The organism is Lentzea sp. NPDC037011 (assembly GCF_055607425.1).
This window is the reverse complement of record NZ_JBVJRT010000006.1, coordinates 114233-169491: the sequence shown is the minus strand read 5'-3', so window position 1 is coordinate 169491 and position 55259 is coordinate 114233. Positions and strand designations below refer to the sequence as shown.

The window sequence follows — 55259 nt, the reverse complement described above, 5'->3', positions numbered from 1 at the left end:
AGTCCGCGGTGTCCCGGCAGATCGCGACCCTGGAGCGGGCGGCCGGTGCCGTGCTGCTGGAACGGCGGCACGACGGCGTGCGGCTCACCGCGGCCGGCCGGGTCGTGCTGCGCCGGGCCGCTGCCGCCCTGGACCAGGTCGACGCGGGTGCGCGCGAGCTGGAGGGCCTGCCGGCCTCCGGCGAGAGCACGGTGCGGCTCGGCTGGTTCGCGACGGCCGGGGCGTGGCTGCTCCCGCGGGCGCTGACGGCGCTGGCGCGCACCCACCCGTCGATCACGGTGGTGACGCGGGAGGGCAGCACGCCCGCGCTGGTGCGCGCGGTGCGGGCGGGCACCCTCGACGTCGCGCTGATCGCCTCGGCGCCGCCGTTCCGGGCCCCGGACGACGAGATCCCCGCGCTGGCCGTCGACACCCTCGTCGAACGCAGCCTGCGGGTCGCCGTCCCGACCACGCACCCGTTGGCGCGCAACGACTTCATCGACGTGGCCGACCTGCACGGACAGCGCTGGATCTCCGGGCCCGGTGACCCGTCGGTGATGGGCGTGTGGCCGGGGCTGCCCGAACGGCCCGTCGTCGCGCACACCGCCCGCGACTGGCTGGCGAAGCTGCAGCTGGTCGCGGCGGGCCTCGGCATCACGACGGTGCCCGCGTCGCTGGTCCAGGTCGCGCCCGCCGGGGTGCGGGTCCTGCCCGTGCGCGGTGGGCCCGCCGAACAGCGCCGGGTGCTGCTCGCCCGGCTGCCGGGACCGGTGCCGGACCCCGTCGCGCGCCTGGCGGCCGCGGTGCGCACCGCCTTCGTGGAGACCGAGTAGCGCATCGACCGATCGGTTGATGCCGGTGCCGCCCGTCGTTCGATGATCCCCGGCGCGCGCTGCCCCATCGTGGTGGCATGGCGATCATCGAAGTGCGCGACATCGGGAAGAGGTACGGGCCGAAGGTCGCGGTGGACTCGGTGTCGTTCTCGGTGGCCGAGGGGGAGATCTTCGGCGTGCTCGGGCCGAACGGCGCGGGCAAGACGACGACGGTCGAGTGCGTGGCCGGGCTGCGGACACCGGACCGGGGGAGCGTGACCGTGCTGGGGCGGCCACCGGCGCACTCGCGTGCGGCGATCGGGGTGCAGCTGCAGGCCTCCGAGCTGCCCGAGCGGATCAGGGTCGGGGAGGCGCTGCGGCTGTTCTCGTCGTTCTACCCGAAGCCGGTCGACTGGTCGGAGCGGCTGGGGCTGACCGAGCACCTGACCGCGGAGTACGGGCGGCTCTCCGGCGGGCTGAAGCAGCGGCTGTCGATCGCGCTGGCGCTCGTCGGCGGGCCGCGGGTGGCGATCCTCGACGAGCTGACCACCGGGCTCGACCCGCAGGCACGGCGGGACACGTGGTCGGTGATCGAGGACGTGCGCGCCGCCGGCGTGACGGTCCTGCTCGTCACGCACTTCATGGAGGAAGCCGAGCGGTTGTGCGACCGCGTGGCCGTGATCCGCGACGGACGCGTTGCCGCACTGGACACCCCGGCCGGTCTCGTGTCGAGCGTGGACGGTTCGACGCGGGTGCGGTTCGTGCCCTCGGCGCCGGTGGACGTGCCGGCGCTGCTGGCGTTGCCGGACGTGGCCGGGGTGGACCTGGCGGGGGAGCAGGTGGTGGTCACCGGCGGCGAGAACGTGCTGGCGGCCGTGACGTCGTGGCTGGCGCGCAACCAGCTCGTGGCGCGGCGGCTGCGGGTGGACCAGGTGTCGCTGGACGACGCGTACGTGGAGCTGACCGGGGGTCGTGATGATGCGGATCGTTGAGGTCGAGGCGCGGTTGTTCCTGCGGGACCGGCTGAACTCGTTGTTCGCGGTGGTGTTCCCGTCGCTGCTGCTGCTCGTGCTGGGGGCGGTTCCGGCGTTGCGGACGCCCGCGCCCGAGTTCGACGGGATGCGGTTCATCGACGCGTACATGTCGTCGTTGGTCGTGTTCACCTTGGCGTTCATCGGGTTGCAGCGCGTGCCCACGGTCGTGGCGACCTATCGGGAGAAAGGCGTGCTGCGGCGGCTGTCCACGACGCCGATGCACCCGGCGCGGTTGCTGGTGGGACAGCTGGTCGTGAACTCCTGCGCCGCGATCCTGTCGGTGCTGCTGACCACACTGGTGGGACATCTGGTGTTCGGCGTGGACCTGCCGCACCACCCGGTGGGCCTGGCGGCGGCGGTGGTGCTGGGTGGCGCGGGCACGTTCGCGCTGGGACTGGTGATCGCCGCACTGGCCCCGAACGCGCGTGCGGCCGGTGGCTGGGCGACGGCGGTGTTCATGCTGCTGATGTTCTTCGGCGGCGTGTACCTGCCGCGGTTCATGCTGCCCCCGGTCGTGCAGGCGATCGGTTCCTTCACACCGCCCGGTGTGGAGGCGTTGCACCAGGCGTGGCTCGGCACCGCGCCGGGGTGGGGGCATTTGGTGATCATGGGGCTCGTGGGTCTCGTGGCGGGTAGCGTCGCGGCCACGACGTTCCGCTGGGAGTAGCTCGTGGACCAGGCCGCGCTGGACAGGTGGGAGCACAGGCTCGCTTCCGTCGCACACGTGATCCCGTACTTCGTGCTGACCGTGACAACCGCGCTGTACGCGATCTTCACCGAGCAGCCGGTGGCGGAGCGCTGGTTCACGTACGGCGTCGTGGCGTTCGGGTACGCGTGGATGCTGTGGTGGTTCACGCTGCACCCGCAGTGGCGCGGCCGGACCGAGCTGATGGCCGTGTTCGTGGCGGGCATGGTCGTCTTCTACGCGGTCCTCGGCATGCGCGAGCACTGGTTCGGCGCCGTGTCGTACGCGGTGTACGTCTTCGCGAGCGAGCTGCTGCGCCCGCGCTGGATGTTCCTCGCGACGGCGGGCACGGCCGTGCTGGCGACCCTGTCGTTGTTCGGCGGCTACCCGCCACCGGAGGCGCGGCCGGCGTTCTGGTTGCTGCTGCTCGTGTTCGTGGTGGTGGCGTCCGTGTTCACGTTCGTCGGCCACGTGACGACCGAGCAGGCCCGGCTGCGCAAGGTGCTCCTCGACGAGAACTCCGGGCTGCAGGCCCAGCTGCTGGTGCAGGCGCACGAGGCCGGCGTGCAGGACGAACGCCAGCGCATGGCCGGCGAGATCCACGACACCCTGGCCCAGGACCTGGCCGGGATCGTCACGCAGCTGTCCGCGGCCACCCCCGCGGACTGGGAACACCGCGTCACGACGGCGGTGTCGCTGGCGCGCTCCGGCCTCGACGAGGCCCGCCGCTCCGTCCACGCCCTGCGCCCGCCCGCGCTGGAGGAGGCCGCCCTGCCGGAGGCGCTGGGCGAGGTCGCGTCCGGCTGGTCGGTCCTGCACGGCGTCCCGGTGGCGGTGACCTGCACCGGTTCCGCCCGCGCCATGCACCCCGAGGTGGAGGTCGCCCTGCTGCGCACCGCCCAGGAAGCCCTCGCCAACGTCGCGAAGCACGCCTCGGCCTCGCGCGTCGGCCTGACCCTGTCGTACATGGAGGACGTGGTGACCCTGGACGTGCGCGACGACGGCATCGGCTTCGACCTCGCGGAGCCCTCCGCGGGGTTCGGCCTGACGGCGATGCGGCACCGGGTGTCGCGGCTGTCGGGCGACCTCGACGTGGAGTCGGAACCGGGTGCCGGTACCGCGATCTCGGCGCGGGTGCCCGCGTGATCCGCCTCGTCATCGTCGACGACCACCCCGTCGTCCGCGACGGGTTGCGCGGCATGCTGGCCTCGCCGTCGTTCGAGGTGGTCGGCGAGGCCGCGTCGGGGGACGAGGCCGTCGCCGTGGTGCGCGCGCTCTCGCCCGACGTGGTGCTGATGGACCTGCGGATGCCCGGTTCCGACGGGCTGTCCGCCATCGAACGCCTCCGCGGCCACCCCTGCCGCATCCTGGTGCTCACCACCTACGACACCGACCGCGACGTGCTGCCCGCCATCAAGGCGGGCGCCACCGGCTACCTGCTCAAGGACACCCCGCGCGACGAGCTGCACCGGGCGGTCGTGGCGGCGTCGGCGGGGGAGGCGGTGCTGTCGCCGGCGGTGGCGACGCGGTTGCTGGGGCAGGTGCGGGAGCCGGCGTTGTCGGCGCGGGAGCTCGACGTGCTGGGCCTGGTCGCGCGCGGGTCGACGAACCGGGCGGTGGCGGCGGCGCTGTTCATCTCCGAGGCGACGGTGAAGACGCACCTGCTGCACGTCTACGCGAAGCTGCGGGTGTCGGACCGCGCGGCCGCTGTCGCCGTGGCGTACGAACGAGGGCTGCTGAGCAGCCGCGGGCGCTGACGCGGCGGCGAGCCGTCGCGGGTGCGGCCGGAAGGAGGTCGAGCGGTGGTGCCGGGTCTGGGTGGTGGTCAGACCCGGTCGAGCAGCGGCGTCGCCGTCCCCCCGCGGCGGGACCACCGTCGGTGGTCCCGCCGCCTGCGGCAACTCCCCCTTGCCACTCCCTCACCCCTCGACGTGTAAGAAGGCCCGCCAGTCGCCGAGATACGAGATGTCCTCGATGTCACCCGATCGGAGCAACGGATCGACGACCGCGTCGCGCAGCACGGTGGCCAGGGCGGCGCTGCCGTCCTCCAGCTCGATGACGCCGATCTCCAGCTCCGGCGGTTCCGCGGGGACGAGGTGGTCGCGCAGGACCTTCAGCGGCAGGTCGTAGAGCTCACCGACCACCGCCGCCGTGCCCGACTCGTGCATGGCGGGGAACGTCCCCCGCACCGAGAAGTACCGGTACCTCGGGGCACTGCGGGCTCGGCACACCATCGGCGTGCCCTGCAGCTGGGAGTGCAGCGGGCCGCCCCGCATGCCGCCGCCGTTGAGGAAGATCAGCGCCATCTCGCTCCTTGTGGATGGGGGTGGTCAGGTCGGACAGGGGCGCGCCGGTGCCGCCGTGGCGCAGGGCCACCAGCTCGGCCGCGATGGACACCGCGGTCTCGGCCGGGGTGCGGCCGCCCAGGTCGAGACCGACCGGGGACCGCAGGCGGGCCAGCGCCGCGGCGGGGACACCGGCCTCGCGCAGGCGGTCGAGGCGTTCCAGGTGCGTGCGACGGGAACCCAGCGCGCCGACGAACGCGAGCGGGCGGGACAGGGCCTCGGTCAGCACCGGGACGTCGAACTTCGGGTCGTGGGTCAGCACGACCACGGCGGTGGTCGCGTCGGTGCGGGTCGAGGCGAGGTAGCGGTGCGGCCAGTCGACGACGACCTCGTGCGCCGCGGGGAAGCGCTCGGGGGTCGCGAAGACGGGGCGGGCGTCGCACACGGTGACGTGGAAACCGAGGAACCGGCCGATCTCGGCCACGGCGGCGGCGTGGTCGATGGCGCCGAACACCAGCAGCCGGGGCGGCGGCAGCCAGGTCTCGGTGAACACGCGGTCCTCGAACGAGAACCGCACCGACACCGGCAGGGCGTCCACCGAGGCCTGGAGCGCTGCCCGCAACGACGGGTTGTCGCGCTGCACCAGGACGTCCAGCGAGCCGCCGCACGTCAGACCGGCCGCGAACGCCGTGTCGTCGGAGTACCCGAACGTGGCGAACGCGGGAACGGACGTCCTCAGCACCTCGCACGCCAGCTCGTAGACCTCGGCCTCCACGCAGCCGCCGGACACGCTGCCGGCGACCTCGCCGGACGGGCCGACGGCCAGCGCGGCGCCGACCGGACGGGGCGCGCTGCCCCGCACGGCCACCACCGAGGCGACCGCGAACCGGTCCCACGACAGCAAAGTCGAAGCGAGCTCACGCATCGAACCTCCCCACACGGTCGCCCGGCCGCCCGAGCGTCACTTGCCGGTGATCGCGTCCACGCCGAAGTACACGGCGAACATCAGCGCGAGACCGGTCATCAGCCAGCCCGGCCAGCGGCCCTTGCAGATGCGCAGCACCACGTAGGACACGAGGCCGGCGCCGATGCCGTTGGTGATCGAGTAGGTGAACGGGATGACCGCGACGGTCAGGAACACCGGGATGGTGAAGTCCGCCTCCTGCCAGGGGATGCGGCGGATCTGGGTCATCATCAGCCCGCCGATCACCACCAGCGCCGGTGCCGCGGCCTGGGCGGGCACCACGGTCGCCAGCGGCGTGAACAGCAGTGCCACCAGGAACAGCCCGCCGGTGACCACCGAGGCCAGGCCGGTCCTGGCGCCTTCGCCGACGCCCGCCGCCGACTCCAGGAACACCGTGTTCGGTGCCGATCCCGTGACACCACCGGCGATCGCGCCGGCGCCGTCGACCACGAGGATCCTGCCCATCCCCTCCACGCGGCCGTCACGGGTGAGGCCCGCCTCGTCCGCCACCGACGTGATGGTGCCCATGGCGTCGAAGAAACCGGACAGCACCAGCGTGAACAGGAAGATCGTCGCCGCGATCACGCCCGCCGACACGAACCCGCCGAACAGGTCGATCCGGCCGAACAGCCCGAAGTCCGGGTGCCCGACGACCGACGAGGGCAGCCTCGGTGTCACGAGTCCCCAGTTCGGCACGGTGAACGCGGAGTTCACGACGACCGCCACGACCGTCGCCACCACGATGCTGATCAGCACCGCGCCGGGCACCCCGCGGGCCATCAGCACGATCATCAGCAGCAGCCCGAGGCAGAAGATCGCGATCGGCCAGCCGCTGAGGTGGCCGTCGACGCCCATCCGCACGGGCACGGTCGAGCCGGCGGCGTCCGGCGTGCGGGTCACGAACCCCGCGGACACCAGTCCCACCAGCGCGATGTAGAGCCCGATGCCCACGGTGATCGCGATCTTCAACGGTTCCGGGATCGCGTTGATGATCCGCTCGCGGACACCGGAGGCGGCCATGACCACGATGCACACGCCCTCCAGCACCACCAGCCCGAAGGCCTGCGCCCACGTCATCGCCGGTGCCATCTGGAACGCCACCACGCCGTTCACGCCGAGGCCGGCCGCGATCGCCAGCGGTGCGTTGCCGACCAGTCCCATGAGGACGGTCATCACACCGGCGGCGAGCGCGGTGGCCGTGGTGATCTCGGCGGTGGTGAGCTTGGCGCCGGTGATGTCGGCGGAGGCACCGAGGATCAGCGGGTTGAGCAGGACGATGTACGACATCGCGACGAACGTCGTGATGCCACCGCGGACCTCGCGACTGACCGTGCTGCCGCGTTCGGTGATGCGGAAGAACTGGTCGAAGGCGGACGACTGCCGCGTCCGTAACTGGGTCATGACGGCCTTTCCCATGCCGGTGGGCGCGTTCCAGCGCCGGAACGCAATTGAGCGATGCAAGCTCCGGTCAGCGAATAGCAGGCTTGTGGCCCTGGTGGTCGAGCTCAGTAGTCGATTCGGGTCGCGAGTGACGTCCAGGCGGTGAACGGGGCGGTGTCCTCGCCCGTGGAGATCTGGTGCACCGGCAGGTCCCACTCGTCGCGGGACCTGCTGAACAGCTCGTAGAACTCGCGGTCGTCGAACCCGGCCGCGGCGGCGTCGTCCCGGTCTGCGGCGTACACGACGTGGTCCACGCGGGCCCACAGAGCAGCGGACAGGCACAGCGGGCACGGTTCGCACGAGGAGATCAGCGTGCAGCCGGTGAGCTTGAAGTCGCCGAGCACCCGGCAGGCCGCGCGGATCGCGACGACCTCGGCGTGGGCGGTGGGGTCGAGCGTGGGCGTGACCTGGTTGACGCCGGTGGCGACGACCTGGCCGGCGCGGACGATCATCGCGCCGAACGGGCCACCGCCGGCGGCCACGTTGCGGGTGGCCAGGTCGATGGTGGCGAGCAGATGTGCGTTCACAGCAACGAACTCCAGGAACTCAGGTACCGGTGAGGTGTTCCGGGCGGACCGGGACGCGGGTGAGCGCCAGGCCGGTCGCCGCGCGGATCGCCGCCACGATCGCCGGGGTCGACGAGATGGTGGGCGGTTCGCCGACTCCCCGGATGCCGTACGGGGCGTGGGGGTCGGCCAGTTCGAGCACGTCGATGCTCATCGGGGGCATGTCGAGCACGGTCGGGATGAGGTAGTCGGTGAACGACGGGTTGCGCACCTTGCCGCCGGAGGTCTGGATCTCCTCCATCACGGCGAGGCCGAGGCCCTGCGCGGACCCGCCCTGGATCTGCCCGACGACGGCCTGCGGGTTGAGCGCCTTGCCGACGTCCTGGGCGCAGTCCAGTGCCACCACGCGCACGAGTCCGAGCTCGACGTCCACGTCCACGACGGCGCGGTGGGCGGCGAACCCGTACTGCACGTGCGCGTTGCCCTGGCCGGTCTCGGGGTCGAGCGGTTCGGTGGCGCGGTGCCGCCACTCGACCGTCTCGTCGATGACCTCGTCGCCGATGTCCGCGCGGTCGCCGAGCCTGTCGCGCACGGCCAGGCACGCGGCACGGACCGCGCCCCCGGTCACGTACGTCTGGCGGGACGCGGACGTGGAACCGCCGTTGCCGATCGTGGTGTCCATCGGCAGCACGGTCACGGTCTCGATGCCGAGCTCGGTCCGCACGATCTGCTGCATGATCGTCACCAGGCCCTGGCCGACCTCGCACGCCGCGGTGTGCACGGCGGCGACCAGCGAACCGTTCACCATCGAGACGCGCACCCGCGCGGTCGAGTAGTCGTCGTAGCCCTCGGAGAAGCAGATGTTCTTGATGCCGACGGCGTAACCGACGCCGCGCACGACGCCCTCGCCGTGCGTGGTGTTCGAGACACCGCCGGGCAGCTCGCGGATGTCGGCCGACCTCCCGGCCGGCAACGGCTTGCCCTGCACCAGCTTCAGCAGCTGCGCGACCGGTGCCGCCGAGTCGACGACCTGCCCGGTCGGCATCACCGAACCCTCGGTCATCGCGTTGCGCACGCGGATGTCGACCGGCGACATCCCCAGCGCCTCGGCCAGTTTGTCCATCTGGGACTCGTAGGCGAAACCCGCCTGCACGGCACCGAACCCGCGCATCGCACCGCAGGGCGGGTTGTTCGTGTAGACGCCGTACGCGTCGACCGTCACGTTGTCGACCTCGTACGGCCCGACGCCCAGCGTCGCCGCGTTGGCCACGACAGCGGGGGTCGAGGAGGCGTACGCGCCGCCGTCGAGGTACATCTTCGTGCGGACGTAGACCAGCTTGCCGGTGCGGTCGGCGCCGTGCTCGTAGTACAGCACGGCCGGGTGCCGGTGCACGTGCCCGTAGAACGACTCCTCGCGGTTGTAGACCATCTTGACCGGCTTGCCGGTGTGCAACGCGAGCAGGCACGCGTGCACCTGCATCGACAGGTCCTCGCGGCCACCGAACGCGCCACCGACGCCGGACAGCGTCAGCCGCACCTGTTCCTCGGGCAGTCCCAGCGCGGACGCGATCTGCGCGCGGTCGACGTGCAGCCACTGCGTTGCGATGTACAGGTCGACCGAGCCGTCGGTCGCCGGCACCGCGAGCCCGGACTCCGGCCCGAGGAACGCCTGGTCCTGCATGCCGACCTCGTACCGGCCGGTGACCACGACGTCCGCGGTGACGTCCTGCGCGCCGCGCCGGATCGGCACGTGCCGCACGAGGTTCCCGCCGGGGTGCAGCGGGGTGTCGTCGACCGCGGTCTCCATGTCCACCACGGGTTCCAGCACGTCGTAGGTGACGACGATCTTCTTCATCGCCCGCAGCGCGGTCTCCGGGTGGTCCGCGCCGACCAGCGCGACCGGTTCACCCTGGTAGCGCACGACGTCCACGGCCAGCACCGGCTGGTCCTTGTGCTCCAGCCCGTACAGGTTGCGGCCCGGCACGTCCGAGTGCGTGAGCACCGCGTACACGCCCGGCACCTTCAAGGCCTCGGTGAGGTCCACCGACGTGATGCGGGCGTACGGGTGCGGTGAGCGCAGGGTCGCGCCCCAGATCATGTCCTCGTGCCACAGGTCCGACGCGTACGCGAACTCGCCGCGCACCTTGAGGTTGCCGTCCGGGCGTTGCGGTGACGTGCCGATGCCACCCGAGACCGCGGAGGTGAGCTCAGTGGGGGTGAGGGTCATCGCGCTGCCTCCTGGAGCTTGGTGCCGGCCGCGGAGAGGTCCCGCGCCAGCTCGTCGGTCGACGCCGTGAGCAGGACCCCGTCCCGCACCACGACCTCTCCGCCCACGACCAGCAGTTTCACCGGCGGCGGCGGGCCCAGCACCAGTGCCGCCACCGGGTCCGCGATGCCCGCGTGGTCCAGTCCGGACAGGTCCCACACCGCGAGGTCCGCCACCTTGCCCGGTTCGATCGAACCCAGCTCGCCGGCCCTGCCGAGCACCTGCGCGCCGCCCATCGTGCCCATCCACAACGCCTTGCGGGCGTCGAGCGCACCCGGCCCGCCGCGCTGCCGTGCCTGGTAGAGCGCCGACCGCAGCTCGACGACCAGGCCACCGTCCTCGTTGGACGCCGCGCCGTCGACCCCGAGACCGACCGGCGCACCCGCGTCGAGCAGGTCCCGCACCGGCGCGATCCCGGTGCCCAGCCGGCCGTTGGACGTCGGGCAGTGCGCCGACCCCGTCGAGGTCGCGCCCAGCCGCTTCACCGCGTCGGCGTTGAGGTGCACGGTGTGCGCGAGCCACACGTCCGGTCCCAGCCAGCCGAGCTGCTCGGCGTACTCGGTCGGCGTGCAGCCGTTCTCCGCCAGGCACTGCTCTTCCTCGTCCAGCGTCTCGGCGAGGTGCGTGTGCAGCCGGACGCCGTGCCGCCGAGCCAGCGCGGCCGCCCCGGTCATCAGCTCCTTCGACACCGAGAACGGCGAGCACGGCCCCACGGCCACGCGGACCAGCGCGTCGTCCGCGGTCGAGTGGTAGGCGCCGATCGCGCGTTCCGTGGCGGCCAACGCGGCCTCGGTCTCCTCGACCAGGTTGTCCGGCGGCAGGCCACCGGAGGACTCGCCCCGGTCCATCGACCCGCGGACCGCCTCCAGCCGGATGCCGATCCGCCGCCCCGCCGACACCAGCGCGTCGAACACGTCCCCGCCACCGGAGGGGAAGACGTAGTGGTGGTCGGCGGCGAGCGTGCAGCCGGTCAGCGCCAGCTTCGCGAGCCCGGCCGACGCCGCCGCGTGCGTCACGGTGTCGTCCAGCCCGCGCCACACCGGGTAGAGCGCGGTCAGCCACTCGAACAGCGTCGCGTCGGTCGCGAGGCCCCGCGTCGCCCACTGGTACAGGTGGTGGTGGGTGTTGATCAGGCCGGGCGTGACCAGGCACGACGACGCGTCCACGTACGTGTGCGGCTCAGCTGGCCGCGGTGCGGGACCGGAGCCGACGGCCTTGATCCGCCCGTTCTCGACGACGACGTGCCCGGACGCGTGCTCGGTCCCGGCCTCGTCCACAGTGGACACCGCGCAGCGGTCCAGGACGATCATCGGCGGGCCGCCGCGAGCCGCACGGCGTCCAGGATCTTCTCGTACCCCGTGCAGCGGCACAGGTTCCCGGCCAGCGCCTCCCGGATCTCCGGGTCGGACGGGTTCGGCACCCGGTCGAGCAGGTCGTGCGCCTGGACCACGAGACCGGGCGTGCAGAACCCGCACTGCACCGCGCCCGCCTCGACGAACGCCTCCTGCACCGGGTCGAGCCGGTCACCGTCGGCGAGGCCCTCGACCGTGCGCACCTCCCGGTCCTGCGCCTGTCCGGCCGCGACCAGGCACGCGCACACCGGCGCGCCGTCCAGGTACACCGTGCACGAACCGCACTCACCCTGCTCGCAGGCGTTCTTCGAGCCGGGCAGCCCGAGGCGCTCGCGCAGCAGGAACAGCAGCGACTCGCCCTCCCACACGTCGTCGGCCTGGCGCTGCTCGCCGTTGACCGTCAGGTTCACGCGCATGCCTGTTCCCCGTCCAAGAGTTCCTGCCACACCCAGCCCAGCGTCCTGCGTGCCAGCACGGCCAGCGCGTGCCTGCGGTACTCCGCCGACCCGCGCACGTCGTCGATCGGCGCGGCCGCCGTCGCCACCAGCTCCCCGAACCGCCGCTTCACCGAGTCCAGCAGTGGCGCCGGAGAGGAGAAGTCCAGCTCGGCGGCCAGGAACTCCTCCGCCTCGTGCGCCCGCCGCGGTGTCGGCGCCGCCGACCCGACCGCGGCGCCGGCCCGGTTCTCCGCCGGGAACAGCGAGATCGCGAACGAGCACACCGCGATCACCATGGCGTTGCGCGTGCCGACCTTGGAGAACTGCTGCGGCCCCTGCGCGGGTGCCAGGTGCACGGCCACGATCAGCTCGTCCGGCTCCAGCGCGTTCCGCTTGACCCCCAGGTAGAACTCGGCGGCCGGGATCATCCGCGTGCCGCGCGCGGAGGCCACCTCGACCACCGCGTCCGACGCCAGCAGCACCGGGTGCGTGTCCCCGGCGGGCGAGGCGGCGCCCAGGTTGCCGCCGACCGTGCCGCGGTTGCGGATCTGCGGCGAACCGACGGTCCGCGACGCCATCGCGAGCCCGGGGTGCGTGGTCCCGAGCTCGTCGATGATCCGCGCGTACGGCACCCCGGAGCCGATCCGCGCCTCGGTGACCGTGCGCAGCTCCTCGACGCGCGTCAGGTCGAGCAGCGCGGCCGGTCTGCGGTGGTCGAAGTTCAGTTCCACCATCACGTCCGTGCCACCGGCGATCGGCACGGCGTCGGGGCGCGCGGCCTTCAGTTCCAGCGCTTCGGCGAGCGTGGCCGGTCGGAGGAAGTCCATCGTCAGCTACCTCGGTAGGTGGAGTAGGCGAACGGCGAGAGGAGCAGCGGCACGTGGTAGTGCTGCGCCGGGTCGGAGTAGTCGAACGTGAGCACGACCTCGGGGAAGAACGGCGCGGCCTGCGCCGTGTCGAACACCAGCCGGTACACCCCGGCCTCCAGGCCGTCACCCCACCCGGTGACCCGGCCGTCCGCGTTCGTCTCGGCGGCGGCCACCTCGGTCCCGTCTCGGCGCTGCAGCGACACGGCGATGCCGGCGAACGGCCTTCCGCGGGCCGCGTCCAGCACGTGCGTGGAGATCGTCACTCGCCCTCCCCTCCGGTTGTGAGCCAGTACACAGACTCAGTGGTACAGGCAGCTACGGCGTGGCACATGAATCCGAGGACTCCTGGAGGTAACGAATTTGTGCTTTCCTACAAACCCGGATGGACGAGAGTGACACCCCATGTTGCTGCTGCGGACGTTGCTCGGCATGACGGAACTGCGGCTGAGCCTGCGGACCGGTGCGGACCAGCTCGACCGCGCGGTCACCCGCGTGTACGGAACGGAGCTGCCCGACCCCAGCCGGTACCTCTCCGGCGGTGAGCTGGTGCTGTCCGGGCTGCTGTGGCACCACGGCCCGCGCGACTCCGAGACGTTCGTCCGCTCACTGGCCGCCGCGGACGTCGCCGGCCTCGCCGCCAGCGAGACCGAGGACAGGCAGCTGCCCGCCGACCTCGTGACCGCCTGCGAACGCCACCGCGTGCCGTTGCTGGAGGTCCCCGTCGACCTGTCGTTCGCGACGATCACCGAACGCGTGTCGACGGAGCTCGTCGGCCTGAGCCGCCACCGGCGCCTGCTGAACGTCGTCGCGGAGGGCGCCGGACTGCCCGCGCTGCTGACCGCGGGCAGCCACGAGCTCCGCGCCCGCTGCTGGGTGCTGTCCACGACCGGCCGGGTCGTCGCGGGCGGCGAGCTGCCGGACCGGGTGGCGCTGGTGAAGGAGTTCCTGCAGGCCGACCGGCTGCCGAAGGCGGTCAGGGGCACCACGCTCGTGCCCGTCTCCGAACGCGGCGGCACCCGGCTCACCAGCTGGATCCTCGTCGTCGCCGGCGAACCGCAGCCGGAGGCCGCCGCCGAGCTCGCCTCGCTCGTCGCACTCGAACGCCTGCGCCAGGCCCAGGGCCGCCGGATCGAGAACCGCACCGCGGCACCGCTGCTGACCGCCGTGCTCACCGGCGCACCCGACCTCGACTCCCGCCTCGCCGCCGCCGGTCTGGAGAACACCCCGCTGCGCGTCCTGTGCGCGGTCACCGGGGACCAGCGCGCCGACCTCGCCGCCGCCGTGCTGGAGGAGGCGCTGCCGCAGGCGCTCGTCACCCCGGTCGGCGACACCGTCTACGCCGTCGCGAAAGCCGATGACTCGGTGCCCGCCGAGGTGCGCGAGGCGCTGAGGGTCGTGGAACCCGGCCTCGGCTCGTCCCGCGTGCTCGTCGGCATCAGCTCCCCGGTCACCGCACGAGGCCTGCGCGGCGCGGCCGAGGAGGCGACCCACGCCCGCCGGCTCGGCGAACGGCGCGGCGGCCGCACGTGCGTGGTGGCGGGCGAGGAGATCGCCCTGCACCAGCTGCTGCTCGCCGGGGTGCCCGAGGAGCTGCGGTCCTCGTTGCGGCGCAGGCTCCTCGGCCCGGTGCTCGACTACGACGCCGAGCACGGGTCCGACCTGGCCGGGACGCTGCGGGTGTTCCTCGGCTGCGGCGGTTCGTGGACGACGGCGGCGCAGAAGCTGCACGTGCACGTCAACACGCTGCGGTACCGGGTGGGCCGGGTGGAGGAGCTGCTCGGCGTCGACCTGACCGAGTTCGAGTCCCGCGTAGACCTGTTCCTGGCACTGCAAACGCACTAGAACCCGTGTCGCGTTGTCAGTCTGACGGCTGATCCCGGTCGAGCCTTCAGGCTGATGCCGCCGGACACCCGCGTTTCCTACCGTTCCCGGACATGAGGATCGTCGTGGTCGCCGTGCTGGTGCTGATGAGCGGCTGCTCGGCCACCACCGACGCCCGGCTGGTCGTGGAGGGGACGGGAACCGCCGACCAGCTCACGTACATGTTCCCCGGCGAGGACGAGCGCACCCTCAAGAACCCGGACGTGCCGTGGCAGCGCAGGGGAGCGCGCAAGGGCCGGTTCGTGGTGCGGCTGGAGGGCGTGCGGGGCGAGCTGACCTGCAAGATCATCATCAACGGCCGCCAGGTCAAGACCGCGACCTCCGCCTCCGGCGCCGCGCTCGCGTGCGATCACTCGATGGCCGTCTGATGTAAGCGGTGCGAAAGACCGTAGCTTCACCTACTCGGGGAGGTTACCGGTGATGAGTGACGTTGTGGCTGGTAGGAACGCTGCCGGCGAGGTTCGTTCCCGCGGTTCGCACGGCATTCCGGCGCAGTTGCGGCCACCGGCGCCGCCGAAGCACTTCGTCGGGCGCGCGGGAGAACTCGAACAGTTGCGGCCCAACGGGGTGACGGTCATCAGCGGCCCTGCCGGCGTGGGCAAGACCGCGCTGGCCCTGAAGTGGCTGCGCGACCGCGGCAGCGGCGACCAGCTGCACGTCGACCTGACCGTGCGCGAACCGGTCGAGGTCCGGCTCGGCCGCCTGCTGCGCGCACTGCGGCTCACCCACGTCGACCGCGCCGACCGCGCGGCGGCGTTCCGGTCGATCGTGCTGCGGCAGAGGATCACCCTGCTGCTGGACAACGCGAGCAGCGCCGAGCAGGTGCGGCCGTTCCTGCCCGCCCGCGGCACGGTCCTCGTGACGAGCCGCGCACCGCTGGACCTCGACGCGCCCGTGGTCGAGCTCGACCCGCTGACCGACGAGGACGGCAGCCTCCCGCCCCTGCTCGACCTGTCCTACGTGGAGCTCCCGGAACGGCAGGCCCGCCTGTACCGGCTGTGCGCGTGGCACCCCGGCGCCCACTTCGACGTGCCCGAGGCGGCGGCGATCGCCGGCGAGTCCGAGTGCGACGTCGAGGACGCGCTGGACGACCTCGTCGAGAAGGCATTGCTGACCGAAGTGGGCGACGACGCGTTCCGCTTCCATGACCTCGTGCGTGCCCATGCGCGCGCAAAACGCCATGCGAGTTAAATGTCTTTCGACGCGATCTAACGGCATTGCTCATCAGTGAAGGAACAGGTCGGCCATTTAACGGTTGTCCACAGCGGGTGGCCCATTCGGGAATCCGATTCGGTCTTATCCTTCGCGGCATGCCGAAGGATTTCCGGGCCACGACCCTCGAACGCGCCATCGGCCGGCGCCTGGCAGGGTGGCGGGACGAGCGGCAGCTCAGCCTGACCGAGGCCGGGCAGCGGGTGGGCTTCAGCAGCGCCAAGCTGTCGATGATGGAGAACGCCGTGCAGCCCTCCGCGGTGCTCGACATCATGGCGCTCGGATACGTGTACCAACTGCCGTCCGAGGAATGGCAGGCCGTGGTGCGACAGGCGCAGTATGCGGAACAGGTGCGCGCGCTCGACAATGCGCCGTTGTTCGACCCGGCCGCCGACTTCGCGAATCTTGTGTTCGAGGCAACGGTGTTGCGGACGTTCACGACGGACCTCGTCCCACCCCTGTTCCAGCTCGCCGACTACGCGAGGGCCGTGCTGCACCACGACCCGCCGCGCGCCGAGCACCAGGCGGCGGCGCGGGAGGCGTGGACGAGCCGCGTCGGTGGCCGCGACCCGTTGCGGGTGCAGGCGGTCCTCGCCGAACCGGTGCTGCGGCCCGTGGTCGGCGGCCCGCGGGTGATGAAGGCGCAGCTGCTGCACCTGATGGAGCTGAGCGAGCTGGACGGGGTGTCGCTGCGGATCGTGCCGCACAGCGCGGGCGCACACCCGGCGATGGGCACGCCGTTCACGTTGCTCAGCTTCGCGCACCGCCAGCACAACGACGTGGCGTACTTCGAGACGTTCGTCCAGGGGACGTACGTCGAGGACCCCGTGCAGACCGAGGGGTGTGCGCGGAGGTTCGGGGCGGTGAGCGACCTCGCGCTGGGGGAGGGCGAGTCGCTGGAGCTGATCGCGGAGGCGGCGGCGGAGCTGTGAAGCACGCCCCACCAGCGTTGATGTCGGGTTGCTGAGAAAAGTCCGGATCAGCTGCTGACCTGCGACAGGATCGGGACGCACCCCACCCCGACTCCAGGAGGCGGCATGTACCGCAGATTCGGTGTCCTGTTCGCGGCGGTTCTGGGCGTCACGCTCACCGCTGCCGCGCCGGCCACCGCAGACGCGTCCGGGCAGCACGGGCGGTTCCCGGCGGAGTTCTCCCTGCCCGCCGGGTGGCAGCCCGAGGGCATCGCGATCGCCGGGACCACCGCCTACTTCGGTTCGCGGGCCGACGGCTCCATCTACGCGGCCGACCTGCGGACCGGCAAGGGCGCGGTGCTGGCCAAGGGACCCGGCACGCCCTCGCTCGGCATGAAGGTCGACGAGCGCAAACGGCTGTGGGTCGCGGGCGGTGCCGGTGGCGACGCACGGGTCTACGACACGCGCACGGGTGCGCTGCTGGCGAAGTTCCAGTTCGCCACCGCGGACACGTTCGTCAACGACGTCATACTCACGGACAAGTCGGCGTGGTTCACCGACTCGCGCAAGGCGGTGCTGTACCAGGTGCCGCTGAGCCTCACGCCGCACTCGACGCTCGACCTCACCGGTGACCTCGTCGTCACCCCCGGCGCGACGAACCTGAACGGCATCGTGACCGGACTCGACGGCGGCCTGATCGTCGTCCAGAGCAACACCGGAATGCTGTTCCGCGTCGACCCGCGCACCGGTAAGACCACCGGCATCGATTTGAACGGTCAAACACTCACCAATGGTGACGGTCTGTTGCGTGAGGGACGTCAGTTGTACGTGGTGCAAAACCGCTTGAACAAAGTCGCGCGCTACACGCTCAGCCGTGATGGCGCGACGCTGGCCGCGGAACGAACTGACGCGCGGTTCGACGTGCCGACCACGGTGGCCGCGTTCGGAAAGCGCCTGTACCTGCCGAACGCCCGGTTCACGACCCTGCCCACGCCGGAGACCACCTACGACGTGGTCTCCGTGACCCGCCCGTAGAACTAGGCCGTCCGGGGGTTCTCGCAGGGCAAGAACCCCCGGACTGGGTGTTGCGGCAGTCACCTGACTGGGTAGCCTGCTGACCGCGTACAGCAGGTGATCGCTGCCATTCGGTGACGAAGATCTTTTCTTGTTACCATTTTGCAGCCGAAGGAGTGACGTGGATAACCCGCAGCGCTAGCCGTGGGACACATGGAGACGAAGAGCGCTGTGAACGAGAAGAGCGGCTACGCACCGACCGACTACCGGACCATTAGGTCGCGGTTGGCCGGAGTGGTCGTCGTTCCCAGCGTCGTCCTGCTGGTCATGTGGGCGGTCTTCTCCTCGTACACCGTTTTCGACGGTTTCCACATGCGCTCCGCCGCAGCCGAGGTGAAGGACGTGACGATCCCGTCCGTGCAGGCGTTCGTCGGCCTCCAGCAGGAACGCCGGCTGAGCCTCGTGCTGCTCAGCAAGGCCGGCGGCACCGACGCGAGCGCGCTGCGGCAGCAGCAGGCCGAGACCGACGAGTCCGTCACCAGGATGAAAGCGGCGTTCGCGGACCTGACCGACGGCGCGCCGCAGGACGTCATCGACCGGGTCACCGCGCTCACCACCGCGCTGGACGAGCTCGGGCAGCACCGCTCGCGGGTCGAGTCGGGCACCGGCAACCCGCAGGAGGTCTACGACTACTACAACGGTCTCGTCGACGCGGGCGTCGCGCTGTTCTCCCGGCAGGCGCGGCAGGTGCCCGACGCCGAGGCCGGCCAGTCCACCGTGCAGGCCGTCACGATCTTCCAGTCCGCCGACTGGATGTCCCGCGCCGCCACCGTCGGCTCCCGCGGCCTGCTCAACCGGTCGTTCACCCCCGCGGAGCGCGTGGAGTTCGCCCGCCTGGTCGGCGCCTACCACTCCGGTGTCGACGCCACGATCCCGTTCGCGCTGGAGCAGCCCCGCCTGCAGTACGACGCGCTGCGCACCAGCTCCGAGTACCGCGCGCTGACCGACCTCGAGGGCCGCATCATCAACGGCGACACCGCCGTCAGCGACCAGCAGTGGCGGGCCGCTGCCGGTCCGGTGCACGAGCGGCTCGTCGCCATCGCCGTCCGGCAGGCGGAGGACGCCACGAACCTGGGGCTGGAGAAGGCCGGCAACCGGTTGACCGCCGTGCTCGTCGGCAGCCTGGTCGCGTTGCTCGCGGTCGTCGTCGGCATCGTGCTCGCGCTGCGCATCTCCCACCGGCTGGTGAGCCGGGCGCTGGTCACGCGGCTCGCCTCGCTGCGGGAGGACACGCTGCGGCTCGCGCAGGAACGGCTGCCGCACATCGTGGCCCGCCTGCGCGGGGGCGAGCAGGTCGACGTCCACCGCGACATGCCGCCGCTGGACTACGGCAACGACGAGATCGGCCAGGTCGCTGACGCGTTCAACACCGCCCAGTACACGGCGGTCGCGGCCGCGGTGAAGGAGACGCAGGCCCGCGAGGGCGTGAACCGGGTGTTCCTCGACATCGCGCACCGCAACCAGGGGCTCGTGCACCGCCAGCTCAAGATCCTCGACAAGCTGGAGCGCGAGGAGGAGAACCCGGACCAGCTCGACTCGCTGTTCCAGCTCGACCACCTCGCCACCCGCGCCCGCCGCAACGCCGAGAACCTGATCATCCTCGCCGGTGAGCAGCCCGGCAGGCAGTGGCGCAAGCCGGTGCGGCTGAGCGACGTCCTGCGCGCCGCCGTCGCCGAGACCGAGCAGTACGTCCGGGTCAAGGTCAACCCGGTGCCCGACCGCGCGCTCGTGGGCGTGGCCGTCGCCGACACCATCCACCTGCTCGCCGAGCTCGTCGACAACGCCACGGCGTTCTCCTCGCCGCGCTCCGAGGTCGTCGTCCACTCGAACGCCGCGCCGCACGGCATCGTGATCGAGATCGAGGACCACGGGCTCGGCATGACGCGGGAAGAACGCCTGCAGGCCAACGCGAAGCTCTCCAACCCGCCGGACTTCGAGACCATGGCGTTCCGCGGCGAGTCGCGGCTGGGCCTCTTCGTCGTCGCCCGGCTCGCGGCCCGCCGCGGCATCAAGGTGGAGCTGCGCGACTCGCCCTACGGCGGCACGGTCGCGCTGTGCGTGCTGCCGCCGCAGCTGGTGGCGCCGCACAACACCGCGGGCGACATCAGCGAGACCACGCAGATGCCGGTGCGGTCGTTCCACGACCAGCACCACGGCCACGCCGAGGAACACCCGAGCTTCCCGGTCAGGCTGCCGCAGAGGACGGTGAGCGCGGCGGCGCCGGACGAGGTGGCGGAGGCGCTCGTGAACCCGCGGCCCGTCCCGTCCGTTCCCGAAGCGGGTGGTCCGGTGGCGCCGGAACAGACGGCGCCGCAACCGGGTACCCCGGAACCGGCCCCGGACGGGAAGCCTGCGCTTCCCCGCAGGAAGAAGCGGCAGAACCTGGCGCCGCAGCTCGTGCAACCGGGCGAGGTGCCGCATGCTGAGCCGGTGACCGGCGAAAGGTCGGCCGAGCGGACCCGTGACGGGCTCGCCGCGTTCCAGCGCGGCACCCGTGACGCCCGGCTGACCGACGACTGGAGATCAGAAGGAGCCCCCTCGTCATGAAGGACAAGACCAGCCAGCACGGTGAGCTCAACTGGCTGCTGGAGGACCTGATCCAGCGGGTGGTCGGCGCGCGGCACGCGGTGGTGCTGTCCGCCGACGGACTCCTGCTCGGCCGTTCGGCCGGGCTCTCCCGCGACGACTCGGAGCACCTGTCGGCGATGGCGTCGGCGTTCCAGTCGCTCGCCCGCGGCACCGGGCGCCACTTCGGCGGTGGCGCGGTGCGGCAGACCATCGTCGAGATGGAGCACGCCTACCTGTTCGTCACGGCGGCGGGGCACGGTGCGTGCCTCGCGCTGCTCGGCGAGGAGGACGCGGACATGGGCATGATCGCCTACGAGATGAACATGCTGGTGAAACGGGTGGGCACGTACCTCTCGTCGGCCCCCCGCGCAGAAACGGCGCCCGTGCCCTCGGCACGAGAGTCCCGCTGATGTCCTCCCGCGAGGACTGGTGGTACGACGAGGCCGCGGGGCCGCTGGTGCGGCCCTACGCCATGGTGCGCGGCCGCACCCGGCCGAACGCGCCGGACCTGCACCTCGTGACGCAGGTCCGCACGTCCTCGTTTGCGTCCGACCAGACGTCGCTGACGGTCGAGCATCGCGAGATCATGTCGTTGTGCGTGCGCCCGCTGTCGGTCGCCGAGGTGGCCGCCTACCTCGACGTCCCGCTCGTCGTGGTCAAGGTGCTGCTCTCGGACCTCATCGAGCGCGGCGACGTGATCGTGCAGAACTCCGCACCGCGAGTTCCCGACCGGGATCTCCTGCAGGCCGTACTGGATGGTGTTCGTGGGATCTGACGACCAGCTGACCGTGCCGACCTCGGTCAAGATCGTCATCGCGGGCGGTTTCGGCACCGGCAAGACCACCATGGTCTCGTCGGTCTCCGAGATCCCGCCGCTGAAGACCGAGGAGCTGCTCACCGAGGCCGGTGTGCACGTCGACGACCTGGCCGGCATCGAGGGCAAGAACACCACGACGGTGGCGCTCGACTTCGGCCGCATCACGATCAACGCGAGCGTGGTGCTCTACCTGTTCGGGACGCCCGGCCAGAACAGGTTCTGGTTCATGTGGGACGAGCTGGCCCACGGGGCGATCGGCGCCGTCGTGCTGGTCGACACCCGTCGGCTCGACTCGTCGTTCCCGTCCATCGACTTCTTCGAGCACCGCGGCATCCCGTTCATCGTGGCGGTCAACTGCTTCGACGGCGGGCAGCTCTACACCGTGGACGAGGTGCGCCACGCCCTCGACCTCGACGACGCGATCCCGGTGCTGCTGTGCGACGCCCGCGACCGCGAGTCGTCGAAGGCGGTGCTGGTCGGCCTGATCCAGCACTCGATGAACCGCCTGGCACCGGCCTGAGGGTCAGCTCGTCAGCGCGGAAGACGCCAAGCCCGGCCCGGCCTCCGCAACACCGGCACCCCGCCCCCTGCCTGCGAACGCACGCGGGGACCTTTCGTACTCTCAGAGGGTACGAAAGGTCCCCGCGTGCGTTCTACCGGGCGTAGTTGTGGAACCCGCGGCCGGACTTCTTGCCCAGCAGACCCGCGTCCACCATGCGCAGCAGCAGCGGCGGCGGCGAGTACAGCGGCTCCTTGAACTCCTCGTACATCGACTCGGCGATGGCCTTCGTGGTGTCGAGGCCGATCAGGTCGGTCAGCCGCAGCGGCCCCATCGGGTGGGCGCAGCCGAGCACCATGCCGTTGTCGATGTCGTCGGCCGAGGCGAACCCGGACTCCAGCATGCGGATCGAGGAGAGCAGGTAGGGGATCAGCAGCGCGTTGACCACGAAGCCGGCGCGGTCCTGCGAGCGGATGACCTCCTTGTGCAGGGTGCCGCGCACGAACGCCTCGGCGCGCTCCTGCGTGGCGGCGCCGGTCAGCAGCGACGGCACGATCTCGACGAGCTTCAGCACCGGCACCGGGTTGAAGAAGTGCACGCCGATGACGTGCTCCGGCCGGTTGGTGGCCATGCCGAGCTTCATGATCGGGATCGATGACGTGTTGGAGGCGAAGATCGCGTCCTCGTCCGTCACGACCTTGTCGAGCGCGGCGAAGACCTCGGTCTTGACCTGCTCGTTCTCCGCGACCGCCTCGACCACGAACTGCCGGTCGGCGAAGTCGCCGATGTCCGTGGTGAACCGGATCCGCCCCAGCGCGGCAGCCCGGTCGTCCTCGGTCAGCTTGCCCGACTTCACGCCCCTGGCCAGCGACGAGGCGATCCGCCCCTGCGCTGCCTCGGCCGCACCCGCGTTGACCTCGACGACGATGACGTCGAGCCCCGCACGAGCGCTCACCTCGGCGATCCCGGAGCCCATGAGGCCGGAACCGACGACTCCCACACGTTGAATGTCACTCACGGGCCCGATCCTGCCACGACCGGCTCGAAACGAGGTGGTGCTGGTCCGGACGGGGGTGTGGTCCTCCGCAGTTCCGCAGCTGCGGACGAGCACCACAAAACGAACGGTCTTCCTCATGGTGACCGGAAAAAGGAGTTGAAAAGATCGAGCTCACCGAAAAGGAATTGGGGGAGTTCGATGTTCTCAGTTGTCGCGCCCACCGCCCACGAACCGGTCGGCGGACTCGCCGGGTGGGCCGTGGGCCTGATGGAGTCGCTCGGCGGCGTGGGCGCTGCCGTGGTGGTCGGCTTGGACAACCTCTTCCCGCCCATCCCGAGCGAGATCGTCCTGCCACTGGCGGGTTTCTCCGCGGCCAGGGGCGTGTTCAGCCTGGGGGAGGCGCTCTTCTGGACCACGGTCGGCTCCGTCGTGGGCGCGGTCGTCGTGTACCTCGCCGGAATGCTGCTCGGCCGCGAACGCACCCGCACCCTCGTCGCGAAGATCCCGCTCGTGCAGGTCTCCGATTTCGACCGGACCGAGAAGTGGTTCGCCGAACACGGCGCGAAAGCGGTTTTCTTCGGGCGCATGGTGCCGTTGTTCCGCAGTTTCATCTCGCTGCCCGCGGGAGTGGAGCGGATGGGCTTCGCGAAGTTCCTGCTGCTGACCACGCTGGGCAGCCTGATCTGGAACACGGTGTTCGTGGGCGCGGGGTACCTGCTCGGCGCGAACTGGTACCTGGTCGACGAGTACGCCGGGGTGTTCCAGAAGGCCGTGCTCGCGGCGGTCGTGCTGGCCGCCGGGTGGTTCGTGGTCATCCGCCTGCGGGAACGGCGGTCGGCGCGTGCCCGGTGACGGCTACGCTGCCGGGGTGCTGTTCGACCGCGGTGGGCTGCTGCGCCGTGCCGCGCGCCGGACGGCCGGGCTGGCGGTCGGGGGAGCGTCCGCGTTCGCCGAGCTCGCCTTCGTGGTCTGCGCCGCGGCCCTGCTGGGGGTGAGGTCCGCGCGACCAGCGGTGTTCACGACGGCCAGGGTGCTCGCCGAGTTCGAGGGCCGGCGGATCGAGCGCTTCCACGGGCAGGGCAGCGCGGGGGACTTCACCGGCCGGCGGGCGTTGCGGTACCTGGGTGTGCGCTGGCTCGTCGGCGGGCTCGGCGCGGGCGTGCTGCTGCTGATCGTCCTCGGTGCCGGCACGGCCGCGGTCATGGTGTGGCAGATGGTCTTCGGCACGGGCAGCCCGAGCCGGATGAGCTGGTACGACCCGATCACGTTCGTGCTGTTCGGCACGCTGCTGGTGTTCATGACGGTGCAGGCGCTGCTCGGTGTGGAGCGCCTCGACCTCGGGCTGGCGCGCCACTTCCTCGGCCCGACCGCGCAGGAGGTGTTGCGGCGCAGGGTCTCCGAGCTGACCGTGAGCCGCGCGGAGGTGGTCGAGGCGATCACCGAGGAGCGCCGGCGCATCGAACGCGACCTGCACGACGGCGTGCAGCAGCGGGTGGTCGCGCTGGGCGTGCTGCTGGGCCGCGCGAGCCGCCGTGCCGACCAGGCGCCGGAACTGCTGGAGCAGGCCCGCGCGGAGGCCGGACGGGTGCTGCTGGAGCTGCGCGAGGTGAGCTGGCGGGTGTACCCGGCCGGGTTGGACAGCGGCGGGCTGCACGCGGCACTGGAGTCACTGGCCGAACGCGCCGGCGTTCCGGTGCGCCTGCGCTACGCGCTCACCGAACGCCCTCCCGGCACCGTCGAGGTGCCCGCGTACTTCGTCGCCTCCGAGGCCGTCACCAACGTCGGCAAGCACGCCGGCGCCACCCGGATCGACCTGTCGGTGAGCAGGCGGGGCAGCATGGTCGTCGTGCGGATCGAGGACGACGGCGCGGGTGGCGCCGACCCGGCGGGCAGCGGGCTGTCCGGACTGGCGCGGCGGGTGGCCGCGGTGGACGGCGTGTTCACAGTGGACAGTCCGCCCGGTGGCCCGACCGTGATCACCGCGGAGCTGCCGTGCGCGTCGTGATCGCCGAGGACTCGACGCTGCTGCGCGAGGGCCTGGTCCGGTTGCTGGCCGAGGAGGGGCACGAGGTGGTGGCCGCCGTCGGTGACGCCACCGCGTTGCTGGAGCGGACCGAGGAACACCGGCCCGACCTGGTGCTCACCGACGTGCGGATGCCGCCCGGCCACACCGACGAGGGGCTGCGGGCGGCGCTGGAGATCCGCCGGCGCTGGCCGGAGGTCGCCGTCCTGGTGCTGTCGCAGTACGTCGAGAAGCGCTACGCGACCGAGCTGATCACCACCGGGGGTGGCCGCGTCGGGTACCTGCTCAAGGACCGGGTGATGGACGTCGGCGAGTTCCTCGGCGCGCTGGAACGGGTGGCCGCCGGCGGCGAGGCGTTCGACCCGGACGTGGTCCGCGCGCTGATCACCCGCAGCGCGCACGCCGACCCGCTGGCCGGGTTGACCGCGCGAGAACGCGACGTGCTGGAGAAGATGGCGCAGGGGCACAGCAACCCCGGCATCGGCCAAGCGCTCAGCATCTCGCGCAGCGCCGTGGAGAAGCACATCAACGCGATCTTCGAGAAGCTCGGCCTCACCGACAGCGCCGCCTACAGCAGGCGGGTGCTCGCGATCGTGCGCTACCTGCAGGGCTGACCGCCGCACGAAACCGCGCGGCGGCCGGCCCAAGTCCTAATCCAGCTCCGCCTCCGCCTTGGCGATGGCGGCGAACTCCTCCTCCGGCGCGTTCGCCACGAGGTGGTGCCGGCTGTAGAACCAGAAGTACGCCACCGCGATCAGCACGATGCCCGCGGTGACGCCCGCCGCGACCTCGTCCACGAAGAACGTCGCGATGACCGCCGCGACCGCCAGCACCAGCGCCACACCGGTGGTCGCGGTGCCACCGGGGGTCCGGTAGGGCCGCGGCAGGTCCGGTGCCGTCTTCCGCAGGACGATGTGCGACACCATCATCAGCACGTACGACAGCGCCGCGCCGAACACCGCGATGTTGATGATCCGCGCGCCGCCGTTCACCGGGTCGACCGTCTTCATCGTGGTGGCCAGGACGAAACCGATGGTGCCCGGCACGATCAACGCGAGGTACGGCGTCTTGCGCCTGCCGGTCTTCGACAGCCAGCGCGGCAGGTACCCGGCGCGCGACAACGCGAACAGCTGCCGCGAGTAGGCGTAGATGATCGAGAAGAACGACGCCACCAGACCGGCGAGGCCGACGTAGTTCACGAGCTGTGCCAGGAAGGTGTCCCCGCCGTAGGCCGCGCGCACCGCCTCCGGCAACGGGTTGCCCGACTCCTTCAGCGCGTTCGCGCCCGCACCGCCCGGTGCGACGAGCAGGATCGCCGCCGCGAACACCAGCAGCGCGATCATCGCGGCGATGATGCCGCGCGGCATGTCGCGCTTGGGGTCGCGGGCCTCCTCCGCGGCGAGCGGAACCCCTTCCACCGCCAGGAAGAACCAGATCGCGAACACGATCGCGCCCCACGCCCCCGTGACGCCCATCGGCAGGAACGAGCCGTCGCCGATGTCGAACAGCTTCGCGGAGTCGAACTTCGGGATCATGCCCGCCACGAACGCCACCAGCGCGACCACGGCGACACCGGTGATGACGAACATCAGCCGCAGCGCCTCGCCCACGCCGTACAGGTGGATGCCCACGAAGACCACGTAGCACGCCAGGTACACCGGCCACGTCGCGTCGAGCAGGCCGAGCGCCTTGACGTAGTCGCCGATGAACACCGAGATCGCCGCAGGCGCCATGGCGTACTCGATGAGGATCGCGATACCCGTTGCGTAGCCGCCCAACGGGCCGAGCGCGCGCCGTGCGAAGCCGTAGCCCGCACCGGCGACGGGGAGTGCGGAGGCGAGCTCGGCCAGGCCGAACACCATGCACGTGTACATCGTGGCCATCAGGACGGTGGCGACGAGCAACCCGCCCCAGCCGCCCTGCGCGAGGCCGAAGTTCCACCCGGCGAAGTCACCGGAGATCACGTACGAGACACCCAGCCCGGCGAGCAGGACCCAGCCCGCCGCCCCTCGCTTCAGCTGCCGGTGCTCCAGGTAGTCGCTGCTCACCTTCTCGTACTCGACATGCTTGGCCATATGGACTCCCATTAGTCCTTTAAGCAGTGGTTGAGGGTGGCGCTCATCACCCGGCGGTGTCAAGATGATGCCGCCAATGGCTCGCATGCATACCTTTGGAGGAACGCGGAATGCTGACCGTCGAGGAGTTGCGCGCGGCCGTGGACACCGGGGAGATCGACACCGTCCTCGTCGCGATCGTGGACATGCAGGGGCGCCTGCAGGGCAAGCGGTGCGCGGCGCGGTACTTCCTCGACGAGGTCCTCGGGCACTCCGCGGAGGGCTGCAACTACCTCATGGCGGTCGACGTCGAGATGAACCCGGCCAGCGGCTTCGCGATGTCGAGCTGGGAGCACGGGTACGGCGACTTCGTGATGAAGCCGGACGTGGACACCCTGCGCCGGGTGCCGTGGCAGGAGGGCACCGCGCTGATCATGTGCGACGTGGTGTGGGAGAACGGCGACCCGGTCGTCGCCTCGCCGCGGCAGGTCCTGCGCAGGCAGCTCGACCGGCTCTCGGAACTCGGCCTGGAGGCCCACGTCGGCACCGAGCTGGAGTTCATCGTCTTCGACGACACCTACGAGCAGGCTTGGAACTCCGGCTACCGCAACCTCACGCCCTCCAACCAGTACAACGTCGACTACTCGTTGCTGGGCACCGCGCGCGTGGAACCGTTGCTGCGCGCCATCCGCAACGGCATGACGGGCGCGGGCATGGTCGTCGAGTCCGCCAAGGGCGAGTGCAACCCCGGCCAGCACGAGATCGCCTTCCGCTACACCACGGCGCTGCGCACGTGCGACCAGCACGCCATCTACAAGAACGGCGCCAAGGAGATCGCCGCGCAGCAGGGCAAGTCGCTCACGTTCATGGCGAAGTACAACGAGCGCGAGGGCAACTCGTGCCACATCCACCTGTCGTTGCGCTCCCGGGACGGCGACCCGGTCTTCGCGCAGGGTCACGGCATGTCGGAGCTGATGCGGCACTTCCTCGCGGGCCAGCTGGCCGCGCTGCGCGAGCTCACCTACTTCCTCGCCCCGAACGTCAACTCCTACAAGCGGTACGTCGAGGGCTCGTTCGCGCCGACCGCGGTGGCGTGGGGCCGGGACAACCGCACGTGCGCGTTGCGGGTCGTCGGCCACGGCCAGTCGCTGCGGTTCGAGAACCGCGTGCCCGGCGGTGACGTGAACCCCTACCTCGCGGTGGCGGCGTTGATCGCGGCGGGCCTGCGCGGTGTGGAGCGGAAGCTCCCGCTGGAGGACGAGTTCGTCGGCAACGCCTACGTCTCCGACCGGCCGACCGTGCCGACGACCCTGCGCGAGGCGGCGGACCTGCTGGCGGCCAGCGAGCTCGCCCGCGACGCGTTCGGCGCCGAGGTGGTCGACCACTACCTCAACGCCGCGAAGGTGGAGCTGAAGGCGTTCGACGCGGCGGTCACCGACTGGGAGAAGGTGCGCGGTTTTGAGCGCCTCTGAGCCCCTCGTCGGCATCAGCACCTACCTGGAGCGCACCCGGTTCGGCCACTGGGACGTGGAGGCCGCCGTGCTCCACCGCGGCTACCTCGACTGCGTGGTCGCGGCCGGTGCCAACCCGGTGATGCTGCCGCCGGTTGGCACGTGGACCGCCCAGAGCGTCGCGTTCCTCGACGCGCTGGTGATCGCCGGCGGCGCCGACGTCGACCCCGCCACCTACGGTGCCGAACCGGACCCGCGCACCGGGCCACCGCGCCGCGACCGCGACGAGGCCGAGTTCGCGCTGGTCGAGGCGGCGCTGAAGCTCGACCTGCCGGTGCTGGGCGTGTGCCGCGGCATGCAGGTGCTCAACGTGGCGCTCGGCGGCACGCTGCACCAGCACGTCGAGGGCCACAACCCGGCGCCCGGCGTGTTCGAGCACACCGACGTCGCGGTCGAACCGGGCACCGCGCTGCACCGGGTCCTCGGCGACCGGACCACCGTGCAATGCCACCACCACCAGGCGCTGGACCGGGTCGCCGACGGCCTGCGGGTCACGGCGCTGGCCCCGGACGGGACGGTCGAGGCCGTGGAGCTGGAGGGCGCGCGGTTCGTCGTCGGCGTGCAGTCGCACCCGGAGCAGGACATCGAGGACCTGAGGCTGTTCGAAGCACTCGTGGACGTGGCAAGGAGCGCAACGCTGTGACCTTTGACGTCATCAACCCGGCCACCGAGGAGGTTGTGCGGTCCGTGCCGCACACCACCCTCGGCGACACGGACGCGGCGATCGGCCGGGCGCACAAGGCGTTCCAGGGCTGGCGCGCCGTCGCCCCCGGTGACCGCGCGCGGTTGCTGCGCCGGTTCGCCGAGGTCGTCGACGCGCACGTCGAGGAGCTGGCGCGGCTGGAGGTCGAGAACTCCGGGCACACCATCGGCAACGCCCGCTGGGAGGCCGGCAACGTCCGCGACGTGCTGCAGTACTACTCCGCGGCACCGGAGCGGTTGTTCGGCAAGCAGATCCCGGTCGCCGGCGGGCTGGACGTGACGTTCCACGAACCGCTCGGCGTCGTCGGCGTGATCGTGCCGTGGAACTTCCCGATGCCCATCGCCGGCTGGGGCTTCGCACCCGCGCTCGCCGCGGGGAACACGGTGGTGCTCAAGCCCGCGGAGGTCACGCCGCTCACCGCGATCCGGCTCGGCGAGCTCGCGCTGGAGGCGGGCCTGCCCGAGGGCGTCTTCCAGGTGCTGCCGGGCAAGGGCAGCGTCGTCGGCACCCGGTTCGTCACGCACCCGTTGGTGCGCAAGGTCGTGTTCACCGGCTCCACGCAGGTGGGCAAGCAGATCATGGCCGGCTGCGCGGACCAGGTGAAGCGGGTGACGCTGGAGCTCGGCGGCAAGTCGGCCAACATCGTCTTCGCGGACTCCGACCTGGAGAAGGCGGCCGCGACCGCGCCGTACGGGGTGTTCGACAACGCCGGGCAGGACTGCTGCGCCCGGTCCCGGATTCTGGTGCAGGCGAGCGCCTACGACCGGTTCATGGAACTGCTGGAGCCCGCGGTCAAGGGCGTGAAGGTCGGCGCACCGGGCGACGAGGCGACCGAGATGGGGCCGCTGATCTCCGCTGCGCACCTCGGCAAGGTGGCGTCCTACGTGCCAGACGACACGCACGTCGCGTTCCGCGGCGAAGCCCCGGCCGGTCCCGGTTTCTGGTTCCCGCCGACGGTCCTCACGCCGGGCTACGGCCACCGCACGGTCACCGAGGAGATCTTCGGGCCGGTCGTCGTCGTCCTGCCGTTCACCGACGAGGAGGATGCGGTTCGGATCGCGAACGACTCCGAGTACGGCCTGTCCGGTTCGATCTGGACGAACGACGTCGGCCGCGCGATCCGGGTGTCGCGGGCCGTGGAGGCCGGCACCCTGTCGGTGAACTCGCACTCGTCCGTCCGCTACTGGACGCCGTTCGGCGGGGTGAAGCAGTCCGGGCTCGGCCGTGAGCTCGGACCCGACGCGCTCGACGCCTTCACCGAGGTCAAGAACGTCTTCATCGCCACCTGACTTCCGGCACGTCTGACAGGAGAACAACACATGGTGCAGCGACTCGAGGGCCGCGTGGCCGTCGTGACGGGTGGCGGCAGCGGCATCGGTCTCGCGACCGCGCGCAGGTTCGCGAGCGAGGGCGCGGAGGTCGTCGTCGCCGACCTCGACCCGGCGACCGGCAAGGCAGCGGCCGACGAGGTGGGCGGGCTGTTCGTCCAGGTCGACGTGACCGACGAGGAGCAGGTCAAGGCGCTCTTCCAGACCACAGTGGACACGTACGGCAAGCTGGACATCGCGTTCAACAACGCCGGGATCTCGCCGCCCGACGACGACTCGATCCTCACGACGGGACTTGAGGCGTGGGAACGCGTGCAGAAGGTGAACCTCACGTCGGTCTACCTGTGCTGCAAGTACGCCATCCCGCACATGCAGGCCAACGGCAAGGGCTCCATCATCAACACGGCGTCGTTCGTGGCGACGATGGGCGCGGCGACGTCGCAGATCTCCTACACGGCGTCGAAGGGCGGCGTGCTCGCGATGTCGCGTGAGCTGGGCGTGCAGTTCGCACGCGAGGGCATCCGCGTGAACGCGCTCTCTCCCGGCCCGGTCAACACGCCCCTGCTGCGGGAGCTGTTCGCGAAGGACCCGGAACGGGCCGCGCGCCGGCTCGTCCACGTGCCGCTCGGCCGGTTCGCCGAACCCGAGGAGATCGCCGCGGCGGTCGCGTTCCTGGCCTCCGACGACTCCTCGTTCATGACCGCGTCGAACTTCCTCGTGGACGGCGGCATCTCCGGCGCCTACGTGACCCCCCTCTAAGGGACGTCACAGCAGATGGAGCACGCGCAGGAGGCGTTGTTCCGCCCGGTGCGGGCGGGCAACGCCTTCGAGGAGACCGTCGAACGGCTCATGCAGGCCATCCGGCTCGGCGTCGTCGCGCCGGGCGAGCGGCTGCCGTCCGAACGGGAGCTCGCCACCCGGCTCGGCGTGAGCCGGGTGACCGTGCGCGAGGCCATCAGGTCGCTGCAGGAGAACAACTACGTCGAGTCGCGCCGCGGCCGCTACGGCGGCACGTTCGTGACCGAGGAGGTCCCGGAGTCCGCGCCCGGCAAGGAGCTCGGCGACCTGCACGACGCGCTGACGCTGCGCAAGGTCCTGGAGACCGGTGCGGCGGAGGCGGCGGCCGGCCGGTCGCTGGGCCCCGCCGAACGCCGCGGTCTGCGGAGCAGGCTGGCGGAGGCGTCCACGGCGGCGCTGGCCGAGTACCGGCGCAAGGACTCGCGGCTGCACCTGGCCATCGCGGAGGCCACCGGGTCGGCCTCGCTCACCGCGGCGGTCGCGGACTCGCGGATGCGGGTCAACGAGCTGCTCGACACCATCCCGCTGCTCGAACCGAACCTCGCCCACTCCAACGCCCAGCACGAGCGCATCATCGCTTCCATTTTGGACGGTGACCCGGCCGCGGCGCGCAGGGAGATGGCCGAGCACCTCGACGGGACGGCGTCACTGCTGCGGGGCTTCCTGGTCTGACCGCCCAGACCGCCTCTTGGGGCGCTCACAGCGCGCCGGTCCGGCCACTCCGCTAACATGAAAACGTTTGCAGGTTCGGTTGTCGTGTTGTCATGCTCATTCCGCGTGGAACAACACTTGGCGTCCGGCTTGCCGACAGTTACCGTCCGAACACCTCGGGGGACTTGCAGCGCGAGGAGCTGTTGATGCCAGGGTTGCGCAAGGTGTTCCGCGACGCCGTGGGCCGGGTGCACTCACTCCGCGTCTTGTCCGACGCGGGCATGGTCAACCTCACGAACGTCAAGATGTCCGTGCAGGCGTTGCGCGAGGTGGCGGTCTGGGGCCCGAACGTCACGGCGCTGCGCCGTGCGGTGCGGCTGAACCCGGACGGCATCGCGCTGGTCGACGACCGCGGGTCCGTCACGTACCGGCAGCTCGACCGGCGGTCCACCGCGATCGCGCAGGGCCTGCGGTCGCTCGGCGTGCAGCACACCCACGTCGTCGCGCTGATGTGCCGCAACCACCGCGGCATGGTCGAGTCCCTGCTGGCGTGCGCGAAGCTCGGCGTCCGGGTGCTGCTCGTCAACACCGGCTTCGGCGCGCCGGTCGTGCTGGACCTCCTGCAGCGCGAACGCGCGTCCGTCGTCATCCACGACGAGGAGTTCACCCCGCTGTTCCACCAGCTGCCGCCGTCGGTCCCGCGCTGGCTCGCCTGGTCGCGCGACGGCCTCGACCGGCGCACGCCGACGCTCGACCAGCTGGTCGCCAAGGCACCGCGCGGTGAGCTCGACCCGCCGCGCGAGCCCGGTGTGGTGATCCAGCTGACCTCCGGCACCACCGGCGTTCCCAAGGGCACCGCGCGGGAGATCAAGTCGGTGCTCACGGCGTCGGACTTCCTCGACCGCATCCCGATGAGGGCGAACGAGTCGACGTTCATCGCCGCCCCCATCTTCCACTCCGTCGGCTACTCGCACCTGACGCTCGCGATGTCGCTCGGCTCGCGCGCGGTGCTGCACCGCCGGTTCGACCCGCGCAAGACGCTGTGGTCGGTGCAGGGCCAGCGCTGCACCACGCTGGTGCTGGTCCCGACGATGCTGCAGCGGATCATGGAGCTGGACCGCTCGGTGATCGACTCGTTCGACCTGGGCCACCTGAGGGTGGTGTTCTCCTCGGGCTCGCCCATCGCGCCCGAGCTCGTCCAGCGCACCATGGCCGTGCTCGGCCCGGTGCTCTACAACCTCTACGGCTCAACGGAAGTCGCCGTCGCCACCGTCGCCACCCCCGAGGACCTGGCCGCCGCGCCGTCCAGCGTCGGCATGCCGCCGCACAACTGCCTCGTGCGGATCTACGACGAGTCCGGGCAGCGGATCACCCGCTCGTTCGTGACCGGCCGCATCTACGTGCGCGGCTCGCTGACCGTCGACCTGTACACCGACGGCACGCAGAAGGAGTCCATCGACGGGCTCGTCGCGACCGGCGACCTCGGGCACTTCGACCCCAACGGCCGGCTCCACTTCGACGGCCGCGAGGACGACATGATCGTCTCCGGCGGCGAGAACGTGTACCCGGTCGAGGTGGAGAACCTGCTCATGACGCACTACCGGGTGCGCGACGCCGCGGTGCTCGGCGTGCCGGACCCCGAGTACGGGCAACGGTTGCGCGCGTTCGTGGTGCCGGTGGCCGGCACGCGGATCGACGTGCGGGAGCTGCGCGAGTTCGTGCGCACCCGGCTCGCGCGGCACAAGGTCCCGCGCGAGGTCGTGGTCGTGCCGAAGCTGCCGCGCAACGCGACCGGCAAGGTGGTGCGGCGCCAGCTGCTGGCGATCCGGCTGGGACCGCAGGCCCAGTAGCCGGCGGCGTGCGTTCCCGGCCCCGGGTGAGCGCGCGACCCGCGGTCGGGGACTCGGTGCGCGAGTCGCGCGCTCGGCCGGTGTCACCGCTCGAAGCGGTCGCCCCGCTGGTCGAGCGGGCCGCGCTGGTCGAAGCGGTCCGGCCCGCGTTCGCCGCGGTCGTGCACGCGGTGGTGACCCGGTCCGCCGCGGTCGTCGAAGCGGTTGGCGGTCACCGCGCCGACGATGCCGCCGCCCAGCACCAGGCCCAGCAGGCCCACGGCGACCAGCTGGGTGGCCCGGTGGCGCGCGAACCCCCTCAACCGGGACCGCGTGACCGGCGGCGCCGGGGGAGGCGGGGCAGCGGCCGGTGTGGCCGCGGCCGGGTCCGGCTGAGGCGGTGCCCGGTGGGGCGTCGTCGGCTGGTCCGCGGCGGGCCGGTCCTCCGGTGGTTCGTTGCGCGGCGGCTCCGGTGGGGGAGGCGCCTGTCCCTGCTCGCTCATGGCACCAACGATGCGCCGCTCGACTGAGCACAGCCTGACAGCTGCCTGTTCGTTTCCTGAAGCCGCGAGTTCATGATCGGCCGGGAGGCCGCGAAGACGTGGCGCTGGTCGGCGTAGGTGGCGCCGAACAGCTCGGCGTCCAGCACACCCGACCACAGGAAGTGCAGCGTGGTGCGGGTGCCGTCCCGGGCGTCGCGGCGGGCGTAGTGGTCGCGCAGGTCGGCGTAGAGCAGGCGCAGCTCGTCCCGGTTGGACGCCGTGCGGCGGACGGGGCATTCGACCACGGGATCGTGCATGTCAGCGCTCCTCACATCGGCGGACGGGCCCACAGCGTGCCCGCCCCGGCCGCTGGAACGCATCCGGAAAACCACTCAGACGAGCGTGCGTATGACAAACCGGTTGCGTCGACCGGCTTCAATCGAAGGCATGGAACTCGTACCCCTCCGCAGGGCGTTCGCCCAGGCCATGGCCGACGGCGGGCCGCACGCCGACGAGGTCAACCGGTTCACCGGCACGCACGGCACGTTCACCCTGGAGGACTACGAGGCCTACATCGAGCGCACGCTGGCCGACCCCAACCGCTACACCCGCGCCATCACCGTGGACGGCAGGTACCTGGGCGAGGTCGTGCTCAGCCCGATCGACGACGTCAACCGCAAGTCCGGGCTGCGGATCGCGCTGCAGGACGGGTTCGGCAAGGGCTACGGCACGGCGGCGGTCAAGCACGTCCTGCACCACGCGTTCACCGAGCGCAACCTCCACCGGGTGGACCTGGAGGTGTACGAGTTCAACGAGCGGGCGCTGCACGTCTACCGCAAGTGCGGCTTCCGCGAGGAGGGCCGGCTGCGCGACGTGCTGCTCTGGGACGGCGTCTTCCACGACGCGATCGTCATGTCGGTTTTGAGCACCGATAACATCTGACCTGCTGAACACAAAGTTCCAGCCCGAGAGTCACACCGAGGAGTCATCGTGTCCGAGTCGCGCCCAGCAGTCGCCCAGAACCCGCCGCGCGTGGTGGTTCCGGCTGGGACGACGGCGGGCACGGCCGTGCGCGAGGCAGGTCTGCCCGGCAAGGGCGCCGACGCGATCGTCGTCGTGAAGGACGCGGAGGGCCACCTGCGCGACCTGTCGTGGACCCCGCAGGTCGACGTCGAGGTCGAAGCGGTCGCCGCGGACACCGAGGACGGCCGCAGCGTCCTCCGCCACTCCGCCGCGCACGTGCTGGCGCAGGCGGTGCAGCAGCAGTTCCCCGAGGCCAAGCTCGGCATCGGCCCGCCGGTGAAGGACGGCTTCTACTACGACTTCCAGGTCGAGAAGCCCTTCACCCCCGAGGACCTGCAGGCGCTCGAGAAGCGCATGAAGCAGATCATCAAGTCCTCGCAGCGGTTCTCCCGGCGCGTCGTCGAGTCGGTCGACGCCGCGAAGGCCGAGCTGGCGTCCGAGCCGTTCAAGCTGGAGCTGGTCGACCTCAAGAGCGACGTCGACACCAGCGAGGTCATGGAGGTCGGCGGCGGCGAGCTGACGATCTACGACAACCTCGACCCGCGCTCCGGCGAGCAGGTCTGGGGCGACCTGTGCCGCGGCCCGCACGTGCCGACCACCAAGCACATCCCGGCGTTCAAGCTCACCCGCGTGGCCGCCGCGTACTGGCGCGGCAACGAGAACAACCCGCAGCTGCAGCGCATCTACGGCACCGCGTGGGAGTCGCAGGAGGCGCAGGACGCCCACCTGGAGCGCCTGGCCGAGGCCGAGCGCCGCGACCACCGCAAGCTCGGCGTGGAGCTGGACCTGTTCTCGTTCCCCGACGAGATCGGCTCCGGCCTGGCGGTGTTCCACCCCAAGGGCGGCATCATCCGCAAGGCCATGGAGGACTACTCCCGCCAGCGGCACACCGAAGAGGGCTACGAGTTCGTCTACTCGCCCCACATCACCAAGGGCAACCTGTTCGAGGTCTCCGGCCACCTCGACTGGTACAAGGACGGCATGTACCCGGCGATGCACCTCGACGCCGAGCTGAACGAGGACGGCACCGTCCGCAAGCCGGGCCAGGACTACTACCTCAAGCCGATGAACTGCCCGTTCCACGACCTGATCTTCAAGTCGCGCGGGCGGTCGTACCGCGAGCTGCCGCTGCGCATGTTCGAGTTCGGCGGCGTGTACCGGTACGAGAAGTCCGGCGTGGTGCACGGCCTCACCCGCGTGCGCGGCATGACGCAGGACGACGCGCACATCTTCTGCACCCGCGACCAGGTCCGCGACGAGCTGGCCTCGCTGCTGGAGTTCGTGCTCGGCCTGCTGCGCGACTACGGCCTCGACGACTTCTACCTGGAGCTCTCGACCAAGAACCCGGAGAAGTACGTGGGAGAGGACGAGATCTGGGACGAGGCGACCGAGACGCTCGCGTCGGTGGCGCGGGAGTCCGGCCTGGAGCTGGTGCCCGACCCCGGTGGCGCCGCGTTCTACGGCCCGAAGATCTCCGTCCAGTGCCGCGACGCCCTCGGCCGCACCTGGCAGATGTCGACCATCCAGCTCGACTTCAACCTGCCGGAGCGGTTCGAGCTGGAGTACACCGGGCCCGACGGCTCGCGCGTGCGCCCGGTCATGATCCACCGCGCGCTGTTCGGGTCGGTGGAGCGGTTCTTCGGCGTGATGACCGAGCACTACGCGGGCGCGTTCCCGGCGTGGCTCGCGCCGGTGCAGGTCGTGGGCATCCCGGTGACCTCCGAGAACGCCGACCACCTGTTCGCGGTGCGCGACGTCCTCAAGCGCCAGGGCATCCGGGTCGAGGTCGACGCCTCGGACGACCGGATGCAGAAGAAGATCCGCAACCACACCCTGCAGAAGGTGCCGTTCATGCTCCTGGCCGGCGCCAAGGACGTGGAGGCGAACGCGGTGTCGTTCCGGTTCCGCGACGGCACGCAGATCAACGGCGTCCCGGTGGAGCGCGCCGTCGAGCAGATCGTCGAGTGGGTCGGTCGCCGCGAGAACGCCTCGCCGACGGCGGAACTGCTCTCGTGACGTCCGAGTTCGAGCAGCCGGAACTTTCCGGTCAGGAGGGTGTCGGTGTCCACGACGCATTGCAGCGGTTGTGGACACCGCACCGCCTGTCCTATGTGAAGGGCGAGGGCAAAGCGGTCGGCGATGAACCGGCCGGTTGTCCGTTTTGCCGAGTGGTCGAACTGGACGACGAATCGGGCCTGATCATCGCCCGCGGGTCGGAAGTGTTCGCGGTGCTGAACCTCTACCCGTACAACCCGGGGCACCTGATGGTGCTGCCGTATCGGCACGTGCCTGACTACGCGGACCTGACGGTTTCCGAAACCGCCGAGTTCGCCGCGTTCACGCAGAAGGCGATGCGCGTGGTGCGCCGGGTGGCCGCGCCGCACGGGTTCAACATCGGCATGAACCAGGGCGTCGTCGCCGGTGCCGGGATCGCCGCGCACCTGCACCAGCACGTGGTGCCGCGGTGGGGCGGGGACGCGAACTTCATGCCGGTCATCGGGCACACGAAGGTGCTGCCGCAGCTGCTGGGGGAGACCAGGCAGCTGCTGGCCGACGGCTGGCGGGCGCTCGACTGACGCTGCGGACACAGATCGACTACCACTCGCTATCTATTGACTTTCGATAGCTGACGAGTGATAGTCGATCTATGCCTCGACTGCTGCTGTCCCTGCTGGGCTGTGTCCTGCTCATCGCGCTCGGCGTGAGCGCCCTCCTGTACGCCCAGGCCGACGACGCGCCGGGGCTCGGGCTCATCGCGTTCGCCCTCGTGTTCGGCGGCATCGGACTGGGTGTGCGCGCGGTATTGCGCTGGCGAAAGCCGGTATGAGCGCGCGGTCGCGCGTGCTTGAAGCCCGTACCATTTCTTGGACAAAAAAGTGACAAAAAGCACCCCCGTTGTCCTGGTAGGACAATCGGCGGAGTTTCCATGCGGTGCGGAATAGGTTGCGTTGCAACTTTCGGGTGCATTTAGTCGGGTGATCGAGACATTCGGCCAGCGCATAGCGATTCCAGGTAGGTGAGATCACCCACCTGGAGGTGTCAACTGGAAGTCAAGTCCCCGCCTATGGCCGATCGTCTCAGCGTGTCCGAATGGTTACGGTGCGAACATGACCGCACCTGAGCGTTCGCGATTAGCGAGAGAACGGCTTTCGCGTGAACTACGCCGGTTGCGCACCGAGGCGAAGATGACCGGCACGGCCACCGCCCGTGCCACCGGGATGAGCCAGTCCAAGCTGTCGAAGATAGAGAACGGCATGCTGCTCCCGTCCGTCACCGACGTGGAGCGCCTCGTCGCGGAGCTCGCCGCGACGAGGGAGACGCGGGTCGAACTGGTCGAACTCGCCCGGTCGCTGCACGCGGAGGCGGAGACCCGCCGCGTCGTGCTGCACCGGGGTGCGCACCGCCACCAGCAGACGATCAGCCGGGTCGAGGCCCGCGCGGCGACGTCGAGGTTCTTCCAGCTGAACCTCGTGCCGTCGCTGCTGCAGTCCGAGGCCTACCTGCGCACCGTGCTGGCGACGATGCCGCCGTCCGAACAGGAGGCGGCCGTCGCGGCGCTGCGGGTGCGGCGGTCCCGGATGGACGACCTGGCGAAGCAGTTCGTGTTCGTGCTCACCGAGAGCGCGCTGCGCTGGCGGATGGGGTCGTCGGAGCTGATGGCGGAGCAGGTCGAGCACCTGGCCGCGATCCAGCGCCGGCCCAACGTCCGGCTCGGCGTCGTGCCCTGGTCGGCGGACACGAACGTGGTGGCGCTGCACGGTTTCCACATCTACGACGAGCGCGTCGTCACGGTCAGCGTGCTGACCGGCAACGCCACCATCACCGACCCGCTGGACGTGCGCGAGTACCTCGCGCTGTTCGGCCGGCTGGAGCGGACGGCGGTGCGGGGAGAGGAGCTGCAGGGGTTGCTGAAGAAGATCGCAGAGGACCACCGCAGGTTCACGTAGCGGCCGAGGGGCCGCGGCAGCCGCTGCGGCCGGCGCCCGCTCACCCGCGGGAGGCACGTTTCAGCAGTCCAGCTAGGCTGCGAACCGCCATGCTGAACATCTTCGCTCGCGCGTCCGTCTCGCGCGTCACCGATCCGATCGGGGCGTGGCTGCTGGCGCGTGGCCTCACGCCCAACGTCGTCACCGTCGTCGGCACCGTGGGCGCCGTCGCGAGCGCGCTGTGGTTCATCCCCCGCGGGCAGCTGTTCCTCGGCAGCGCGCTGGTCGCGTTCTTCGTGCTGCTCGACCTGATCGACGGCGCGATGGCCCGCGCGGCCGGCCCGACGAAGTTCGGCGCGGTCCTCGACGCCACCTGCGACCGCATCGCCGACGGCGCCCTGTTCGCGGCGCTCACCTGGTACGCGCTCGACTCCGGCGCCCGCTGGACGGCGGCCGCCGGGTTCGTCTGCCTGGTCGCGGCGCAGGTCATCTCGTACGTGAAGGCGCGGGCGGAGGCCACCGGGCTCTCCGCCGACGGCGGCATCGCCGAGCGGGCGGAGCGGTTCATCGTGGCCCTCGTCGGCGCCGGTGTGCAGGGCCTGGGCGTGCCGCACCTGCTGGACGTGGCGTTGTGGCTGCTCGCGGTCATGACGGTCGCGACGGTGGTGCAGCGCGTCCTCGCCGTGTCGAGGTCGGCGCGGGAGGCCGCGTGAACCTCGCGACGCTCGGGTACACCGCCGGCTGGCAGCTGATCCGGCTGCTGCCGGAGCCGTGGGCGCGCGGCCTGTTCCAGGCGGGCGCCGACCACGCGGCCCGCAGGGGCGGTGCGAGCGTCCAGCAGCTGCGCAAGAACCTGAGCCGGGTCGTCCCGCGGGCGGGCGACGAGGAGCTCGACGAGCTCGTGCGGGAGTCGCTGCGGTCGTACGCGCGCTACTGGCGCGAGGCGTTCCGCCTGCCGACGATGGACCACCGCGCGGTGGTCCAGAAGTGCGACCAGCTGATCTCCGGCACGGAAAACCTGGACGCGGCACTGCGTGAAGGCACCGGCGCCGTGGTGGCGTTGCCGCACAGCGGGAACTGGGACATGGCCGGTGTCTGGCTCGTCGCCCACTCCGGCACGTTCACCACCGTCGCCGAGCGGCTGAAGCCCGAGTCGCTGTACCGCCGGTTCGTGGAGTACCGCGAGACTCTGGGCTTCGAGGTGCTGCCGCTGACCGGCGGCGACCGTCCGCCCACGGCCGTGCTGACCGAACGCCTGCGCGCCAACAAGGTCGTGTGCCTGCTCGGCGACCGCGACCTGACCTCCTCCGGCGTGCCCGTGACGTTCTTCGGCGAGCAGACCCTGATGCCCGCGGGCCCCGCGCACCTGGCCGCCACCACCGGCGCCGCCCTGCTGCCGGTCGGCTGCTGGAACACCGAGGACGGCTGGCAGTTCCGCATCCACCCGCCGATCAAGGTGAGCACCGTCCCCGCCGCCACCCAGGCCCTCGCGGACGTCTTCGCCGCCGACATCGCCGCGCACCCCACCGACTGGCACATGCTCCAGAAGCTCTGGCTCGCGGACCTGCCGGAGAGCCGCCGCGCCGCGCTGGCCCGCCGGCACGTCCGGTGAGACCACGGGATCCCGCCCAGGTGGAGGTCGTGCCCCGGTGAAGATCGGAATCGTCTGCCCGTACTCGTTGGACGTGCCCGGCGGAGTGCAGGCCCACGTCGTCGACCTGGCCCGCGCCCTGATCGGCCTGGGCCACGAGGTGAACGTCCTCGCCCCCGCCGACGACGACCAGTCGCTGCCCCCGTTCGTCACCTCGGCGGGCCGTGCCGTCGGCATCCCCTACAACGGCTCCGTCGCACGCCTGTCGTTCGGCCCGGTGTCCTACGCGCGCGTGCGCCGCTGGATCGACGAGCACTCCTTCGACGTCCTGCACCTGCACGAGCCGACGGCCCCGTCCCTGTCGTTCCTGGCCCTGGTGGTCGCCGACGGCCCGATCGTCGCCACCTTCCACACCTCCACCCCGCGCTCGAAGATGCTGGCCGCGTTCCAGGGCGTGCTGCAGCCGTTCCTGGAGAAGGTCACCGCCCGCATCGCCGTCTCCGCACTGGCCCGCCGCGTCCAGGTCGAACACCTCGGCGGCGACGCCGTGGAGATCCCGAACGGCGTCGACGTCGACTTCTTCGCCTCCGCCTCCACTTTGGACGGCTACCCGCGCCCCGGCGGCACCATCGGCTTCGTCGGCCGCTACGACGAACCCCGCAAGGGCATGCCGATCCTCTGGGAGGCCTTCGGCCTGATCGCCGACGAGTTCCCCGACCTCCGCCTGCTCGTCGTCGGCCGCGGCGAACACGAGCTCACCGGCCCCCTCGCCGCCCGCGTCGACCTGCTCGGCCAGGTCAGCGACGAGGACAAGGCCCGCATGCTGCGCAGCATCGACGTCTACGTCGCCCCGAACACCGGCGGCGAGTCCTTCGGCATCATCCTCACCGAAGCCATGTCCGCCGGCACCGCGGTCGTCGCCTCCGACCTCGACGCCTTCCGCCGAGTCCTCGACGACGGCAAGGCCGGCGCGCTGTTCCCGGTCGGCGACGCCGCGGCCCTGGCCGACGCCCTCCGCTCCGTCCTGCGCGACACCGCGCTGCGCGCCGAGTACGTGGCCGCCGCCTCCGACCGCGTGCAGACCTTCGACTGGTCCGTGGTCGCCAGCCAGGTCCTGCGCGTGTACGAGACCGCCATCGCCGCCGACCCGCGCCGGGTGGCCGAGGCATGACCCGCGCCGACCGCTGCCCGCTCGCGGTGCCGGGTGCCCGCGTGGTCGCGGTTCCGGGTGCCACGGCTCGGGCTGCCACGGCTCGGGCTGCCACGGCTCGGGCTGCCACGGCTCGGGCTGCCACGGCTCGGGCTGCCACGGCTCGGGCTGCCACGGCTCGGGCTGCCGCGGTTCCGGCTGCCACGGCTCGGGTGGCGTCCGTCGCTCCGGCCGTGGCGGGTGCCGCGTCCGCCGGTGCACACGGCCGCCGTCTCGCTCTCGGCCACCGCCTCTGCCGTCGTACCGCGGCTGCGTTGGCCGCGCTTTCGACCGCTGCGCCGAGCCCCCGCCTCTGCCGTCGCACAGCGGGTGCGATGGCTGCGCTCCCGACCGCTGCGCCGAGCCTCCGCCGCGACGGCACCGGCCGCGCGGTCGCGGACCCCACCACCCAGGTGAGCGCCCCATGACCACCGTCGTCGTCGCCATCGTCATCGCACTGGTGCTGGCCGCCTGGATCCTGGCGATCGCCAACCGCCTCGACCGCCTCCACGTCCGCACCGATGCCGCCTGGGCCGCCCTCGACGCCGCCTTGGCCCGCCGCGCCGTCGTGACGCGTGCCCTGCTCGACCCCTCGCTGTCCGCCGCGGCCTCCCGTGCCGAGGCCGCCTCACGTGCCGACCGTGAGATGGCCGAGAACGAGCTGTCCGGACTCCTGGGTGCGCTCGACCGTTCGTCCCTCCCTCCTGCCGCGCTCGCTGAACTGGCTGACGCCGAGGAACGCGTCGTGCTCGCCCGCCGGGTCCACAACGACGCCGTCCGCGACACGCTGCTGCAGCGCCGCCGGCGCATCGTCCGCTGGCTGCGTCTGGCCGGCACCGCACCGCAGCCGTCCTACTTCGAGATCGCCGAACCCACCGCGCCCTCTGACGCGGTGATGCTGACGCCGCGCCCGTCCGCCCGCATCGTGCTCACCGACCCCGCCGGCCGCGTGCTGCTCTTCCAGGGCTTCGACCCCGCCCGGCCCCAGGAGCTCTTCTGGTTCACGGTCGGCGGTGGCGTCGAGAAGGACGAGGAGCTGCGCGACACGGCACTGCGCGAGGCGTTCGAGGAGACCGGCCTCCGGCTCGCCGCCGACGACCTGGTCGGGCCGGTGTGGCGGCGGCGCGCGGTGTTCAGCTTCGCCGGGCAGACGTTCGACGCCGAGGAGTGGTTCTTCTACGCCTCCGTTCCCGAGTTCACCGTGGACCTGTCCGGGTTCAACGACGTCGAGGAGACCAGCATCTCCGCGTTCCGATGGTGGACCGCGGAGGAGCTGGCCGCCACCGAGGACACCGTCTACCCGGTGCAGCTGGCGGAGCTGCTGCCCGCGCTCGCGGCGGGCGAGTGGGACGGCCAGACCCGCACGATCCGCTGACCGCTTGGCCGTGCCAGGCGCTGGGCGGCGGCGTCGGCCAATGCCTCCGCAGCCGGACGTAGGACGAGCGTCGCTGCTGCGGAGGGCCGTCTGCCCGGTCCGTCGGGCGGAGCTGTTCCGCGCGCCGCGGCGGGCGAGCGGAACACTAAACCCACACGATCCGCTGACGGCTCGGCTGTGCCTGGGGCTCGGCGGCAACGGCACCTGGCGATCCGCGGCGGTGGCGTCGAACAAGGCCTTCGTGGCCCAGCGCGGGACGAGCGTGGCCGCCACGGACGGCCGTTTGCCCGGCACAGCTGGCGGGTGCTGCCCGCGCTCGCGGTGGGCGAGCGGAACACCAGGTCCGCACTATCCGCCAAGAGTCTGGCGCTCCGCGGCAACGGTGTCGGGCAAGAACCCCGTCGCGTCGCCGCAAGCGAGCGGGACCGCCAGACCCGTGCGGGCCCGCTGGCGGCCTAGCGGTCCGCGCCGACAGCGTCGGGTAAGGCCTCCGTGGCCTGCCGCAGGACGAGCATGTCCGCCACGAAGCACGCCACCTCGCCGTCCGCCGACCGGCCGATCCACACCGGGTACGTGCCGTCGCCCCAGCCCGAGTGGTAGGCGACCAGGGTGGCGCCCGACGCCGGTTCGGTCAGCACCGCCGTCGTCGGGCCCATCGGGGTCATCAGCAGGTCCTCGGCCTCCTGCGACTCCTCGATCAGCTCGGCCAGCGCGGTGCACGCCGCGGCGTCCGTGAAACAGCCCACGCCGCCGTCGACGCCGAAGCCGTAGAACTCGCCCTCGCCGAGCACCACCACGTCCTGGCCCTCCTTGAGCGCCGGCTCCCACAACACGACCGGCGCAGGGGACACCACCAGCCTGGCCGCCGCGACACGGGCGTGGTCCGGCTGGTCCGCGAACCGCACCACCGACAGCTCGACCGGGTAGTCGCCCGGCGCGACCGCGGTCGAGAACGGCTGGCTCGTGCCGAGGTACGAGGGGTCAGCCGCGACCACCTGACCGCTCGGCATCCGGACCGTGCCACCGGCCACCAGCTCGACCACCACGGTCTCGTCCCTGCGCGGCAGCGTCCAGCGCGTCCCCGCCCGGAACGCGCCGTCGATCCCCAGCGGACGCAGCGGTGCCGAGGGCTGCCACGGCGGATCGGCCGGCTCCTGCTCCGCAACGTCCACCGGCACCAGCTCCAGCTCCAGCTCATCGGCCGAGGACAGCCCGGCCCAGTCGGAGAACGCGGGCACCTCCCCGTAGCACCCGCTGACGTCCTCCTGCTGCCAGTCGCTCCGCGAACCGCCGCGCTTGCCGTTCGGGCGCTCCACCCGCTTCACGTCGCCGTCGGGGGAGTAGGTGACCTGGGCGAACCCGCAGCCGTCGTCGAACTCGGGCTGCTCGTCGTCCCAGTAGGTCCACTCGCGACCGCGCAGCAGGAACAGCCGCCCGTCGAGCACCCGGTACTCGTGCATCCGCCGGCGTCTGCCCCGCGGGTCGAGGAACCACCACCGTGCGAAGTGGACGCCCCACGCGATCTCGGCCACGACGGTGACACGGCCCGTTTCCGGCTCCACCAAGCAGAACGCGTACTGCTCACCGGCGCGGTCGCGCTCCCGTGCGACCGCCACCGGCAACCGGCCCGAGATCTCCCTCCGGTCGGGGTCCCAGCCCTCGCAGTACACGACTTCCAGCGTTGTGGTCATGGGGGCAACGGTAGCGGCGGGGTCTGACAGTTCTGGATCGCCGCAGGTCAGCTCACACCGCTGGGATCACCGACGACCCGTAGGCGTCGCGCGTCTTGTCCTTCTCGTCGTGCATCAGGTACAGCGCGAAGTTGTCGACCCCGATCTCCTTCAGCTCCTGCAACCGTTCCACGTGCGCCGACTCCGGTCCCACGAGGCAGAACCGGTCCACGATCGCGTCCGGCACGAAGTCCGTGGACCGGTTGCCCGCCTTGCCGTGGTGGGAGTAGTCGTAGCCCTCGCGGTCCTTGATGTAGTCGGTGAGCGCCTTCGGCACCGCGCCCGAGTCCCCGTACCGCGCGACGAGGTCCGCGACGTGGTTGCCGACCATCCCGCCGAACCACCGCAGCTGGTCCCGCTGGTGCGCCAGGTCCGTCCCGACGTACGCGGGGGCCGCCACGCACATCGTGATGGCGGACGGGTCCCTGCCCGCCGCGACGGCCGCCTCGCGCACCGAGCCGATCGTCCAGCGGGCGATGTCCGGGTCCGCGGTCTGCAGGATGAACCCGTCGGCCTGCTCACCGACCATCTTCAGCGCGCGCGGACCGTAGGCGGCCATCCACACTTCGAGCTTTCCGTTGCGCACCCACGGGATCTGCACCGCCGTGCCGTGGTGTTCCACGGAACGGCCCTCGGCCAGTTCCTTGATCACGTGCATCGCGGAGCCCAGGGTGGCCAGCGAGGAGGGCTTCTGGCCGATCACGCGGCGGGCCGAGTCGCCGCGGCCGATGCCGCAGACCGTGCGGTTGCCGAACATGTCGTTCAAGGTCGCGAACAACGACGCCGTCACCGACCAGTCGCGGGTGGACGGGTTGGTGACCATCGGGCCGACGACGAGGTCGCGGGTAGCGGCCAGGACCTGCGAGTAGATGACGAACGGCTCCTGCCACAGCACGCAGGAGTCGAACGTCCAGCCGTAGCGGAAACCGCAGTCCTCGGCCGCGCGGAGGCCCTCCACCACGTCCCGTGCCGGCGGGTCGGTCTGCAGCACTACACCGAAGTCCACGACGGACTCCTCTCAGACGAGGTACTGGTTGAGGTCACGCGACACGAAGCGGCCGTGGCCCGTCGAACCGCGGTAGGCGCCGTCCGAAACCACCTTGCGGCCGCGGGAGAACACCGTGTCCACGCGGCCGGTGACCTCGAAGCCCTCGTAGGCCGAGTAGTCCACGGCCATGTGGTGGGTCTCCGCGGAGATCGTCTGCGTGGCCGACGGGTCGTAGACCACCACGTCCGCGTCGGCTCCCGGTGCGATCACGCCCTTGCGCGGGTACATGCCGAACATGCGCGCCGGCGTCGTCGACACGATCTCCACCCAGCGCTCGCGGGTGATCTCGCCCTTCACCACGCCCTGGTGCAGCAGGTCGACGCGGTGCTCGACGCCGGGCATGCCGTTGGGGATCTTGGAGAAGTCGCCGACGCCCAGCTGCTTCTGGTCCTTGAAGCAGAACGGGCAGTGGTCGGTGCTCACGACGGACAGGTCGTTCGTCCGCAGGCCCCGCCACAGCGACGACTGGTGCTCCTTGGGGCGCAACGGCGGCGACGCCACGTACTTCGCACCTTCGAAACCGGGCCGGGCCATGTCCTCCAGCGACAGGTACAGGTACTGCGGGCACGTCTCGGCGAACACGTTCTGGCCGGTGTCCCGCGCGGCTGTGACGGCGTCCAGCGCCTGCGCGGCCGACAGGTGCACGACGTACAACGGAGCACCGGTGACGCGGGCCAGCTGGATGGCGCGGGACGTGGCCTCGCCCTCCAGCTCCGGCGGGCGGGTCAGGCCGTGCTGCACCGGGTCGCCCAGGCCGTTCGCCAGCGCCTGCGCGACGAGCTGGTCGATCGCGATGCCGTTCTCCGCGTGCATCATGATCGTGGCACCGGTCTCGCGGGCCTTCTGCATGGCGCGCAGGATCTCGCCGTCGGTGGCGTAGAAGACACCGGGGTAGGCCATGAACATTTTGAAGCTGTTCACGCCTTGAGCGATGCAGGACTCCACCTCCTTGAGCGACTGGTCGTTCACGTCGGAGATGATCATGTGGAAGCCGTAGTCGACCGCGCAGTTGCCGTCGGCCTTGGCATGCCACCTGTCCAGTGTGGACAGCAACGAGGAACCCTTGGGCTGCAAGGCGAAGTCGACGATCGTGGTGGTGCCGCCCCACGCCGCCGCGGTCGTGCCGGTCTCGAACGTGTCGGCGGACTGCGTGCCGCCGAACGGCATCTCCATGTGAGTGTGCACGTCGATGCCGCCGGGGATCACGTACTTCCCGGCCGCGTCGACCACCTCGTCCGCCTGGACGGGGAAACCGGGCGTCACGAGGGCGGCGATGTGCTCGCCGTCGATCAGCACGTCCGCGGCGTGCGAACCGGTCGCGTTGATCACCAGGCCGTTCTTGACCAGGACGCTCACGGCGTCACCAGGCCCTCGTAGGTGTCCGGGCGGCGGTCGCGGTAGAACGCCCACGTGTCGCGGACCTCGGTGAGCAGGTCGAGGTCGAGGTCGCGCACCACGAGCTCCTCCTCGGTGTCCGAAGCGGCCTCGCCGACGAGCTGCCCGCGCGGCGAGACGAAGTACGTCTGGCCGTAGAACTCGTTGTCGCCCAGCGGTTCCACGCCGACCCGGTTGATGGCGCCGACGAAGTACTCGTTCGCCACGGCCGCGGCGGGCTGCTCCAGCCTCCACAGGTACTCCGACAGCGACCGCGACGTCGCCGACGGGTTGAACACGATCTTCGCGCCCGCGAGGCCGAGCGCGCGCCAGCCCTCGGGGAAGTGGCGTTCGTAGCAGATGTAGACGCCGATGCGGCCCACGGCGGTGTCGAACACCGGGTACCCGAGGTTGCCCGGCTTGAAGTAGAACTTCTCCCAGAAGCCCTTGACCTGCGGGATGTGGTTCTTGCGGTACTTGCCGAGGTAGGTGCCGTCGGCGTCGATCACCGCGGCGGTGTTGTAGTACACGCCCGGCTGCTCCACCTCGTACATCGGCACGATCAGCACGATGTTGTTCTGCGCGGCGATCTCCTTCATCAGCTCCGTCGTGGGGCCGTCCGGGATCGCCTCGGTGTAGGAGTAGAAGTCCGCGTCCTGCACCTGGCAGAAGTACGGGCCGTAGAAGAGCTCCTGGAGACACAGGACCTGTGCGCCCTGCGATGCGGCGGTGCGGATGTGCTCGACCGCGTTCGCGATCATCGACTCCTTGTCGCCCGTCCACTTCTGCTGGACGAGCGCCGCCCGGATGACGTTGCTCACCTGGTCGTCTCCTTCGCCTTGGTGTCCTTGAGTGCGAGGAAAACCAGGAAGCCGGCGGCGAAGCCGACGACCCAGTTGTAGTCGTAGAGCGGCTTGAGGAACGGGATGAGCCCGTCCGCGGGGAACGGCCCGCCGTGGGCGCCGCCGACCGCGAGCACGCCGCCTGCCAGCGTCGCCACCACGGCCCGCCAGTTCCAGCCGCCGTTGAACCAGTACGCGCCGCGCCCGTCGAGGTAGAGGTCCTCCAGGTGCAACCGGGTCTTCTTGATCACCCAGTACCCGGCCACGAACACGCCTGCCACGCTCGCCAGCAGGCCGCCGTAGAACCCGAGCCACGCGAAGATGTAGATGCTCGGGTCGGAGATCAGCCGCCACGGCTGGATCAGGATGCCGACCACACCGGTGATCAGGCCGCCGACCGCGAACGTGATGCGCCGCGGGAACGCGTTCGAGAAGTCGTAGGAGGGGCTGACCACGTTCGCCGCGAGGTTCGCCGAGATCGTCGCGAGCACCAGCGAGATCAGTGCGACCAGCACGAGCGGCGTGCTGTCGAACCGGGACGCGAGATCCGCCGGGTCCCAGATCGCCTCGCCGTAGAGCGCCTGCGCGCCCGACGTCGTGAGGATGGCGACGATCGCGATGAACGACATCGTGGTCGGCAGCCCGAGGACCTGACCGGTCACCTGCTTGCGCTGGCTGCCGCCGAACCGGGTGAAGTCCGGCATGTTGAGGCTGAGCGTCGACCAGAACGCGATCATGCCCATCAGCGCGGGGAAGAACACCTTCCAGAAGTCCGGTCCCCAGCCGAGCTTGCTGCCGGTCTGCAGGATCGGCCCGAACCCGCCCGCCTTGACCAGCACGTACCCCAGCAGGACCAGGAAGCCGACGCTCACCAGCGGCGCCGTCCAGTTCTCGAACCGCCGGATCGCCTCCATGCCGCGCCAGATCACCAGCATCTGCACGACCCAGAAACCGAGGAAGCACAACCACAGCGTCCACGGCTGACCGCCCACTTCGGACGCTCCCGTCCAGCCCTCGCCGGCCAGCCGGCCGATGATGACGTGCAGCGCCTTGCCGCCCACCCACGTCTGGATGCCGAACCACGCGCACGCGATGAACGCCCGCAGCAACGCCACCAGGTTCGCGCCGCGGATGCCGTAGAAGGCCCGCGCGAACACCGGGAACGGGATGCCGTACTTCGTACCCGCGTGGCTGTTCAGCAGCATCGGGACCAGCACGACCAGGTTGCCGAGCGTGATCGTGAGGAACGCCTGCACCCAGTCCATCCCCAGCGCGATCAGGCTCGCGGCGAGCGTGTAGCTCGGGATGTTGTGCGCCATGCCCATCCACAGCGCGAAGAAGTTGTACGTCGACCACGTCCGCTGCTCGACCGGCACGGGCGCGAGCTCGGGGTTGTAGAACCTGCTGTCCTGGATGGGACGAACATCGCTGAGCTCGACGCGGCCATCGGGTGTGACCTGGGGCGATGAGGCCTCAACTGCCATCGTTCAACCCCCTGTTACGCTGCTGAAACAACGCGAACGCGGTCGGTTCCATCCCGGAATCCTGGGTCCACCGCTGTATGCGTGGCAGTGTCAGAGTGTCCACGCTTCGCATGATCGGCGCACATTGTGTGCGTTGCGTGGAAGACTCGTCCCATGGGGATCTCGCGCCGCGCGCTGCTACTCGGGGGAGCCGGCGCGCTCGGAGCCGCCGGAGTGGCCGGTGCCCTGACTCCGCGCGGCCGCCGCCTGCTGGGCTGGACCGGCCCCGACGGCGTGGTGCCCGAGGTGGCGCCGGTTTCCGTGACACCGGCGCCGTGGGGTGCGTGGATGGGCGGCGGTGACGGTCCGGTGGTGCTCGTGCTGCACGGCCGTGGCGGCAGCGTGCGGTGGTGGGAGCAGGTGGGCCTGCCCGAGTTCCTCGCCGCCTCCGGTCTCCGCCTGCGCCTCGCCGTCCTCAACGGCGCCGACGACTACTGGGTCGGCCTGACGCCACCGGTGCCGTTCGACGCCGCGCTGGGCATCTCGATGGGCGGCTTCGGCGTGCTCGGCATCGCGACCAGGCAGCCGTTGCGCGCGGTGGCGGCGATCAGCCCGGCCGTCTTCCCCACCTGGCAGGACGCCGAACGCATCCACGGCTTCGCCTCACGCGAGGCGTGGGAGGCGAACGAGCCGCTGCTGCGCGCCACGTCGATCGACTCGCCCGTCGGCATCTGGTGCGGGCAGGAGGACCCGTTCCACGACGCGGCCGCGGACCTGGCGCGCAAGGCGCGGGCGCAGGTGGGGTCGTTCGAGCACGGCGCGCACGACGTGCACTACTGGCGGCGGGTGCTGCCGGAGGCGCTGCGGTTCATCGGCGACCGCCTCGGTGGGAGTGCACTGCCCTGACCCGCACGACGGCTGTGCCCGCCTTCCTGTCGTGCCACGTCCGCGTGCCCCGCAGGTCCAGGCTCTCCACCGCCGACAACGCCAGCAGCGTCACCCCGCTGACCAGCACCAGCGGCCCCAGCCACCCCGCCTGCCCGGTGCCGAGGTGCTCACCGGCCACGACCCACGGCTGCTGCCACCCCAGCCCCGCCATGAACGCCGGCTCGCGCCACCCGAGGCCGGTCAGGACGAGCGCGACCCCCGCACCCGGCAACGCCGTCGTGATCAGCGCGCGGGCCAGCACCTTCTTGTTCCGGAAGCCCGTGGCGGGACCGACGACGCGCAGGCCGGTCAGGGCCTTGCCGAGGGTGTTGAGGCGCAGCAGGGCGGCGTCGTAGACAGCGGCGACGGCCACCACGGCCACCGGTTCGTGCACCAGCGGCCAGGTCACGACCAGCACGAGGAGCCAGTCGAGAAGGCGGGCCGTGAACCGACGAGCGAGCATGACTCACGCTAAGCGCCTGCAACGGGCCATAAGGTGCCAGTTCAAGGCCACTTAGCGGCAGCCCGTCTCCTCCATTGCGCGGATCATGCTGCGGAGTCGATCTTGTTTTTGTGCGTTTTCCAGGTCCTCGTAGACCACCAAGGCCTTCTGGGCGTGGAAGATCGCTTCAGCGCTGCGGTCAAGGCGGTGAAGCGCCGAGGCGAGGCCGTGATGAGCGCTCGCGGTGAGCGAGTGGCCGGACTGGCTGCCCGCCAATTCCTTCAGCGCGCGCTGAAAGTGGTGTACAGCTTTATCGGGGCGATCCAACATCGCCCATGTGGAAGCCAGCACGATGGAAGCTGCGCCGGCTTGCTGTGAGTCGCGGTTCGCAGTCGCGAAGTCGCGAATTTCCTCGAAACCCTTGAGGAGCTCTTTCTCGCTGAACGCGATGAGGAAACTCGCGATAGCGTGTTCGCGGCCGAGCAGCTTGTCCGCGTTGTCGGCGAGATTCGCATCTTCAATCCGTTTTCGCGCAAGCTGAACAGCTGCGACCCATCCGGTTGCGGCGGAGACGAAGTAAGCCGGAGCTTCCGATCGGATTCGGGCGAAGTCGGCCAGCGCCCAAGCCAGCACGAGGGATTCCGCGGGGCGGCCGGACTGGTGAGCCATGGCCGCTGTCGCGATCAGTGCCTTCACGTGCGCTTCTGCCCACCCCACGCTGTCGGGATCCGCGTCGGCCAGAGCGGCGAGTGCGCGCTCGCCGAAGTGGCGGACCAGCCGGTCTTCGGCTTCGGTGCGCAGGTCGACCGGATCGGCTTCGATGCTGTGCAGCGCGTAGTCCCGGATGAGGTCGTGGAACCGGTTCTGCTGGTCCACGAGGCTCGCGTTGCGCAGGTCGCGCAGCATGCGCTTCGCCGTCATCAGGTCGACCTCGGCGAGCGCGGCGGCTCCTTCGACGGTCACCTCGTCGCCGGGGTGCAGGGCGAGCAGGCCGAAGAACCGTTGGTGCTGCTGTGAAAGCATCTGGTACGACAGGTCGAACGCGGCCCGGACGTCCCTGTCGTCGTCGACGAGCAAACCCAGTCGCGCCGAGCGGAAGTCAGCGGCCCAGTCGTTGTCCGGATCGCTCGCCTTGAGCGCCCGCATGATCGACAAGGCGAGCGGGAGGCGTCCGCACAACGTGGCCAGCTCGCGGTCACCGACGAGCTCTGCCGCGGCCGGGGCGTCGAGCACGCCGAGGTCGAGCGGGACCGCTCCGTCCAGGCTGGTGAGCCGATGGCGGCTCGTCACGACGACCTGGTGTTCCGCGACGATGAGCGGCCGGACCTGAGCGGCGGTGTGCACGTTGTCGAGGACGATCAGCATGCGGTCACACGCGGCGACCAGGGAGCGGAAGAGAGCGGCTTTGTCCGCCTCGGCGGGCGGGATGTCGGCGACGCCCAGCGACCGCAGGAACGAGTCGAGGGCGTGGGACGCCGTCGTGCGCCGAGACCTGTCGTAGCCGTGGAAGTTCCAGAACAGCCGCCCGCCGGGGAACTCCTGGCACTCGGCGTGCCGCAGCACCAGCTCGGTCTTGCCGGTTCCCGCGAGCCCGGACACGACGACGAACCGGGTCGCGGCCAGCACCGCCAACTCGTCGGAGCGGCCGACGAAGGCAGCGGTGGACGGGGGCAGGCCGGCGAGTGCGGTCATCGGGGCGGCCGCGTGCACGGCGTCGATGTTCACGGTGCCGATCTGGGTGGCCTGCACGGCCTGACCATGGTTGTTGCCGTGCAGTTCGTTCATCCCGGCATTGTGCCATCCGACCCCGAACGAGGTCAGCGCGCGAACTCGGCCACCCACCGCCCGTCCGCGCGCCGGATCGACCGCGCGCTCAGCCCGTCCGTCGCGAACGCCTCGACCTCGGCCGGCGTCAACGGCCACGGTGGGCCGTCCGGCTCCGGGCCCTCGTCCCGCGCCACGGCCAGCACCAGCAGCGTCGACCTCACGAGCGAGGCGACGCGTCCGGTGGCCTGAGCGTGCAGCGCCACAGGCAGCGCCTGCACGGTCATGTTCTCCACCACCAGGTCGAACGCGCGGTGCCACGCGGCCGGCGGGGCGAGCAGGTCGGCCACCTCGTAGGAGACCTTCGTCTGCGGAAACCGCGCGCGGGTCGTGGCGATGGCACTGGGGGAGATGTCGAACGCGGTCACGTCGAAGCCGAGTGTGGCCAGGTACTCGGAGTCGCGGCCGTAGCCGCAGCCCACGACCAGCGCGGTGCGGCCGCTGCCGTCGATGCCGTCGGCCCACTCGACCAGGTGCGGTTGCGGGGTGTTCTTGTCCCAGGGGACGGCGGCCGTGCCGGCGTCGGCCTCCGCGTACAGGTCCTCGAACCACCCGGTGGGGTTGGCGGCGGCCAAGCGGCGGGTGTCGTCGTCAGCGGACATGACACCTTTCTACCGGGTACTTGCAGACGCCAGCGAAGCCAGGAGCGGGAGCTCGGGGCGGCGAAGGCGCAACAGCTGGCAACCTGCTCAGCGTGCCGCGCGGGCCTGTGCCAGGTAGTCGAGCAGCCCGTCGTCCGCGGGCCACCCGAGCTGCGCGCTGGTCGCCGCCCGGTTCTCCGCCCACGACCGCTGCGCCGCCGCCTTGACCGCCGGGTCGTCGCCGGTGAACCGCGCGCCCAGCGCGTCCCACTGCCGGGACAGCTCGACGACGCGGGGGTCGGTCGCGGGGGTGCCGTCGGCCAGGTGGCCGCGCAGCCGGGAGACCAGGTCGAGCCACGAGGCCTTCAGCGCCTCCACGGCCTCGCCGCCCATCTCGGCGGCACGGGAACGCAGGTCCGACAGCTGGTCTGCGGTGAAGTAGCTCTCGTACACGGACATCAACTCCAAAGTGGACAGAAGGGACTCCGGTGAGTCCTCGGTGAGCAGGCCGGCGATCCGCGAGCGCAATGCCTCCACCTGCCGCGCCCGGGCCGTCAGGGCCGCCAGCTGCGCCTCGAAGAGCGGGCGCAGCGAGTCCGAAGAGGACAGTGCGGACCGCACCTCCTCCAGGGAGAGACCGAGCTGGCGCAGTGATCTCACCTGATAGAGGCGGCGGACGTCGGCGGGTGTGTACCGACGGTGACCGGACGGCGTGCGCTCCGAGGCGACGACCAGGGCGATCTCGTCGTAGTGGTGAAGGGTGCGGACGGTCAGGCCACTTGCTCTGGCCAGGTCACCGATGCTCCAGCGGGTCACATGACGACGGTAGGACCTCCCGTGGGGTGAGGTTCAACCTCCGGATCACACGATCGAGCGCCTAAACATCCGAACCGGAACAGCCGATGAAATCGAAGATCGGTCCCCAAACCCAGATTGAGGAAAACTGTGTCTCGTTCCGGACTCCTCCGTGCCGCCGCCCTCCTCGCCGCCGGTGCGGCCCCGCTGCTCGCGGGTACGGCCAACGCGGCCGAGGCCCCCGTGCTCGACGGTGGTGTGCCCGACGTCGGCGCGGACCAGCTGATCTCCGACGCCAAGCGGCACGTCGACATCCTCGAGGTGGACAAGGCCGTCAAGCTGCCGACCGTGAGCGCGCCGGTGGGCGAGAAGACGGCGACGCTGGCCCTTCCGCGGGAGCGCAGCGCCGCGAACCCGGTCGCGCCCGAGCTGGGTTCGCTGCCCGGCACCCCGAGCGCGGAGACGCTGCTCGCCGGTTCGCAGTTCGGCGGCCTGCAGACCCCGCAGCTGTCGGACCTGCCCACCAACACCGTGCTGTCCGGCATCCTGCCGACGATCAACGGCTGAGCAGCGCCCGAAGCGGACGGGCCCGTGCCGGAGTCGTCACGGGCCCGTTTCGTGCACCAGCAGCGCCACGTGGAGCGACAGCACCGACTCCGGGTCCTCCAGCGAGACCCCGAGCACCTGTTCGATCCGGGCCAGCTGCTGGTAGTAGGCGGTGCGGGAGAGGTGGGCCGCCGCGGCGGCCGCCGACTTGTTGCCGCCGTTCTCGCACAGGCACCGCAGCAGCTCCACCAGCCGTGAGCCCTGCGCCGCGTCGCGGGCGAGCAACGGGCCCAGCTCGCGGTCCGCGAACGCGCGCACCCGTTCGTCCTCGCGCAGCAGGTGCAGCAGACCGCGCAACCGCACGTCGTCCAGCCGGTGGTACAGCTGGGTTCCCGGCGCACGCAACGCCGCACCGGCCACGTGTGCTGCCTCGCCCAGCGAGCGGCGAACGTCCGCTGTGGACGACACGGTCGTGCCCACGGCGATCACCACCGCGCCCGCCGCCGTCCGGTGGACCTCGCGTGCGACCTTGCGCAGCACACCTTCCACCCCGACGGTCACGGGCACCGACAGCAGGGCCCGCACGGACGTGTCGTCCACGACGCCGACCAGTGCC

The 55259-nt window shown here is 71.0% G+C and carries 57 protein-coding genes (2 of these 57 running past the window's edge); 34 read left to right on the top strand and 23 right to left on the bottom strand.

Annotated elements, in window-relative coordinates:
- The 5 genes from ACZ7CH_RS19960 to ACZ7CH_RS19940 form a co-directional block, all read left to right on the top strand.
- On the top strand, positions 1 to 812 hold the 3' portion of the coding sequence (locus ACZ7CH_RS19960) for a LysR family transcriptional regulator (protein WP_360391724.1). The gene continues 100 nt to the left of window position 1, outside the view; 812 of the gene's 912 nt are visible here — the last part of the coding sequence; its start codon lies beyond the left edge, outside the window; it ends in the stop codon at positions 810 to 812.
- A gap of 77 nt (positions 813 to 889) precedes the next feature.
- Positions 890 to 1783: an ABC transporter ATP-binding protein gene (locus ACZ7CH_RS19955; RefSeq protein WP_470374515.1), complete on the top strand. Its 894-nt coding sequence runs from the start codon at positions 890 to 892 to the stop codon at positions 1781 to 1783.
- A complete protein-coding gene (locus ACZ7CH_RS19950) occupies positions 1770 to 2492 on the top strand; it encodes an ABC transporter permease (protein WP_470374514.1) in 723 nt (240 codons plus the stop codon). The genes ACZ7CH_RS19955 and ACZ7CH_RS19950 overlap by 14 nt, the downstream gene beginning before the upstream one ends.
- 3 nt (positions 2493 to 2495) lie before the next feature.
- The gene (locus tag ACZ7CH_RS19945) at positions 2496 to 3656 is read left to right on the top strand and encodes a sensor histidine kinase (RefSeq protein WP_360391717.1); all 1161 of its coding nucleotides are present in this window, start codon (positions 2496 to 2498) and stop codon (positions 3654 to 3656) included.
- The gene (locus ACZ7CH_RS19940) at positions 3653 to 4267 is read left to right on the top strand and encodes a response regulator (RefSeq protein WP_470374513.1); all 615 of its coding nucleotides are present in this window, start codon (positions 3653 to 3655) and stop codon (positions 4265 to 4267) included. The genes ACZ7CH_RS19945 and ACZ7CH_RS19940 overlap by 4 nt, the downstream gene beginning before the upstream one ends.
- Before the next feature lie 162 nt (positions 4268 to 4429).
- Here the strand turns inward: ACZ7CH_RS19940 and ACZ7CH_RS19935 are convergent, their stop codons facing one another.
- The 9 genes from ACZ7CH_RS19935 to uraH form a co-directional block, all read right to left on the bottom strand.
- Positions 4430 to 4759 carry an allophanate hydrolase-related protein gene (locus ACZ7CH_RS19935; protein WP_458434353.1) on the bottom strand — a complete coding sequence of 110 codons (330 nt, stop codon included), beginning with the start codon at positions 4757 to 4759 and terminating at the stop codon, positions 4430 to 4432.
- Positions 4644 to 5720: an XdhC family protein gene (locus ACZ7CH_RS19930; protein WP_470374512.1), complete on the bottom strand. Its 1077-nt coding sequence runs from the start codon at positions 5718 to 5720 to the stop codon at positions 4644 to 4646. Before ACZ7CH_RS19930 ends, ACZ7CH_RS19935 begins: the two co-directional genes overlap by 116 nt.
- A 36-nt stretch (positions 5721 to 5756) precedes the next feature.
- Positions 5757 to 7160: an NCS2 family permease gene (locus ACZ7CH_RS19925; protein ID WP_470374511.1), complete on the bottom strand. Its 1404-nt coding sequence runs from the start codon at positions 7158 to 7160 to the stop codon at positions 5757 to 5759.
- Positions 7161 to 7264: 104 nt separating this feature from the next.
- Positions 7265 to 7726 (bottom strand): nucleoside deaminase, encoded by a 462-nt coding sequence (locus ACZ7CH_RS19920; protein ID WP_470374510.1) that lies wholly within the window; start codon positions 7724 to 7726, stop codon positions 7265 to 7267.
- A gap of 19 nt (positions 7727 to 7745) precedes the next feature.
- The gene (locus ACZ7CH_RS19915; RefSeq protein WP_470374509.1) at positions 7746 to 9932 is read right to left on the bottom strand and encodes a xanthine dehydrogenase family protein molybdopterin-binding subunit; all 2187 of its coding nucleotides are present in this window, start codon (positions 9930 to 9932) and stop codon (positions 7746 to 7748) included.
- The gene (locus ACZ7CH_RS19910; RefSeq protein ID WP_470374508.1) at positions 9929 to 11281 is read right to left on the bottom strand and encodes an 8-oxoguanine deaminase; all 1353 of its coding nucleotides are present in this window, start codon (positions 11279 to 11281) and stop codon (positions 9929 to 9931) included. The genes ACZ7CH_RS19915 and ACZ7CH_RS19910 overlap by 4 nt, the downstream gene beginning before the upstream one ends.
- Positions 11278 to 11739 (bottom strand): (2Fe-2S)-binding protein, encoded by a 462-nt coding sequence (locus ACZ7CH_RS19905; RefSeq protein ID WP_360391693.1) that lies wholly within the window; start codon positions 11737 to 11739, stop codon positions 11278 to 11280. The genes ACZ7CH_RS19910 and ACZ7CH_RS19905 overlap by 4 nt, the downstream gene beginning before the upstream one ends.
- Positions 11730 to 12587, bottom strand: a complete 858-nt coding sequence (locus ACZ7CH_RS19900) for an FAD binding domain-containing protein (protein ID WP_458431147.1) — start codon at positions 12585 to 12587, stop codon at positions 11730 to 11732. Before ACZ7CH_RS19900 ends, ACZ7CH_RS19905 begins: the two co-directional genes overlap by 10 nt.
- 2 nt (positions 12588 to 12589) lie before the next feature.
- A complete protein-coding gene (uraH, locus tag ACZ7CH_RS19895; protein ID WP_360391687.1) occupies positions 12590 to 12892 on the bottom strand; it encodes a hydroxyisourate hydrolase in 303 nt (100 codons plus the stop codon).
- Positions 12893 to 13031: 139 nt separating this feature from the next.
- On the opposite strand from uraH, the gene ACZ7CH_RS19890 reads away from it, so the two are divergent.
- From ACZ7CH_RS19890 to ACZ7CH_RS19850, 9 genes are all read left to right on the top strand, one after another.
- Entirely contained in the window at positions 13032 to 14471 is a 1440-nt protein-coding gene (locus tag ACZ7CH_RS19890; protein ID WP_470374507.1) for a PucR family transcriptional regulator, read from the top strand.
- 92 nt (positions 14472 to 14563) lie between these two features.
- Positions 14564 to 14878, top strand: coding sequence for a hypothetical protein (locus tag ACZ7CH_RS19885; protein ID WP_360391682.1), 315 nt, complete (start codon positions 14564 to 14566; stop codon positions 14876 to 14878).
- 52 nt (positions 14879 to 14930) lie between these two features.
- Complete coding sequence (locus ACZ7CH_RS19880) at positions 14931 to 15701, top strand: hypothetical protein (RefSeq protein WP_360391679.1); 771 nt, start codon at positions 14931 to 14933, stop codon at positions 15699 to 15701.
- Positions 15702 to 15820: 119 nt separating this feature from the next.
- Entirely contained in the window at positions 15821 to 16654 is an 834-nt protein-coding gene (locus ACZ7CH_RS19875; RefSeq protein ID WP_360391676.1) for a helix-turn-helix transcriptional regulator, read from the top strand.
- 105 nt (positions 16655 to 16759) lie between these two features.
- The gene (locus ACZ7CH_RS19870) at positions 16760 to 17668 is read left to right on the top strand and encodes an NHL repeat-containing protein (RefSeq protein WP_470374506.1); all 909 of its coding nucleotides are present in this window, start codon (positions 16760 to 16762) and stop codon (positions 17666 to 17668) included.
- A gap of 210 nt (positions 17669 to 17878) precedes the next feature.
- The gene (locus tag ACZ7CH_RS19865; protein WP_470374505.1) at positions 17879 to 20254 is read left to right on the top strand and encodes a sensor histidine kinase; all 2376 of its coding nucleotides are present in this window, start codon (positions 17879 to 17881) and stop codon (positions 20252 to 20254) included.
- A complete protein-coding gene (locus ACZ7CH_RS19860) occupies positions 20251 to 20685 on the top strand; it encodes a roadblock/LC7 domain-containing protein (protein WP_360391668.1) in 435 nt (144 codons plus the stop codon). The genes ACZ7CH_RS19865 and ACZ7CH_RS19860 overlap by 4 nt, the downstream gene beginning before the upstream one ends.
- Positions 20685 to 21050 (top strand): DUF742 domain-containing protein, encoded by a 366-nt coding sequence (locus ACZ7CH_RS19855; RefSeq protein WP_360391665.1) that lies wholly within the window; start codon positions 20685 to 20687, stop codon positions 21048 to 21050. Before ACZ7CH_RS19860 ends, ACZ7CH_RS19855 begins: the two co-directional genes overlap by 1 nt.
- Positions 21031 to 21612, top strand: coding sequence for a GTP-binding protein (locus tag ACZ7CH_RS19850; protein ID WP_458431151.1), 582 nt, complete (start codon positions 21031 to 21033; stop codon positions 21610 to 21612). The genes ACZ7CH_RS19855 and ACZ7CH_RS19850 overlap by 20 nt, the downstream gene beginning before the upstream one ends.
- A gap of 133 nt (positions 21613 to 21745) precedes the next feature.
- Here ACZ7CH_RS19850 and ACZ7CH_RS19845 read toward each other — a convergent pair whose 3' ends face one another.
- On the bottom strand, positions 21746 to 22609 hold the full coding sequence (locus tag ACZ7CH_RS19845; protein ID WP_360391660.1) for a 3-hydroxybutyryl-CoA dehydrogenase: 864 nt from the start codon (positions 22607 to 22609) through the stop codon (positions 21746 to 21748).
- Between the two features lie 177 nt (positions 22610 to 22786).
- Here ACZ7CH_RS19845 and ACZ7CH_RS19840 point away from each other — a divergent pair, with 177 nt between their 5' ends.
- Genes ACZ7CH_RS19840 through ACZ7CH_RS19830 form a run of 3 tightly spaced genes read left to right on the top strand, consistent with a single transcriptional unit; the run spans position 22787 to position 25225 of the window.
- Positions 22787 to 23440, top strand: coding sequence for a DedA family protein (locus ACZ7CH_RS19840; RefSeq protein ID WP_458431152.1), 654 nt, complete (start codon positions 22787 to 22789; stop codon positions 23438 to 23440).
- A gap of 16 nt (positions 23441 to 23456) precedes the next feature.
- The gene (locus tag ACZ7CH_RS19835; RefSeq protein WP_470374504.1) at positions 23457 to 24593 is read left to right on the top strand and encodes a sensor histidine kinase; all 1137 of its coding nucleotides are present in this window, start codon (positions 23457 to 23459) and stop codon (positions 24591 to 24593) included.
- Positions 24581 to 25225, top strand: coding sequence for a response regulator transcription factor (locus ACZ7CH_RS19830; protein ID WP_360391653.1), 645 nt, complete (start codon positions 24581 to 24583; stop codon positions 25223 to 25225). Before ACZ7CH_RS19835 ends, ACZ7CH_RS19830 begins: the two co-directional genes overlap by 13 nt.
- 36 nt (positions 25226 to 25261) lie before the next feature.
- On the opposite strand, the gene eat is transcribed toward ACZ7CH_RS19830, so the two are convergent.
- Positions 25262 to 26686, bottom strand: coding sequence for an ethanolamine permease (eat, locus tag ACZ7CH_RS19825; RefSeq protein WP_470374503.1), 1425 nt, complete (start codon positions 26684 to 26686; stop codon positions 25262 to 25264).
- A gap of 110 nt (positions 26687 to 26796) precedes the next feature.
- Between eat and ACZ7CH_RS19820 the strand changes: the two genes are divergently transcribed.
- The 6 genes from ACZ7CH_RS19820 to ACZ7CH_RS19795 all read left to right on the top strand — a co-directional run bounded on the left by ACZ7CH_RS19820 (position 26797) and on the right by ACZ7CH_RS19795 (position 33506).
- Positions 26797 to 28137, top strand: a complete 1341-nt coding sequence (locus ACZ7CH_RS19820; protein ID WP_360391648.1) for a glutamine synthetase family protein — start codon at positions 26797 to 26799, stop codon at positions 28135 to 28137.
- Positions 28124 to 28819: a gamma-glutamyl-gamma-aminobutyrate hydrolase family protein gene (locus ACZ7CH_RS19815; protein ID WP_360391645.1), complete on the top strand. Its 696-nt coding sequence runs from the start codon at positions 28124 to 28126 to the stop codon at positions 28817 to 28819. Before ACZ7CH_RS19820 ends, ACZ7CH_RS19815 begins: the two co-directional genes overlap by 14 nt.
- Entirely contained in the window at positions 28816 to 30168 is a 1353-nt protein-coding gene (locus ACZ7CH_RS19810) for an aldehyde dehydrogenase family protein (protein WP_360391642.1), read from the top strand. The genes ACZ7CH_RS19815 and ACZ7CH_RS19810 overlap by 4 nt, the downstream gene beginning before the upstream one ends.
- A gap of 30 nt (positions 30169 to 30198) precedes the next feature.
- Entirely contained in the window at positions 30199 to 30966 is a 768-nt protein-coding gene (locus tag ACZ7CH_RS19805; protein ID WP_360391640.1) for a 3-oxoacyl-ACP reductase, read from the top strand.
- A 15-nt stretch (positions 30967 to 30981) separates the two neighbouring features.
- Positions 30982 to 31677, top strand: coding sequence for a FadR/GntR family transcriptional regulator (locus ACZ7CH_RS19800; protein WP_360391636.1), 696 nt, complete (start codon positions 30982 to 30984; stop codon positions 31675 to 31677).
- A gap of 185 nt (positions 31678 to 31862) precedes the next feature.
- Positions 31863 to 33506 carry an AMP-binding protein gene (locus ACZ7CH_RS19795; RefSeq protein ID WP_470374502.1) on the top strand — a complete coding sequence of 548 codons (1644 nt, stop codon included), beginning with the start codon at positions 31863 to 31865 and terminating at the stop codon, positions 33504 to 33506.
- Positions 33507 to 33589: 83 nt separating this feature from the next.
- Here ACZ7CH_RS19795 and ACZ7CH_RS19790 read toward each other — a convergent pair whose 3' ends face one another.
- On the bottom strand, positions 33590 to 33988 hold the full coding sequence (locus tag ACZ7CH_RS19790; RefSeq protein WP_360391630.1) for a hypothetical protein: 399 nt from the start codon (positions 33986 to 33988) through the stop codon (positions 33590 to 33592).
- Positions 33985 to 34284, bottom strand: a complete 300-nt coding sequence (locus tag ACZ7CH_RS19785; protein ID WP_360391627.1) for a hypothetical protein — start codon at positions 34282 to 34284, stop codon at positions 33985 to 33987. Before ACZ7CH_RS19785 ends, ACZ7CH_RS19790 begins: the two co-directional genes overlap by 4 nt.
- Positions 34285 to 34414: 130 nt before the next feature.
- Here ACZ7CH_RS19785 and ACZ7CH_RS19780 point away from each other — a divergent pair, with 130 nt between their 5' ends.
- The 9 genes from ACZ7CH_RS19780 (at position 34415) to ACZ7CH_RS19740 (ending at position 43071) form a co-directional block, all read left to right on the top strand.
- Positions 34415 to 34909 (top strand): GNAT family N-acetyltransferase, encoded by a 495-nt coding sequence (locus tag ACZ7CH_RS19780; protein WP_470374501.1) that lies wholly within the window; start codon positions 34415 to 34417, stop codon positions 34907 to 34909.
- A gap of 48 nt (positions 34910 to 34957) precedes the next feature.
- A complete protein-coding gene (thrS, locus tag ACZ7CH_RS19775; protein ID WP_470374500.1) occupies positions 34958 to 37006 on the top strand; it encodes a threonine--tRNA ligase in 2049 nt (682 codons plus the stop codon).
- Complete coding sequence (locus ACZ7CH_RS19770; protein WP_360391619.1) at positions 37003 to 37566, top strand: HIT family protein; 564 nt, start codon at positions 37003 to 37005, stop codon at positions 37564 to 37566. Before thrS ends, ACZ7CH_RS19770 begins: the two co-directional genes overlap by 4 nt.
- A gap of 71 nt (positions 37567 to 37637) precedes the next feature.
- Positions 37638 to 37817: a hypothetical protein gene (locus ACZ7CH_RS19765; protein WP_360391616.1), complete on the top strand. Its 180-nt coding sequence runs from the start codon at positions 37638 to 37640 to the stop codon at positions 37815 to 37817.
- Between the two features lie 280 nt (positions 37818 to 38097).
- Positions 38098 to 38937 carry a helix-turn-helix domain-containing protein gene (locus tag ACZ7CH_RS19760; RefSeq protein WP_360391613.1) on the top strand — a complete coding sequence of 280 codons (840 nt, stop codon included), beginning with the start codon at positions 38098 to 38100 and terminating at the stop codon, positions 38935 to 38937.
- A gap of 89 nt (positions 38938 to 39026) precedes the next feature.
- Positions 39027 to 39629 (top strand): phosphatidylinositol phosphate synthase, encoded by a 603-nt coding sequence (gene pgsA, locus ACZ7CH_RS19755; RefSeq protein ID WP_360391610.1) that lies wholly within the window; start codon positions 39027 to 39029, stop codon positions 39627 to 39629.
- Positions 39626 to 40528 carry a phosphatidylinositol mannoside acyltransferase gene (locus ACZ7CH_RS19750; protein WP_360391607.1) on the top strand — a complete coding sequence of 301 codons (903 nt, stop codon included), beginning with the start codon at positions 39626 to 39628 and terminating at the stop codon, positions 40526 to 40528. Before pgsA ends, ACZ7CH_RS19750 begins: the two co-directional genes overlap by 4 nt.
- Positions 40529 to 40565: 37 nt before the next feature.
- The gene (locus tag ACZ7CH_RS19745) at positions 40566 to 41678 is read left to right on the top strand and encodes a glycosyltransferase family 4 protein (protein ID WP_360391605.1); all 1113 of its coding nucleotides are present in this window, start codon (positions 40566 to 40568) and stop codon (positions 41676 to 41678) included.
- A 442-nt stretch (positions 41679 to 42120) separates the two neighbouring features.
- Positions 42121 to 43071 carry an NUDIX hydrolase gene (locus ACZ7CH_RS19740; RefSeq protein ID WP_470374499.1) on the top strand — a complete coding sequence of 317 codons (951 nt, stop codon included), beginning with the start codon at positions 42121 to 42123 and terminating at the stop codon, positions 43069 to 43071.
- 455 nt (positions 43072 to 43526) lie between these two features.
- Here the strand turns inward: ACZ7CH_RS19740 and ACZ7CH_RS19735 are convergent, their stop codons facing one another.
- From ACZ7CH_RS19735 to ACZ7CH_RS19715, 5 genes are read right to left on the bottom strand one after another with little or no spacing between them, the layout of a single operon-like run.
- Positions 43527 to 44762 (bottom strand): DUF4241 domain-containing protein, encoded by a 1236-nt coding sequence (locus ACZ7CH_RS19735; RefSeq protein WP_470374498.1) that lies wholly within the window; start codon positions 44760 to 44762, stop codon positions 43527 to 43529.
- Positions 44763 to 44814: 52 nt separating this feature from the next.
- Positions 44815 to 45807: a TIGR03842 family LLM class F420-dependent oxidoreductase gene (locus ACZ7CH_RS19730; RefSeq protein ID WP_360391594.1), complete on the bottom strand. Its 993-nt coding sequence runs from the start codon at positions 45805 to 45807 to the stop codon at positions 44815 to 44817.
- A 12-nt stretch (positions 45808 to 45819) separates the two neighbouring features.
- Positions 45820 to 47205 carry a dihydropyrimidinase gene (gene hydA, locus ACZ7CH_RS19725; RefSeq protein WP_470374497.1) on the bottom strand — a complete coding sequence of 462 codons (1386 nt, stop codon included), beginning with the start codon at positions 47203 to 47205 and terminating at the stop codon, positions 45820 to 45822.
- Positions 47202 to 48044, bottom strand: coding sequence for a nitrilase-related carbon-nitrogen hydrolase (locus ACZ7CH_RS19720; RefSeq protein ID WP_470374496.1), 843 nt, complete (start codon positions 48042 to 48044; stop codon positions 47202 to 47204). The genes hydA and ACZ7CH_RS19720 overlap by 4 nt, the downstream gene beginning before the upstream one ends.
- Positions 48041 to 49549 (bottom strand): NCS1 family nucleobase:cation symporter-1, encoded by a 1509-nt coding sequence (locus tag ACZ7CH_RS19715; protein ID WP_360391585.1) that lies wholly within the window; start codon positions 49547 to 49549, stop codon positions 48041 to 48043. Before ACZ7CH_RS19715 ends, ACZ7CH_RS19720 begins: the two co-directional genes overlap by 4 nt.
- Positions 49550 to 49702: 153 nt before the next feature.
- Here ACZ7CH_RS19715 and ACZ7CH_RS19710 point away from each other — a divergent pair, with 153 nt between their 5' ends.
- Complete coding sequence (locus ACZ7CH_RS19710) at positions 49703 to 50434, top strand: alpha/beta hydrolase-fold protein (protein ID WP_458431169.1); 732 nt, start codon at positions 49703 to 49705, stop codon at positions 50432 to 50434.
- Here ACZ7CH_RS19710 and ACZ7CH_RS19705 read toward each other — a convergent pair.
- The 4 genes from ACZ7CH_RS19705 to ACZ7CH_RS19690 form a co-directional block, all read right to left on the bottom strand.
- Positions 50397 to 50918 carry a hypothetical protein gene (locus ACZ7CH_RS19705; protein WP_470374495.1) on the bottom strand — a complete coding sequence of 174 codons (522 nt, stop codon included), beginning with the start codon at positions 50916 to 50918 and terminating at the stop codon, positions 50397 to 50399. The two genes, ACZ7CH_RS19710 and ACZ7CH_RS19705, sit on opposite strands and share 38 nt — an antisense overlap.
- A gap of 51 nt (positions 50919 to 50969) precedes the next feature.
- Entirely contained in the window at positions 50970 to 52682 is a 1713-nt protein-coding gene (locus ACZ7CH_RS19700) for a hypothetical protein (protein WP_470374494.1), read from the bottom strand.
- Between the two features lie 32 nt (positions 52683 to 52714).
- Positions 52715 to 53323, bottom strand: a complete 609-nt coding sequence (locus ACZ7CH_RS19695; RefSeq protein ID WP_470374493.1) for a class I SAM-dependent methyltransferase — start codon at positions 53321 to 53323, stop codon at positions 52715 to 52717.
- 87 nt (positions 53324 to 53410) lie between these two features.
- Complete coding sequence (locus ACZ7CH_RS19690; RefSeq protein WP_470374492.1) at positions 53411 to 54118, bottom strand: MerR family transcriptional regulator; 708 nt, start codon at positions 54116 to 54118, stop codon at positions 53411 to 53413.
- 129 nt (positions 54119 to 54247) lie between these two features.
- Here ACZ7CH_RS19690 and ACZ7CH_RS19685 point away from each other — a divergent pair, with 129 nt between their 5' ends.
- Entirely contained in the window at positions 54248 to 54664 is a 417-nt protein-coding gene (locus ACZ7CH_RS19685; RefSeq protein ID WP_360391569.1) for a hypothetical protein, read from the top strand.
- A gap of 36 nt (positions 54665 to 54700) precedes the next feature.
- On the opposite strand, the gene ACZ7CH_RS19680 is transcribed toward ACZ7CH_RS19685, so the two are convergent.
- Positions 54701 to 55259: the final stretch of a PucR family transcriptional regulator gene (locus tag ACZ7CH_RS19680; RefSeq protein WP_470374491.1), read on the bottom strand. Its footprint extends 1034 nt past the window's final position; the window shows 559 of its 1593 coding nt (coding positions 1035–1593); its start codon lies beyond the right edge, outside the window — the gene reads right to left on this strand; it ends in the stop codon at positions 54701 to 54703.

Excerpts from the sequence above, each read along its gene's own strand:
- ACZ7CH_RS19890 (WP_470374507.1), top strand. The coding sequence starts at position 13,032 with ATGTTGCTGCTGCGGACGTTGCTCGGCATGACGGAACTGCGGCTGAGC.
- ACZ7CH_RS19760 (WP_360391613.1), top strand. The coding sequence starts at position 38,098 with ATGACCGCACCTGAGCGTTCGCGATTAGCGAGAGAACGGCTTTCGCGT.
- ACZ7CH_RS19905 (WP_360391693.1), bottom strand. The coding sequence starts at position 11,739 with ATGCGCGTGAACCTGACGGTCAACGGCGAGCAGCGCCAGGCCGACGAC.
- ACZ7CH_RS19950 (WP_470374514.1), top strand. The coding sequence starts at position 1,770 with ATGCGGATCGTTGAGGTCGAGGCGCGGTTGTTCCTGCGGGACCGGCTG.
- ACZ7CH_RS19790 (WP_360391630.1), bottom strand. The coding sequence starts at position 33,988 with ATGAGCGAGCAGGGACAGGCGCCTCCCCCACCGGAGCCGCCGCGCAAC.
- ACZ7CH_RS19735 (WP_470374498.1), bottom strand. The coding sequence starts at position 44,762 with ATGACCACAACGCTGGAAGTCGTGTACTGCGAGGGCTGGGACCCCGAC.
- ACZ7CH_RS19885 (WP_360391682.1), top strand. The coding sequence starts at position 14,564 with ATGAGGATCGTCGTGGTCGCCGTGCTGGTGCTGATGAGCGGCTGCTCG.
- ACZ7CH_RS19700 (WP_470374494.1), bottom strand. The coding sequence starts at position 52,682 with ATGAACGAACTGCACGGCAACAACCATGGTCAGGCCGTGCAGGCCACC.
- ACZ7CH_RS19820 (WP_360391648.1), top strand. The coding sequence starts at position 26,797 with ATGCTGACCGTCGAGGAGTTGCGCGCGGCCGTGGACACCGGGGAGATC.
- ACZ7CH_RS19780 (WP_470374501.1), top strand. The coding sequence starts at position 34,415 with ATGGAACTCGTACCCCTCCGCAGGGCGTTCGCCCAGGCCATGGCCGAC.
- ACZ7CH_RS19795 (WP_470374502.1), top strand. The coding sequence starts at position 31,863 with ATGCCAGGGTTGCGCAAGGTGTTCCGCGACGCCGTGGGCCGGGTGCAC.
- ACZ7CH_RS19900 (WP_458431147.1), bottom strand. The coding sequence starts at position 12,587 with ATGGACTTCCTCCGACCGGCCACGCTCGCCGAAGCGCTGGAACTGAAG.
- ACZ7CH_RS19800 (WP_360391636.1), top strand. The coding sequence starts at position 30,982 with ATGGAGCACGCGCAGGAGGCGTTGTTCCGCCCGGTGCGGGCGGGCAAC.
- ACZ7CH_RS19710 (WP_458431169.1), top strand. The coding sequence starts at position 49,703 with ATGGGGATCTCGCGCCGCGCGCTGCTACTCGGGGGAGCCGGCGCGCTC.
- ACZ7CH_RS19850 (WP_458431151.1), top strand. The coding sequence starts at position 21,031 with ATGGTGTTCGTGGGATCTGACGACCAGCTGACCGTGCCGACCTCGGTC.
- ACZ7CH_RS19765 (WP_360391616.1), top strand. The coding sequence starts at position 37,638 with ATGCCTCGACTGCTGCTGTCCCTGCTGGGCTGTGTCCTGCTCATCGCG.
- ACZ7CH_RS19805 (WP_360391640.1), top strand. The coding sequence starts at position 30,199 with ATGGTGCAGCGACTCGAGGGCCGCGTGGCCGTCGTGACGGGTGGCGGC.
- ACZ7CH_RS19860 (WP_360391668.1), top strand. The coding sequence starts at position 20,251 with ATGAAGGACAAGACCAGCCAGCACGGTGAGCTCAACTGGCTGCTGGAG.
- ACZ7CH_RS19910 (WP_470374508.1), bottom strand. The coding sequence starts at position 11,281 with ATGATCGTCCTGGACCGCTGCGCGGTGTCCACTGTGGACGAGGCCGGG.
- ACZ7CH_RS19870 (WP_470374506.1), top strand. The coding sequence starts at position 16,760 with ATGTACCGCAGATTCGGTGTCCTGTTCGCGGCGGTTCTGGGCGTCACG.
- ACZ7CH_RS19740 (WP_470374499.1), top strand. The coding sequence starts at position 42,121 with ATGACCACCGTCGTCGTCGCCATCGTCATCGCACTGGTGCTGGCCGCC.
- ACZ7CH_RS19840 (WP_458431152.1), top strand. The coding sequence starts at position 22,787 with ATGTTCTCAGTTGTCGCGCCCACCGCCCACGAACCGGTCGGCGGACTC.
- ACZ7CH_RS19915 (WP_470374509.1), bottom strand. The coding sequence starts at position 9,932 with ATGACCCTCACCCCCACTGAGCTCACCTCCGCGGTCTCGGGTGGCATC.
- ACZ7CH_RS19715 (WP_360391585.1), bottom strand. The coding sequence starts at position 49,549 with ATGGCAGTTGAGGCCTCATCGCCCCAGGTCACACCCGATGGCCGCGTC.
- ACZ7CH_RS19705 (WP_470374495.1), bottom strand. The coding sequence starts at position 50,918 with ATGCTCGCTCGTCGGTTCACGGCCCGCCTTCTCGACTGGCTCCTCGTG.
- ACZ7CH_RS19875 (WP_360391676.1), top strand. The coding sequence starts at position 15,821 with ATGCCGAAGGATTTCCGGGCCACGACCCTCGAACGCGCCATCGGCCGG.
- pgsA (WP_360391610.1), top strand. The coding sequence starts at position 39,027 with ATGCTGAACATCTTCGCTCGCGCGTCCGTCTCGCGCGTCACCGATCCG.
- ACZ7CH_RS19855 (WP_360391665.1), top strand. The coding sequence starts at position 20,685 with ATGTCCTCCCGCGAGGACTGGTGGTACGACGAGGCCGCGGGGCCGCTG.
- eat (WP_470374503.1), bottom strand. The coding sequence starts at position 26,686 with ATGGCCAAGCATGTCGAGTACGAGAAGGTGAGCAGCGACTACCTGGAG.
- ACZ7CH_RS19785 (WP_360391627.1), bottom strand. The coding sequence starts at position 34,284 with ATGCACGATCCCGTGGTCGAATGCCCCGTCCGCCGCACGGCGTCCAAC.
- ACZ7CH_RS19955 (WP_470374515.1), top strand. The coding sequence starts at position 890 with ATGGCGATCATCGAAGTGCGCGACATCGGGAAGAGGTACGGGCCGAAG.
- ACZ7CH_RS19695 (WP_470374493.1), bottom strand. The coding sequence starts at position 53,323 with ATGTCCGCTGACGACGACACCCGCCGCTTGGCCGCCGCCAACCCCACC.
- ACZ7CH_RS19930 (WP_470374512.1), bottom strand. The coding sequence starts at position 5,720 with ATGCGTGAGCTCGCTTCGACTTTGCTGTCGTGGGACCGGTTCGCGGTC.
- ACZ7CH_RS19925 (WP_470374511.1), bottom strand. The coding sequence starts at position 7,160 with ATGACCCAGTTACGGACGCGGCAGTCGTCCGCCTTCGACCAGTTCTTC.
- ACZ7CH_RS19880 (WP_360391679.1), top strand. The coding sequence starts at position 14,931 with ATGAGTGACGTTGTGGCTGGTAGGAACGCTGCCGGCGAGGTTCGTTCC.